The following is a 53,612-nucleotide window of genomic DNA, read 5'->3' as shown; positions in this document are numbered from 1 at the left end:
GCAACCGGCGATGCGTTGCGGGCAACAGGCCACTCCTCTCCTGCCGTGGTGACCGTCTCCCGAGCGTCCTCGCCGGCCTCCGCCTAGCTCCTCGCCGCCATGGTGGGACAGGAACGAACACAGGCATGCAAGCGGGCCCTTGGCGAGGCGCACGGTCAGGGGCCGGCCGGCGAAGCGATGCCGGGACGACGCCCCAGGCCACGGACCGCGAGGTTCACCAGCGCGGTGGCCACCGTCCTGACATAAGGCGAGGCCAAGGCCACGCTGGAGGAGGACGCCTGCCGGCGGGCTGCGCTGGCTCCCCGGCGCTGCCCGCATCGTCGCCGCCGACGTCCGCCGAGCTTCTGACCGCCTGCCGGCCAGCCATGCGTCCCGGGCGCTCACCGACTATGTGCTGGAGGAAACCGACCGCGCAAAAGTCCTGGGCCTGTCAGAGAATGTTCTGACAGGCCCAGGGAGCAGTAGCGGGGACAGGATTTGAACCTGCGACCTCTGGGTTATGAGCCCAGCGAGCTACCGAGCTGCTCCACCCCGCGTCGGTACTGCAACCCTATGCGGCGCGCGCCTCCACGCCTAATCGGTGAGTCGGCGGCGCTGACCGACCGCATGCGGCGCTTGGAGCCGGGCGAAGCCACCGACCTGCGCGGTCAGGGCGTGATCGTCAAGGTGGCGAGACCGGTAAGCGACTTCACGCCAGTAGTAGCGCAAGCCGTCAAGTCCAACGCGGGATAGACTACTTCGCGCGTGGCGAGGCTGCCTTTGCCCAGGCCGTGGATGACCGGCCCGACGGCTGTGACCGTGGTAGTCCCGTTGGCAGCGTGCGTGACACCGCTGAGAGTGAGCCGGACCGTGCTCGACTTTCCGGTGTTCCACTTATATGTGGTCTCTTTGACGGCGGCCGGGTCCACATCCAGGAGACAGCTGGCCTTGTGCGTGAAGGATGCTGTCCATGCGCCGCGCCGGACGTTGGTGAGCATCGAGGCGCAGTTGTAGTGCTCCTTGGCCCGGGAGGCGGTGGTCCGCGCTGTGAGCTTCATCGGCGGGCTGTAGGTGATTTTCTGGCTTCCCGTGCAAAGGAGTGTTGCCGGTTTGGCTTGCGCCGGTGGTGCCAGGAGCAGGGCTCCGGTGGTTATGCCGAGCAATGTTGCGGTCCAGCGCGTGATCGTGCGCATAAGCACGTCCTTGTCTCCTGTTGGTGAAAGCATCCGGTTCGCCGAGCGCAGCCAACCCAAGCGACACCGAGCGCCCCCATCAACACGACGACAGCACGGCTCACGGCGAATCAGCCACGCTCAACAGCTCCACCCATGTCCCACGCGTACCAGTTGCCTGGCAGTGATCTCAGGGCCCCGTCCGCACGTCGACTCGAAGCGACCGGCCCCCACTCACTCACACCGGTGAACCGCTGCGGTCAAACCTCCTGCGGCTCGGAGGCGCCCGGCTGCGGTGCAGCGGCGCAACCGTAAGCCCCGCCGGCACATACGCCGACTGCCAGCTGCAGGACGCGATTCGGCACCCGGCCTCGGTCCCGGCGCCACAGGAGCCCGACGGCCCGCGCCGAAGCCTCGGCCGCAGAGCTCGCCGACGACCGAACGCCTGTGGGCAGGCGCGAACTGTGTGTTCACGCCAGTGATGCCCCAAATGGAGCATCACCCGCCAGGAGCATCGTCAACGACGGATGTGGGCGTTGACCTTGATGGCGGCGCCCCCGGTGGTCCGCGACAGAGAGGAGGCCCTGCTCGTGGAGCGGCTCTCCGCCCATGGCGCGGTGGAGATCGCCTACCGCGTAGGAGGGCGGATGCCGCTGGAGGAAACCGGGCGCTGGACGCGATGCATCACATGGCGTCCGGACAAGGACAGAACACAACGCCCGGCGCCGACGAGACCATGAAGGACGGAGAACAAGGAGCCCACCTCTCCAGGGCAGGACCGCCGTGGTGGTCGGCGGTGGACAGACGCCCGGCGCGACCATGGGCAATGGCCGTGCCGTCGCGCTGACCTTCGCCCGCGAGGGGGCCCGGGTTCTCGTGGTCGACCGGGACGCGGACTCGGCCGAGGAGACCGCGAAGCCGGTGTGTGACGCTGGCGGTACCGTGACCGCTCACCGGGCGTACACCACCTCCAAGGCCGCGGTGCACGCCATGACCCGCAGCCTCGCCCTGGAGTACGCTCCGCACGGCGTCCGCGTCAATGCCGTCGCACCCGGCATGATGGACACTCCTATGGGCGTCGATGCCAACGCCCGCGCAGGCGGCGTGGACCGTGCAGTGATCGCCGCCAAACGGGCCGCCATGGTGCCCATGGGCCATCAGGGCACCAGCCAGGACGTCGCCGACGCCGCGCTCTTCCTCGCCCCGGACGAGTCCGCGTTCATCACCGGCACCGTTCTCCCCGTCGACGGTGGCTTCACCCTTCGAGCGGGCTCCCACTGACCGCTGGGCAACACCGGCACACGGCAACCGGTACACGGCGCACCGGACAAGAGTGACGGCCGGGGGGCTGCCCCGCAGACAGGGCAGCCCCCCCAACCGGGCGGGTCGGTCAGGCCCGCACCTCCGCAGCGGCGGTGGCGTCGGACGGATCGGTCAGCGTGCGGTCGACCGTCTCGGGCGACAGGCGTACGGCGATGAGGCTGGTCAGGCCCATGAGCATCATGTACGCGGCGACCGGTATCCACGAGCCGGAGAACGCGGTGACGAGTCCGGCGCAGATCAGAGGGGCGACGCCACCGCCGAGGACGGAGGAGAACTCGCGGCCCAGGGTGACCCCGGCGTATCGGTAGCGGGCGCCGAACATCTCCGGGAAGTAGCTCATCTGGACCCCCACCGCACCGTGCGCGGCGAAGACGAAGCCCAGGATGACCACCACAGTGATGGCCAGGGTGGAACCGGTGTTGAGGGCGACGAAGCTGGGGGCGGGCAGGACGATCAGCGCGCTCATGATGGCTGTGGAGACCGGGCGGCGGCCGAAGCGGTCGGAGAGCCGGCCGGTGCACAGGGCAGCGACGCCACCGCACAACGCGCCGATGAGCAGCACTTGGGGGACCTGGCGGGGGTCCACGCCGACCGCGGTGATCATGTAGGAGGCCATGAACACCTGGTAGGTGTACGACTGGGCGCTGACACCGAGGCTCATGAACATCACCAGCACCAGCGGACGGCGTCCGCCGCGCAGCACCTCGCCAACCGGGGAGGAGGGCTTGGCCTGCTGTGCCTTGAGTTCCTCGAAGACGGGGCTCTCGTGCAGTCTGCGCCGGATGACCAGCGCGCCGACGGTGACGAGGAGGCTGCTGGCGAAGACCAGGCGCCAGCCCCACGTCATCAGGGCGTCATCGGGCAGGAGCTGGACCGCGGCCCAGGCAGCAGCGCCGAGCGCGGTGCCCAGGGCGGCACCGGTCATCACCATCGAGGCGAGGACTCCTCGGTGCCCCTTGCGGGCGGTCTCGGTGAGCAGGGTGGCGCCGCCGGACTGTTCGGCGCCGGCGCCGAAGCCCTGCGCCATCCGGCACAGGACGAGGAGGGCGGGTGCGAGTACGCCGGCCTGGGCGTAGGTCGGCAGCAGCCCGATGGCGAGGGTGGAGCCGCCCATCAGCAGGAGGGTGGCGACCAGAACCCACTTGCGCCCGAGGCGGTCACCGTAGCGGGAGAAGAACAGGCCGCCGAGGGGCCGGGCCGCGAAGCCGACGGCGTAGGTGCCGAAGCTGGCCAGGATGCCGACGGCCGGCGACGAGCCCGCGAAGAACAGGTCGCTGAAGATCAGTGCCGAGGCGGTGCCGTAGATGACGAAGTCGTACTGTTCGAGGGCGGTGCCGACCAGACCGGCGAGGGCGGCCCGGCGGACCGTGCGGGGGTCTGCGGGGGGTTGCTCGGCCGGAGGTGCCGCTGTCGCCGCAGGTGCGGTGGAGTCCATCGTCCATGCCTCCTTGGATGGATATGGATGGATCGAGCTCGAGGGAGGGAGAGGTGCTGCGGTCAGCAGGAGAGGAATGCCGCAGCAGTCAGCGGACGCTCAAGACGTGTCGCCGGGCCGGACGACGACCTTGAGATGCGTCGGGTCGGCGGTGGGGGCGCGCAGGGCCTCGGTCGCGTGTTCCAGGGGGAAGCGGCCGGTGAGAACGGAGGCCAGGTCGACACTGCCGTCGGCGGCGAGGGCAAGGGCGGTCGGGAAGGCGTGCGCGTAACGGAAGGCGCAGACCAGGTCGATCTCGTGCCGCTGGAGGTGGGCCAGGGGGAGGCCGTCGACGGTGGGGGCCGCCTGGCCGACGACGGTGGCGCGACCGCCGGGGCGCAGCGCGTGCAGCGCCTGCCAGAGTGCCGCGGGGTGGGCGGAGCACTCCAACAGCCGGTCAAAGCCGGCGAGTTCGAGGACGTCCCGGGCGGTGTTCGCGGTGCGGGTGGCGCCCAGCTCGCGTGCGCGGGCGAGACGGGCGTCGTTGATGTCGGTGACGACGACCTCGACGGCCCCGGCGGCGCGGGCCACTTGGCAGCAGAGAATGCCGATGGGTCCGGCGCCGGTGATCAGTACCCGGTCGCCGAAGGCCACCTCGGCGCGGCGCACCGCCCAGACGGCGACGGCCAACGGCTCGATGAGCGCGCCGAGTTCGAGAGGCACCGCGTCCGGGAGCGGGTGCACGGCGCGGCTCGGGGCGACCAGGTGCGTCGCCAGGGTGCCGTGGACGGGCGGCGAACCGAAGCAGGTACCGGTCGGACAGAGGTTGTACCGCCCCGACCGGCAGATAGCACACGTGCCGCAGCCGACAGCGGGTTCGACGGCGACGCGGGTGCCGGGGGTCACCGTGGCCGAGGGGCCGGTGGCGACGACGGTGCCGGAGGCTTCGTGGCCGAGGGCGGTGGGCTGCCGCAGGACGTTGCCACCGTTGCGGCCACTGGCGAAGTAGTGCATGTCGGAGCCGCAGACGCCGACGGCGTCGACAGCGATGAGGACATCGTCCGCGCCCAGCGGCCGCAGTGGCAGTTCCTCGATGCGCAGATCTTCGGCAGCGTGCAGGACGGCGGCGCGCGCCGTGGTGGGCAGGGGTGGAACGGCTGTCATGTGCTCACGTCCTTGTGAGGAGAGGCGGGACGCCCCGGTGAGAAGGAAGGAGAGGATCAGGCGGACCCGGCGGCTTCGGCGGCCGCCGCACGCGTGCCCCTGGTGTGGATCAGGTCGATGAACTCACCGGTGCGGAGGGCGAATTCGGGGTGTTCCGGCAGGGCGTCGCCGAGGAGGCCGTCGTCCAGTACCGCGGTGGCGAACGCCGGGCCGTCTGCGGTACGGGCGCGCAGGGCGGTGAGGCGGTCGCGGGCCGGGTCCGTCATGGCGGCCGCGTGCTCGCCGGGGTCGAAGCCGGGGGAGGGGGCCAGGCAGCAGAGGTAGGCGGCGACGGTGAGGGCGAGGTGGTGGGGCATCCGCCCGGCTCGCAGGTGGAGCAGGGCGGGGTCGGGGATGCGCTGGCGCAGCTTGGCGGAGCCGTCCGAGCCGACCTGGCGGGTGCGGTGGCCGAGCGCTGAGTTGGACCAGCGGGTGAAGAGCCGGTCCACGTACGCGTCGAGGTCGATGTCGTCGGGGACGGTGAGGCTCGGGAGGTACTCGCCCAACAGGACCGCGCGGGCCGCATCCGTGACGAAGGGCTGCGCGGTGGACTGCGGAATGGTGTCGCAGCCGGTCAACGCGCCCAGGTAGGCGATGAGCGAGTGCGTGCCGTTGAGCAGCCGGACCTTGAGGAGCTCGTACGGTTCGACGTCGTCGGTGAACAGTGCGCCGCCCGCCTCCCAGGCGGGGCGGGACGCGGCGAAGCGGTCCTCCAGGACCCACATGGTGAACGGCTCCGCGGGGACGGGGACTTCGTCGCGTACACCGAGCGCCTCGGCGACGGCCGTGCGCTCCGCGTCCGTCGTCGCCGGCACGATGCGATCGACCATGGTGTTGGGGAAGGTCACGTTTCCGGCGGCCAGCCAGGCACTGAGTTCCTCGCGCTCGCCGGTCGGCAGGTGGGCGGTGAATTCCTCGACGAGGCGGCGTGTGTGGTTGCCGTTGCCGACCAGGTTGTCGCAGCTCAGGACGGTGAGGGGGGCGCCGTGGGTGGCGGCGCGCTCCTGGAGGGCGCGCACGATGCGGCCCAGGGTGGTCTGCGGGGCGGTGCGGTTGCCGCGCAGATCGGCCTGTATGCCCGGGTGGTCGAGGTCGAGGCCGCCGGTGCGGGGCGAGTACGTGTAGCCGTTCTCGGTGATGGTCAGGGAGATCACGCGGGTGTCGGCGGCGGTGAGGGCCCGCTGCACCTGTTCGGGTTCGCGCGCGGCGACCAGTACCCCCGTGTGTACGGCGGGGACGGTGCAGCGCAGGCCGTCGGGGGAGACCTCGGCGACGGTGTAGCGCAGGTCCTGGGCGCGCAGCGCGTCGGCGACGCCGGTGGCGCGCCCGGCGACGCCGAGGATGCCCCACGGGCCGTCCTCGCGGGCGAGCGCGGCGGCGGTGTAGACGGCCTGGTGGGCGCGGTGGAAGTTGCCGAGGCCGAGGTGGACGATGCCGGTGTCGGCGGGGGTGAGGGTGCGGGGGTGCAGCAGTGCGCCGGCCGGTGTGGTGGCGGCGGACAGCCGGGCGGTACGGGCAGGGGCGGTGCTCATGGGCGAGTACGTCCTTGTTGCGGGAGGCCGGGTCACCAGTCGGTCATCGAGCCGTCGCGGCGGCGGGCGACGGGCAGGTAGGCGGGCTCGTACGGGTGCCGGGCGGCGAGTTCCTCGTCCACCTCGATGCCGAGGCCGGGTGCCTCTCCCGGGTGCAGATGCCCGTCCTCGTACGTCCACGCGTGCGGGAACACCTCGTGCACCAGCGGGGCGTAGCCCATGTACTCCTGGATGGCGAAGTTGGGCGTTGCCAGGCCCACATGGAGCGAGGCAGCCAGTGCGACGGGGGAGACGTCGGAGGGGCCGTGCGGACCGAGCTGGATCTGCCAGATGTCGGCGAGCGCGGCGATACGGCGCAGATGGCTGATGCCGCCGGCGTGGGTGACGCAGCAGCGCACGTAGTCAATGAGCTGCTCGGTGATCAGGCTCTGGCATTCCCAGACGGTGTGGAAGACCTCCCCGATGGCCAGCGGAACCGTGGTCTTCGCGCGGACGGTGCGCAGGACCTCCTGGTTCTCCGCGGGGGTGACGTCCTCCAGCCAGAACAGGTCGAGATCCTCGACCGAACGGCCCAGCCGGGCAGCCTGGTTGGGGGTGAGGCGATGGTGCGCGTCGTGCAGGAGCTTGACCTCGGGGCCGAGGTGGGAGCGGGCCGCCGCCAGCGCCTCGGGGGCGTGCCGCAGATAGGCGTCGGTGTCCCAGGTCTCCTCGACGGGGGCGAGGCCGCGCCCGGCGGGCTCGTACGCGGCGCCGTCCTTGCTCACGCCGTACACGATGTCCAGCCCGGGGACGCCGGTCTGGGCCCGGACGGCCCGGAAGCCCTGGGCGAGCCGGGCGTCGAGGGAGTCCAGCAGCTGCGGTATGTCCCAGCCGGTGGCGTGGGTGTAGGAGAGGATCCGGTCGCGTACGGCGCCGCCGAGCAGTTGGTACACCGGTAGTCCCGCGGCCTTGCCTTTGATGTCCCACAGGGCCAGGTCGACCGCGCCGACGGAGGTCATGGTGACCGGGCCGCGGCGCCAGTAGGCACCGCGGTAGAGGTACTGCCAGGTGTCCTCGATCCGGGCGGGGTCGCGGCCGATGAGCAGCGGGGCCAGGTGGTCGCGGAGGTAGGAGGCGACGGCCAGTTCGCGGCCGTTGAGGGTGGCGTCGCCCCAGCCGACGAGTCCCTGCTCGGTGGTGATCTTGAGGGTGACGAAGTTGCGGGTGGGGCTGGTGACCAGGACGTCGACGGCGGCGATGCGGTCGGGCTTGCTCATCAGGGGCGCTCCACGATGTTGGTGAGTTCCTCGCCCGCGGCAAGACGGCGGATGTTGGCGGCGATGTCGGCCGCGCGGGCGGCGAAGGTCTGACGGGTCAGCCCGCTGGAATGCGGGGTCATCAGGACGTTGGGCAGCGTGTGGAAGGGGTGGCGGCTGGGCTGCTGCCGCTCGCCGGGCGCGGACGGGTAGGCGTACCAGACATCCAGCGCGGCACCGCCCAGCCGACCGGAGTGCAGTGCCTCGTACAGCGCGTCCTCGTCGACGACCGGTCCCCGGCCGACATTGATGAGCACCGACTCAGGGTGCAGCCGGGCGAGTTCGGGAGCGCCGAGCAGTCCACGGGTGGCCGCAGTGAGAGGTACGGCGACGACCACGATGTCGCTGCGGTCGAGGAGATGCGGCAGGTCGTCGACGGTGCCGGACCATTCCAGCCCTTGTGCGCCCGCATCCACCTCGCCGCGCCGGGAGACGGTGAGCCCGCGGGCCCCAAAGGCCCGGAGCAGCTGCCAGGAGCGGGCGCCGATGTGCCCGAAACCGACGAAGCCGACGGTCGCCCCGGCGAGGGTGGGCTGCCACCCGGCGTCTTCCGGTGCGTACACAGGGCTGAGCCAGCGGCCTTCGCGCAGGGCGGCGTCCTGGCAGAGCAGACCGCGGCGCAACAGGACTGCGGAAGCGGCTACGTACTCCGCCATCGAGTCCTCGTGGTGGTACGTGCACGCCACTTGAGTGCCGGGTGGGAGTGCGGAGCGGTCGATGCCGTCCGTGCCCGCGCCCGCGGCGTGGACCAGACGAAGCCGCTCGGCCGCCTGGGCGGTGGCGGCCGTACAGGTGCCGGACACCAGCACATCGGCCTTGACCACGGCTTCTGCGACGGCGACGGGGTCGGTGGGGTCGGGCCACTCGACCGTGCTGCCGACAGGGAGTTGGCGCTCGAACTCCGTGCTCAGGGGGCGGAGGTTGGAGTCGGCGACGACGATGCGTATGCCTGGGGTGTTCATACGAGACCTCGGTACGCAATCAGCTGGCGCATGGGGGTTCCTCGGGGGAGGGGGCGACAGGCGGCGGATCAGGAGTGGGCGGCGAGCGTGGGGGCACTGGCGGGCACGGGGCCCGTGGAGCCGCGGACGTGGAGCTGGGTTGCCAGCCGCAGGGTGTCCGGCCGGGTGCGCTCTCCGGAGACAGCGGTGGAAATCCGCTCCACGGCGCTCGCCCCGGCCCGTGCCATGGGGACGGAGACGCTGGTCAGGGCCGGGTGGGAGACCTCCGCGAAGGGAATGTCGTCGAAGCCGACGACGCTCAGGTCCTCCGGGATCCGCACGCCGAGGGTGCGGGCGCCGGCCAGGATGCCCAGGGCCACGAGGTCGTTGTGGGCCAGTACGGCGGTGGCGCCGGAGGCGAGGACACTCGCCGCGGCCGCGGTACCGCCGGCCACGGTCTCCGACTGCCGCCCCAGCACGTCGAGCTCCAGCCCGCCCTCCGCGGTCAGCTCACGGGCGAGCGCGACCCGGTGGGCGTTGGACCAGGAGTGCGAGGACCCCTGGACGAAGGCGAGCTTCCGGTGGCCGAGGGCGGCCAGGTACTCGACGGTCTGGCGCAGCCCGTCGTGCGCATCGGCGAGTACGCAATCGGCCTGGTCCGTCTCCCGGTTGACCAGGACCACCGGTGTGTCACCGGACAGCCCGATCACCTCGTCGGCCGCCAGCCGCGGCGAGCAGACGATCAGTCCGGCCGCGCGGTGCCTGAGATGCCCGATCAGCTCTCGCTCGCGCTCGGAGGCGAAGTCGGTGTCGGCCACCACGACAGCCAGCCGGCGGTGCCAGCCCTCGCGCTGCGCGCTCTTGACGAAGGACCCGAAGACGGGGTTCGCGACATCCGGGACGATCACCGCGACGGTGTCCTGTTGGGAGTCCCGGACCGCTCCACCGCCGGCGCGGCCTTGAGGCGCTTCGTATCCGAGCTCCCGGGCGGCTTCGACAACCTTGCGCAATGTTTCCGGGCCCAGGCGGTCCGGTTCGCTGAATGCACGGGATGCGGTGGACAAGGCGACGCCTGCGCGTTTGGCCACGTCCGTGAGGGTGGGGGCCACCATGCCTCCTGAGGGGGATCGCGATGCCGCAGGGACTGCGGCACGGGGCCCGATGAGCGGGCTGCCTCATGTTCGGCAATATTGCGCAAGGATGTCAACGGTTTGCCGACAGATAAACTCAGGGGGCTTGCGGACGCCGGCCGAGCTCCCGGAAGATGCCCTTCCGCGGCGCCGTCGCGGTCACCCTTCCCGTGGTGGTCCGCTGGTCCCCCGGACCACCAGCTTCGGGTCCAGTACCGCCTCCCGGGGCTCCAGCGCCGCGCTCTCCAGCCGCTCCACGGCGAATCGCACCGCGTGTACCGCCGTGAGTACGGCGTCCTGGCGGACCGTTGTCAGCCCGATCGGCATGACGGGAGGTCTCGTCGTGGGCGTCGGGGATCACGCAGCTCGTCCCGTGCGGGGATGATCACTCGGAGGCGTACTCGCCGAACCGTTGCTTGCCCAGCTCGCGCTACAGCTCGGCCTGCTGCCAGGGCGTGCTGCGCTTTTCGTTGTACAGCTCGGTGAGTCGGTCGAGTGCGTCCTGCTGTGTCGGGAAGCCGGTCTCTTCGCGTTGTCGGCCGGTGGCATCACGGAAGCGGACGGCGTATGGGTGTGGGCATCGTACCTGGCGGGTGCAGTCGCACTTCTTGAAGCCGCGCTTCCTGCGGCATAGCGGAAGAAAGCCCGTATCCCGGCGGGAAACGGGCGTTTGCCGTGCGGCGGGCGGTGGTACCCCTGTGGCGCACGCCCGGCGGTCCGCCGGGCCCGGACGCCCGGCACCCGGCCGGGCCGGCAGAACACCGTCGAAGGAGACAGTGCCGTGGCCTCGAAAGCCGACTCGCAGCTCACCTATACGGTTCCGGGCATGAGTGCCTCCGAGGGCTCGGAGGTCATCAAGCTGCTGCGGATGCGGCTGCACGCGCTCAACGACCTCGCCCTCACGCTCAAGCACGTCCACTGGAACGTGGTCGGCCCGCACTTCATCGCCGTGCACGAAATGCTCGACCCGCAGGTCGACGCCGTACGCGACATGATCGACACCACCGCGGAGCGCATCTCGACGCTGGGCGGCGAGCCCGCCGGTACGCCCGGCGTCATGGTCGCCGAGCGCACCTGGGAGGACTACGCGATCGGGCGGGCCGAGTCGATCGAGCACCTGGGCGCGCTGGACGTGGTGTACACGGGCATCATCGAGGACCACCGCGCGGCGGTGCGCGCCACCGACGAGCCCGACCCGATCACCCAGGACATGCTCATCGAGCAACTGCGCAGCCTGGAGCTGTTCCAGTGGTTCATCCGGGCGCACCTGGAGAACTCCGGCGGCAAGCTGAGCACGGCGCGGCAGACCAGTGAGACGGACGCGGCACGGGCGGCGGGCAAGCAGGCCCGCCAGCAGCCGTGACCCGGCAGCGCACCTGAATCGTTTTTGAGTCGTACCCGGCGGACTGGCCGCCGGGTACGGCTCTTTTGCGGCCGCCCTCTTGACGCTCTCCTCTCCGGCGGCCTAACTTGGGCGCACTGAAACGATTCAAAACGCGTTTCGCCGCCGCACACCGCCGAGGTGAATGATGCCGAGCACGCCCGCCCCGTCCGCCGTGAAAGCCGCCCTGAAGGCCCAGGTGATCGAGACACCGTCCTGGGGTTACGGCAACTCCGGCACCCGCTTCAAGGTGTTCGCGCAGCCCGGCGTCCCCCGCGACCCGTACGAGAAGCTGGACGACGCGGCACGCGTGCACGAGTTCACCGGCGTCGCCCCCCTGGTGTCGCTGCACATCCCGTGGGACACCGTCGAGGACTACGGGAAGCTCGCCGAGTACGCGGCGGAGCGCGGCCTGACGCTCGGTGCGATCAACTCCAACACCTTTCAGGACGACGAGTACAAGCTCGGGTCGGTCACCCACCCCGACCCGGCCGTCCGCCGCAAGGCCGTGGACCACCTCCTCGCCTGTGTCGACATCATGGACGCGACCGGCTCCCGGGACCTGAAGCTCTGGTTCGCCGACGGCACCAACTACCCCGGCCAGGACGACATCGCCGCCCGCCAGGACCGGCTGGCCGAGGCGCTGGCCGAGGTGTACGAACGGCTCGGGGACGACCAGCGGATGCTGCTGGAGTACAAGTTCTTCGAGCCGGCCTTCTACACCACCGACGTGCCGGACTGGGGCACCTCGTACGCGCACTGCCTGAAGCTCGGCCCGAAGGCCAAGGTCGTCGTGGACACCGGGCATCACGCGCCGGGTACCAACATCGAGTTCATCGTCGCCTTCCTGCTGCGCGAGAAGAAGCTCGGCGCGTTTGACTTCAACTCCCGTTTTTACGCGGACGACGACCTGATGGTGGGTGCGGCCGACCCGTTCCAGTTGTTCCGGATCATGCATGAAGTGATCAAGAACGGCGGGCTGGAGGCGGCGAACGGCGTCAACTTCATGCTCGATCAGTGCCACAACATCGAGGCGAAGATCCCGGCCGTCATTCGTTCAGTCATGAACGTGCAGGAGGCGACCGCGAAGGCGCTGCTGGTGGACACGGAGGCGCTGCAGGCAGCGCAGGGCTCCGGCGATGTGCTGGCCGCGAATGGCGTCCTGATGGACGCCTATGCCACCGACGTCCGGCCGCTGCTCGCGGAGGTGCGGGAGGAGATGGGGCTGGATCCCGATCCGGTGGCGGCGTACGGGGCTTGCGGCTGGCAGGAGCGGATCGCCGCGGAACGTGTTGGCGGCGAGCAAGCCGGCTGGGGCGCCTGAGCGGCTGCCGGGTTCTGTTCATTGGCGACTGCGGACCGTACGTGGCTGGTCGCGCAGTTCCCCGCGCCCCTGAGGGGCGCCGTCTCACCTCCCAATCTCAACGCGAAGGACTCAATACTCATGGCCACCCACCCCGAAGTTGCCGCCCTCCTCGACCGCTCCCACCGCCTCGGCTCCGACCCCCGTAACACCAACTACGCGGGCGGCAACGCCTCCGCCAAGGGGGTCGCCACCGACCCCGTCACCGGTCGGCCCGCCGAGTTGATGTGGGTCAAAGGCTCCGGGGGTGACCTCGGCACGCTTACCGAAGCCGGGCTGGCCGTGCTCCGGCTGGACCGGTTGCGCGCGCTGACCGAGGTGTACCCGGGCGTGGAGCGCGAGGACGAGATGGTCGCCGCGTTCGACTACTGCCTGCACGGCAAGGGCGGGGCCGCGCCGTCGATCGACACCGCGATGCACGGCCTGGTGGACGCGGCACACGTCGACCATCTGCACCCCGACTCCGGTATCGCGCTGGCCTGCGCCGCCGACGGCGAGAAGCTGACGGCCGCGTGCTTCGGCGACAAGGTCGCCTGGGTGCCGTGGCGGCGCCCCGGCTTCCAGCTCGGCCTGGACATCGCCGCGATCAAGGAGGCCAACCCGCGGGCGGTCGGCGTCATCCTCGGCGGCCACGGCATCACCGCGTGGGGCGACACCTCCGAGGAGTGCGAGCGCAACGCCCTGTGGATCATTCGTACCGCGGAGAGGTTCCTTGGTGAGCAGGGCAAGGCGGAGCCCTTCGGGCCGGTGGTCGAGGGGTACGAAGCGCTGCCCGAGGACGCGCGCCGGGAGCGGGCCGCGGCGCTCGCGCCCGTGCTCCGCGGCCTCGCCTCGACGGACAAGCCGCAGGTCGGCCACTTCACCGACGCCGACCCGGTACTGGACTTCCTCGCCCGCGCCGAACACCCCCGGCTCGCCGCGCTCGGCACCTCCTGCCCCGACCACTTCCTGCGTACCAAGGTCCGCCCGCTCGTCCTCGACCTGCCGCCGGCCGCCCCCCTGGACGAGGCCATCGCGCGCCTGAAGGAGCTGCACGAGGAGTACCGGAGCGAGTACCGCGCCTACTACGAGCGGCACGCTGGGCCCGACTCCCCACCGATGCGCGGCGCCGACCCGGCGATCGTGCTGGTCCCCGGCGTCGGCATGTTCAGCTACGGCAAGGACAAGCAGACTGCGCGGGTGGCGGGCGAGTTCTACCTCAACGCGATCAACGTGATGCGCGGCGCCGAGGCGGTCTCCTCGTACGCGCCGATCGAGGAGGCGGAGAAGTTCCGCATCGAGTACTGGGCGCTGGAGGAGGCCAAGCTCCGCCGGATGCCGGCGCCCAAGCCGCTGGCCACCCGGATCGCGCTGGTCACCGGCGCAGGGTCGGGCATCGGGAAGGCCATCGCGCACCGCCTGGCCGCCGAGGGCGCGTGCGTCGTGGTCGCCGATCTCAACACGGAGAGCGCGGCCGCGGTGGCCGAGGAGCTGGGCGGCGCCGACAAGGCCGTCGCGGTGCCGGTCGACGTCACCGACGAGGAGCAGATAGCCGCCGCCTTCAAGGCCGCCGCGCTCGCCTTCGGCGGCGTCGACCTGGTCGTCAACAACGCGGGCATCTCGATCTCCAAGCCGCTGCTGGATACCACCGCGAAGGACTGGGACCTGCAGCACGACATCATGGCCCGCGGCTCCTTCCTCGTTTCCCGCGAGGCGGCCCGCGTCATGACCGAGCAGAACATGGGCGGCGACATCGTCTACATCGCGTCCAAGAACGCCGTCTTCGCGGGCCCGAACAACATCGCGTACTCCGCCACCAAGGCCGACCAGGCGCATCAGGTCCGGCTGCTCGCCGCCGAGCTGGGCGGGCACGGCATCCGCGTCAACGGCGTCAACCCCGACGGCGTGGTGCGCGGCTCCGGCATCTTCGCGGGCGGCTGGGGCGCGCAGCGCGCGGCGACGTACGGGATCGAGGAGGAGCAGCTCGGCGAGTTCTACGCCCAGCGGACCCTGCTCAAGCGCGAGGTACTGCCGGAGCATGTCGCGAACGCGGTGTTCGCGCTCACCGGCGGCGACCTCACGCACACCACCGGGCTGCACATCCCCGTCGACGCCGGCGTGGCCGCCGCGTTCCTGCGCTGACGCGGAGGCGACGTGACCAGCACACTCTCCTTCGCCGCCGTGGATCTCGGCGCCACCAGCGGGCGCGTGATCCTCGGCCGGGTCGGCCCGGACAGCCTCGGCCTCACCGAGGCGCACCGGTTCCCCAACACCCCGGTACGGCTGCCCGACGGGCTGCACTGGGACGCGCTCGCGCTCTACCAGGGCGTACTGGACGGGCTGCGCGCGGCCGCCCGCGCCGGCGGCGCGGCGTCCGTCGGGGTCGACACCTGGGCGGTGGATTACGGACTGCTGGACGCCGACGGAGCGCTGCTCGGCCAGCCGTACCACTACCGGGACGGTCGGACCGACGGCGCCGCCGAGCGGGTGTGGGCCGCGGTGGGGCCCGAAGAACTGCACGCGGTCACCGGACTGCAGCACCTGCCGTTCAACACCGTGTACCAGCTCGAAGCGGCCCGCGGCAGCGTACAGCTCGCCGCCGCGCGCACCCTGCTGCTGGTCCCGGACCTGCTCGTGCACTGGCTGACCGGCGCGGTCGGCGCGGAGGAGACCAACGCCTCCACCACCGGGCTGCTCGACGCCCGTACCGGGGCCTGGTCCGCCACGCTGCTCGACCGGCTCGGCATCGATCCGGCCCTGCTGCCGCCGCTGCGCCGTCCGGGCGAGCCGGCCGGCACGCTGCTGCCGCACGTCGCCGAGTACACCGGACTGGACGCGGCGACCCCGGTGACCACCGTCGCCTCCCACGACACCGCCTCCGCGGTCGCCGCCGTGCCGGCCACGGAGCCCGGCTTCGCGTACATCTCCTGCGGCACCTGGTCGCTGGCCGGGCTGGAGCTGGACGCGCCGGTCCTCACCGAGGAGTCCCGGGCCGCCAACTTCACCAACGAGCGCGGCATCGACGGCACGGTGCGCTACCTGCGCAACATCATGGGCATGTGGCTGCTGGAGGAGTGCCGCCGCACCTGGGCGGCGCAGGGCTCGCCCGCAGCCCTGCCCGACCTGCTCGCCGAGGCCGCGCGGGAGGAGCCGTTCGGCGCGCTCGTCGACCCGGACGCGCCCGAGTTCCTGCCGCCGGGCGATATGCCCGCGCGGATACGGAGCTTCTGCCATCGCACCGGACAGCGCGCCCCGGAGAGCCGGGGCGCCGTCGTCCGCTGCATTCTGGAGAGCCTGGCCCTGGCCCACCGGCGCACCCTGCGGCAGGCCGCCGCGCTCGCCGGGCGGGAGATCCGCACCGTCCACCTGGTCGGCGGCGGCAGCCGCAACGAGCTGCTCTGCCGGCTGACCGCCGACGCCACCGGACTGCCCGTCGTCGCGGGCCCCGCCGAGGCCACGGCGCTCGGCAACGTCCTCGTCCAGGCCCGCGCCCACGGCCTCGTCCCCGACCGCGCCGCGATGCGCCGCCTGGTCGCCGCCACCCAGCCGCTGCGCCGCTACGAGCCGGGCGGCGACCGCGCCGCCTGGGACGCCGCGGCGGCCCGCATCGGGGTGGCCTGAGCGGCGCGCATTGGCCCGGACGAGGTGCGGAGCGGCCTGGTCCGTTTTCACCGCTCGCCTTCAGGGGCACTCGTGACTCCATGAGAAGCACGGAGGGTACGGGCGACGCGGAAACCACCACCGCGCTCACCCTGCACATCAACGGCGAACGCCGGGCACAAGTCGTCGACAACCGCACCACGCTGCTCGACCTGCTCCGCGAGGAAGTACGGCTGACCGGTGCCAAGAAGGGCTGCGACCACGGCCAGTGCGGGGCCTGCACGGTCCTGCTCGACGGCCACCGCGTCAACTCCTGCCTGATGTTCGCGGTGGCCGCCGACGGTGCGCACGTGACCACCGTCGAGGGCTTGGCCGACGGGGACGCGCTCCACCCGCTCCAGGAGGCGTTCATCGCGCACGACGGTTTCCAGTGCGGCTTCTGCACACCCGGCCAGATCTGCTCCGGCGTCGGGGCGATCGCCGAGGCACAGGCCGGTTGGCCCAGCGCGGTGACGCCCGACGGCGCGCCGGACGGCCCGGTGGAGCTGACCGGCGGCGAGGTACGGGAACGGATGAGCGGCAACATCTGCCGCTGCGGCGCGTATGTGAACATCATCGACGCGGTACGGGAGGCGGCCCGGTGAAACCCTTCCGCTACGAGACGGCCACCGACCCCGCGGCCGCCGTCGACCTGCTCTCCCGCGCACCGCGCGCCGCCTTCCTCGGCGGCGGCACCAACCTCGTGGACCTCATGAAGCTCGGGGTCGAGGTGCCCGAGATGCTGGTCGACGTGAGCCGACTGCCGTTCGACGACATCACGGAGACGGACAACGGGGGACTGCGGGTGGGCGCCACCGTGCGCAACAGCACCCTCGCCGTGCACACCGCCGTCCGCGCCCGCTACCCGGCGCTCTCCCAGGCCCTGCTCGCCGGCGCCTCGCCCCAGCTCCGCAACCTCGCCACGGTCGGTGGCAACCTGCTGCAGCGCACCCGCTGCACGTACTTCCAGGACATCGGCAAGCCGTGCAACAAGCGGCGGCCCGGCTCCGGCTGCCCCGCACGCAGCGGCATCCACCGCGACCTCGCGGTCCTCGGCGCCTCCCAGCACTGCGTGGCCACCCACCCCTCGGACATGGCGGTGGCCCTGACGGCCCTCGACGCACAGGTGCACTGCGTCTCCGCCGACGGCGAGCGGACGCTGCCGGTGGCCGAGCTGCACCGGCTGCCGGGCGACACCCCCGACCAGGACACCGTCCTGCGGCACGGGGAGCTGATCACCGCCGTGGAGCTGCCGCCGCCGGTGCCCGGCGCCCGCTCGGCGTACCGCAAGGCCCGGGAACGCGCCTCGTACGCCTTCGCACTCGCCTCGGCCGCCGCCGACCTGCGGGTGAGCGACGGCAACGTCGAGCACGTACGGCTCGCGTTCGGCGCGCTCGCGGCCAAGCCGTGGCGCGCCCGCGCCGCCGAAACCGCGCTGCTCGGCCGGCCCGCCACCGAGGAGTCCTTCGGCCGGGCCGTGGACGAGGAGCTGGCGGCCGCCGAGCCGCTGCGCGACAACGGCTACAAGATCCCCCTCGCCCGCCGGCTGGCCGTCGCCCTGCTGACGGACCTCGCGGGCACGCACGCGGAGGGTGCGCGATGACGACCTTGCCCCGGACCCTGGGCGCGGACACCGCACGGCTGGAGAGCCGCGAGAAAGTGACCGGCACCGCGCGGTACGCCGCCGACCACGCACGCCCCGACGGCCTGTACGCCTGGGCGGTGCCCGCCACGATCGCCCGCGGCGAGATCACCGCCGTCGACACCGGCGCCGCGCTCGCCGACCCCGCCGTCGTCACCGTGCTCACCCACGAGAACGCACCCCGGCTCGCCGAGGGCGACGACCCCACCCTCGCCGTCCTGCAGTCCCGGCACGTCGCGCACCGCGGCCAGATCGTCGCGCTCGCCGTCGCCACCTCCCTGGAAGCGGCCCGCGCCGCCGCGACCGCCGTACGCCTGGACTACAGCTCCGAGCCGCACGACGTCCTCCTCAGCACCGACCACCCGGGCATCTACGCGCCCGAGACCGCCAACGGCGGCCACCCCGCCGACCGCCTTCGCGGCGACTTCGAGGCGGCCTACGCCGAGGCCCCCGTACAGCACGACGCCGTCTACGAAACCCCGCCGCTGCACAACCACCCCATGGAGCCGCACGCCGCCACGGCCTGGTGGGAGGGCGAGCGGAAGCTGTGCCTGCACGACTCCAGCCAGGGCTCCTCGACCGTCCAGCAGATGCTGGCCCAGCTCTTCGCACTCGGCCCGGACCAGGTGCTCGTCACCAGCGAGCACGTCGGCGGCGGCTTCGGCTCCAAGGGCACGCCGCGTCCGCACGTGGTACTCGCCGCCATGGCGGCCCGCGTCACGGGCCGCCCGGTCACCCTCGCCTTCGCCCGCCAGCAGATGCCCGCCGTCACCGGCCACCGCGCCCCGACGATCCAGCACCTGCGCATCGGAGCCGACCGCGACGGCCGCATCCAGGCCCTCGCGCACGAGATCACCACCCAGTCCTCCACGGTCCAGGAGTTCGTCGAGCAGGCCGCGGCGCCCAGCCGCACGATGTACGTCTCGCCCGCCAGCCGCACCACCCACCGGGTGGCCCGGCTGGACGTGCCCACCCCCTCCTGGATGCGCGCACCCGGCGAGTGCCCCGGCATGTACGCACTCGAAGCAGCCATGGACGAACTCGCCCTCGCCTGCGGCCTGGACCCCATCGAACTGCGCGTACGCAACGAGCCCGACCGCGAGCCGGACTCCGGCCGCCCGTACAGCAGCCGCCACCTCGTGGAGTGCCTGCGCGAGGGCGCCCGCCGCTTCGGGTGGCAGGACCGCGACCCGCGCCCCGCGGCGCGCCGCGACGGCCGGCTGCTCCTCGGCACCGGCGTGGCCGCCTCGACGTACCCGGTGATGGTCGCCCCGTGCCACGCCGAGGCGCACGCCCGCGCCGACGGGCTGATCGACGTCCGGGTGAACGCCACCGACATCGGCACCGGCGCCCGGACCGTCCTCGCCCAGATCGCCGCCGACGCGCTGCGGCTGCCCATGGACCGGGTCCGTATCCGCGTGGGCTGCAGCGAGCTGCCCGAGGCCCCGGTGGCCGGCGGCTCCGCCGGCACCTCCTCGTGGGGCTCGGCGGTGCACAAGGCGTGCGACGGACTGCGGCGCGCGCTGGAGGAGCACAGCGAAGTACCGGCGACGGGCCTGACGGTCGGCGCCGACACCACCGAGGAGAGCAAGGGCGGCAAGGAGTACGCGCGGCACGCGTACGGCGCCCAGTTCGCCGAGGTACAGGTGGACACCGCGACGGGCGAGACCCGGGTACGGCGGCTGCTCGGCGTCTTCGCCGCGGGCCGCATCCTGAACCCGCGCACAGCCCGCTCGCAGTTCCTCGGCGGCATGACGATGGGCCTCGGCATGGCGCTGACGGAACACAGCACCATGGACCGCGAGTTCGGCGACTACGCGGAACGCGATCTGGCCATGTACCACGTCCCGGTCTGCGCCGACGTGCCGGACATCGACGTGCACTGGATCGAGGAGGACGACCCGCACCTGAACCCGATGGGTTCCAAGGGCATCGGCGAGATCGGGATCGTGGGCACGGCGGCGGCTGTGACCAACGCGGTGCATCATGCGACCGGCGTGCGCGTCCGCTCGCTGCCGGTCACGCCGGACTCGCTGCTGCCGCACCTTCCCTGACGTTGCGTCAGGGACGGGTAAGGGGCACGTCAGGGATGCGGTAGGGCGGCGGCGAAGCGGGTCGCTATCGCGGCGGGTGCGGTGATCGCGCCGCCCACGACGACGCCCCACGCGCCTGCCTCGATCGCGGCTGCCGCCTGCTCCGGGGTGTGCAGCCGTCCCTCGGCGAAGACGGGCACGGCCAGGCGCCCGGCCAGCTCGCCGACCAGCTCCAGGTCGGGTCCCGGCTGCTGACGGCTGTACGGCGTGTAACCGGACAGGGTGGTGGAGACGACGTCGGCACCGAGCGCGGCGGCCACCACACCCTCCTCCACCGTGGAAACATCGGCCATCAGTAACCGGCCCAGACCGTGCACCGCCTCGACCGTCTCGCGCAACGGGCGGCCGTCCGGGCGCGGACGGCCGGTCGCGTCCACGGCGACGATCTCGGCCCCGGCCTCGGCGACGGCCCGCGCGTGGTCCGCGGTCGGCGTGATGTAGACGCCCTCGGTGCCGTCTTTCCACAGCCCGATGAGGGGCAGGCCGACCACGGCGCGTACGGCACGGATGTCGTCCACGCCCTGCACGCGCACCCCCGCCACCGGCGCCCCCGCGGTCACCGAGGCGGCCATCGCGGCCATGTGCTCCGGTGCGCGCAGCGGGTCCCCGGGCAGCGCCTGGCAGGAGACCACCAGCCGGCCGCGCAGCCCGTCGAGCAGCTCGTGGGCACGGTCGGCGGGCATCGTGGTCCGGCTGGGGCGCTGCACCTCATCGGCGGCGTTCTCGGTCATGCGCTGTCCCCGTCCTTATTGGCGTCGTCATGGTGGTCTGCCGGGATGTGGTGCTCCAGCAGCAGCGCCGCGGCGCCGATCACCGCGGCGCGGGGCCCGAGCGCGGCGGGCACGGGCCGTATGCCGGCGGGGCCGGGCAGCAGCTCGGCGGCGAACGCCTCGGTCAACGGCTGCCAGAACGGGGCGCCGATGGAGGCGACACCGCCGCCGATCACTACCCGCTCCGGGTCCACGGTGTTGACCAGCCCGGCCAGCGCGCGACCCAGCGCACCCGCGCCTTCGGCGAGGGCCGTCCGGGAGGCCGTACCGGAGCCGTCGTTCCGGGCGTCCGGCTCCGCCAGCGCCGCGACCTTCCGCAGGTCGTACACGTCCTCCTCCCCGCTCAGCTCGCGGAACCGCGCGGTGATCGCGGGCCCGGAAGCGACGGCCTCCAGGTGCCCCGCCCTGCCGCAGTTGCACGGCCGCCCGGCGGCCTCCGGCACCGCCATATGGCCGAACTCGCCCGCCGTCCAGTGCGCACCGCGCAGCAGCCGCCCGCCGGTGACCAGCCCGCCGCCGATGCCGGTGCCCACGCTCACGTACAGCGCGGACGCGCAGCCCGCACCGGCGCCATAGGTCTGCTCGGCCAGCGCGAAGACGTTCGCGTCGTTGTCGGCGGCCACCGGCAGGCCGAGGCGGGCGCTCAGCTCCTCGCGCAGGCGGGTGCCCGCCCAGCCGGGGAGCAGCGCGTTGGCCGAGCGCACCACGCCCCGGTCGCGGTCGATGACCCCTCCGGTGCCGATGCCCAGGCCCTCCGCGCCGTCCCACCCGGGCAGTTCGCGAACGGCCGCCGCGATGGCGTCGAGCACCGCGGTACGGCCCTGCGCCGCGGGTGTGGGCCGCACGAGCGAGGCCAGCAGCGCGCCGTCCGCCGAGACGACACCGGCAGCGATCTTCGTCCCGCCCACGTCGACACCGAGCAGCGTGGCCGTCATGACTGCGCCCTGCGGACGGTGAAGCGGATGTCGTAGCGGTCGGCGCGGTAGATCGTGGTCGTCGCCTCGACCGGGGTGTCGCGGCGGTCCAGGCCGACCCGCTGTACCCGCAGCCCCGAACTGCCCAGTGGCACGCCGAGCAGGGCCGACTCCGTGTCGTCGAGGTCGACGGCCCGGATGATCTGGTCGGCCGAGCGGATGTCCAGTCCGTACCGCTCGTTGAGCAGCGCGTACAGCGAACCCGTCAGGTCCTCGTCGACGAGCCCGGGGACGCGGTCCGCCGGGAAGTGGACGTTCTCCAGGCACATGGGTGAGCCGTCGGCGAGCCGCAGCCGGGAGACGCGGACGACCTTGGAGTCCGGCGCGACGCCGAGCCGCTCGGCGAGCTGCCGGCCGGCCCGCACCGTCCCCGCGGCCAGCAGCCGCGAGCCCGGTTCGAGGTTCCGCTCGGCCATGTCCTCGGAGAACGAGGTGAGGGTGAGCGACTTGGAAACCACGGGCGGAGCGACGAATGTGCCCGCCCCCTGCACCCGGTACACGCTCCCCGCCGCCTCCAGTGCGTCCAGCGCCTGCCGCACGGTGTTGCGCGAAACACCGTGCTGCGTGGCGATCTCCCGCTCCGTGGGCAGCGGCGTATGCGGCGCAGCGCCACCCATCTCACCCAGCAGCGCCACCCGCAATTCCTCGTGCTTGGCCTGTCGGGCCACGCTTCACCATCCCCAGTCGGAGTCCGATAGGCACCCCGATAGGTACCAACCAATGGGGAAAGTAGCATGGTGAATCCCGCGTGGCGTCAGCGGGAGACTGAATTGGTACCATCCAATAAACGCGATCCGATGAACGCCAACTCACCCGCGAGTGACGGCCCGCTCGGCCTCCACCTGCTCCAGTGACTTGCCCGCCGTGTTCGGCATGAAGAGGCCGATGACGCCGCAGATGAGGAGTGAGGCGGTGAGGAAGGTGGCGACCGGGGCGATGCCGGTGCTCGCCAGGGCGGGCACGAAGAACGACCAGACGCCGAGGACGACGCGGGAGGTACCGAAGGTGATGCCCTGCGCGGTGCCGCGCAGCATCGTCGGGAAGACCTCCTGGCTGATGGTCTTGTAGACGGCCTCGCCCGCCATGGCCTGACCGACACCGAAGAGCACCACGTTGAAGACGATGACGGGGAGAGTGAAGGGCAGGACGAGGAAGACACCGTATGCACAGACCTGCATCACCGAGCCGACGATCCACATCACCTTGCGGTAGCGGTGGCCGCGGTCGGCGTAGCGCATGTAGACCGCGACCGTACCGACGATCACCAGCGCGAAGCTGGCGCAGGACAGGGCGACGCTGGTGGCCTGGCTGCCCGCGCCCAGGCTCTGGACCATGTACGGGGTGAAGATGCCGTTCGTGCCGGCCGCGAGGTTCCAGAAGAGGTAGATGCCGCCGGTGAACAGCAGCGCCCGCAGATGCGCGCCGCGCAGCAGCTCGCGGACCTTGGGGCGGGCCGCCGCGCCGCCCTTCGCCGCGGTCCGCCAGACCGCCGACTCGACCATGCCGCGGCGCAGCGCGTATGTCACCAGTGACACCACGAACAGGTGCAGGAAGACGATGCGGATGCCGAGCAGGCCGAGGTCCGACAGGGCCCAGGCCACCAGCAGCACGACCACCGGGCCGAGACTCCAGGTCACCTGGGTCAGCCCGAGCAGCTTGCCGCGCGCCTTGGCCGGGGAGAATTCGCCGACCAGCGCGAGCGAGGTCGGCACGTCCGCGCCGACGGCCAGGCCGACGATGAAGGTGCCGGTGAACAGCATCAGCGGGTTGACCGCGAAGGCGATGAGCAGGATGGCCGCCGCGTACACGAGCAGGTCGTACTGGTAGATCCGCTTACGGCCCAGTTTGTCGCCCAGTCGCCCGCCGATGAACGCGCCGATCGCCGCGCCGATGGCGTTGGGGCCGATGGCCGTCAGCGCGCCGAGGCCGCTCTCGGAGAGCCCGAAGCGGTCCTGGAAGAGGGCGAGACCGGAGCTGAGCGCGACGATCGACCCGGCGTCGAGGTAGGACGCCATGCCGGCCAGCCCGGTCCACTTCCACTGCTGCCGCGAGACGGCGCCGTCCCCGGCCGCCCCGTCGGCGGCGGACTGCGTGCTCTGCACGGATGTCACCTGGACTCCTTCGGCCTTGCGTGGTTCTTTGCGGGTGCGTTTTGAAACGACTCAAACCATGGATGGGAGGGTCTCTGGAGTCAATAGGTGGCACGGATTTTTTGTATTGAAACCTTTCAGGTGGCCTGATCGGTCCAGCTCTCGTCGGAGACGTCGCGAACTGCGCTTCCTGAGGGGCGCATTATGCCGCTGACCTGCGAAAAAGAGCCCTCTGAAGGGGTGTTGGAGCTGGCCGGAATCGACTAAAATAGAAGCAGTGTTCGAGGGAGCTCACGGGGGGTCCGGGGCTCTCGACCACGACAGGAGGGACCCTGTGACGGCTGCCGCAATGTCTTCGACGCGCCCGCTGTTCGACCTGCCGTACGCCCCGCTCGCGAAGAAGCCGCTGCCGGCAGGCCGGCCGCGCGAGTGGTACATCGCTCACAACCGCCGGCTCAAGGCCATGCGTCTGGCCATCGCCCTGCTCGACTCCGGTGTCCACACGCCGGACCGCGCGCCGAACCGACTCATCCGTGACACCGCCGCGCTCGTCGGCATCCACCGCCCGTCCGACACCACCTGCCACATGGTCCGCACTCTGATGCGCTACACCCGCTGAACATTCGCTGACGCGACCGCCGATGCGGAGGGGCGGGCCGGTCTTCCGGCCCGCCCCGTCGTCGTATCGGTGGCTCATCGGCGTTATGTGAGGTGGGGGAGAAGCCCCAGTTCGCGGGCGCGGCGGACGGCGGCGGTGCGGCGGCTCACGGACAGCTTGCGGTAGACGCTCTTCAGGTGCGTCTTGACGGTGTTGACCGAGAGCTGGAGTTCGGCGGCGATCTCGTCCGTGGCCATCGTGCGCGCCAGTTGGGCCAGTACGTCGAGTTCACGCCTGCTGAGTGCCACGGCCGGCTGCCGGGCGGCGCCGTTGTCGCCGGCCGGGGGCGCTCCGTTGCCGGCCGGGGACGTCCCGTTGTGGGACGGGCCGGTCCAGGCGCGGACCATCTGGAGCGCGGCGTGCGAGGGGTCTCCGGGGGCGGAGGCGGGCAGCGGGGGCCGCTGGGCGGTCGCGGCGAGTTCGGCGGCGGCCCGGAACCGCCCGCGGAGCCCTTCCAGGAGGGCGAGTTCGACGAGGAAGTCCCGGCGCAGCGCCCCGTTTCCCGCGGTACCGGCCGCCCTGAGCCCTGTCGTCAGGGCGCTCTCCGCCGCCGTCAGCCGGCCGCGCCGCAGCTCGGCTCCGCCGCGGACCAGTTGGATCAGGGCGCGCAGTTCGGGGTGGTCCGCCTGGGCCTCGCGGGGGAGGAGCGCGAAGAGGCGCTGCGCCTCGGCCGCAGCGGCCGGCGCCGCTACGGGGTCCCGGAGGCGCTCCAGTTGTGTACGGATCACCGCGTGCGTGAGGTGGAGCCGGGCCTGGGTGGCGTGGTCGGCGGGCGTTGCGGTACCGGCGAGCAGGCATTCCGCCTGCGTCAGGACGGTGGCGCACGCCGTCATGTCGCCGTGCGACAGCGTGCTCGCCGCGGTGACGAGTGCGGTCTCGGGGCTGCCGTCGACTGCGGATGAGGCACTTCCAGTTGCGGTGTGGGGGAGTCGCGTTGCCGTCAGGCCCAGGATCTGGCCTATCGCCAGGTGATGGACGATCAGCCGGTGCGCGTACGGGCGGTCGTCCGCGGCGAGTGCGTGGCCCACCGCCCCGGAGAGCGGGCCGTTGTCACCCAGCCAGGCCGCTGCCCGGCGGTGCAGTGCGGCGATCTGCCCCGGGTGTTCCTCGAGCAGCCGGCGACGCAGCGCCTCGCCGATCATGCGGTGGTACCGGTACCAGCCCTGCCCGCACGCCTCGAGGGACGCGTGCTCGCCGGCCACGACGGCGAAGCGCCGGCCCGCCCGGTCGCCCGCCACCGCGGCGGCCAGCGGAGCGTTCACCCGGTCCAGGATGCTTGTCATCAGGAGCAGGCGGCGCACTTCGGCCGGCTGTCCGTCCAGTAACTCCTCGACGAGGTAGCCGACGACCGCGTCGTCCGTCCCGCTGAACCGCATCGCGTACCGCTCCGGATCGGGCTGCCGCGCCAGGGCCAGGGCGGCGAGCCGCAGCCCCGCCGCCCAGCCCTCGGTGCGCTCGCGCAGCGACGCCACGGCGCGACGGGGGAGTGTGATGCCGTGGAGCGCGAGCAGCTCCGCCGTCTCCCGGTCGTCGAAGGCCAGTGCGCCGGTGCGGAGTTCGGTGAGGTCGCCGGCGAGGCGGTGCCGGTGGAGGTGCAGCGGCGGGTCCCCGCGCGCCGCCACCACCAGCCGCAGCGCCCGGCCGGCGTGCGCGAGCAGGTATGCCACCCCGGCGGCGCACGGCGCGCCGGCCCCGGCCCGAAAACCGTCCAGTACCAGGACCACCGGGACGCGCCGGGCCGCCAGCACCTCGGCGAGCCGGGCGGCCGTCGCGAGGCCGTCGCACGTGGGACCGGGCCGCTCCCCGCCCGGTACAGCGTCCCCGTCAGGTACGGCAACGCCCGCCGCCCCCAACGCCCGTGTCACCCGCGCCCAGAAGAGGCCCGGCGGCTCCGGGGCGTCGTCACACGTCACCCGGGCCACCGGGCCCGGTGCTGTGCCCGTGTGCACCCACTGCGTCAGAAGGGCCGACTTGCCGGCACCGGGCGGGCCGATCACCACGGTCAGTGGGCCGAGTACGCCCGCGGAGAGCCGTTCCACCAGCCGGGGCCGGGGGACGAGCGGTGCGTCCGGGGACTCGCCCATCGCCGGCCCCTCGCGTCGCGGTGTCGCTCCCGGAGCCGCCTCGATGTGTCCGAGTCGCTCCCGGAGCGGATGTGTCCGACGAGTGTGCCGTCCTTTCGTGCGCGCGGCAGTCCGTACGGACGCATCTCACTCCGGGAGCCGTGCCGCCTTCCTCAACCGGCCGGGGCCACCCGGTCTCTTTGCTGCGTCGGTCACGTCCCCTGGAGAGCGGAGACCAGTTCCTCCTCGCGGTCCTTGGTGAGCGAGGTACGGAGGACGGTGGGGTTGAACGGGCGCAGCGCCTCCCGCACCCGGTCCGGCGTGGACCGCCGCACGAGGGCGAACACCGCGGCGCGCCCGGGCTCCAGCGTGCCGGCCACCTCCTTGATGAACGCGTCGTTCACCCCCACGTCGGTGAGCTTGCCGATGGCCGCACCCGAGGCGGCGCCGACGGCCGCGCCGAAGACCGGCATCAGGAAGAGCATGCCGAACAGCGTTCCCCACAGGGCGCCGCCGGCCGCCCCCGTGGCGGTGGGGTGGTACGTCTGCTCCACATGGATCTTGCCGTCCTGCGTCCGCCACGCCAGCGCGGCGTCCTCCAGGTCGAGCAGCTCCTGGCGGGAGAGTTCCCTGCCGAGCCGCATGACGGCCTCGGCCTTCTCCTTGTCCGGGAAACCGAGTACGACGAGATCGGTCATCGCAGCCTCCTACGGATCTGATCCGACGCCCCATTGAGCCGCCGCGCGCGCCGGGCCGCGTCACCCGGAACGGGTGAAGTACGCCCGTGCCAGTCGTGGACGACGACGCTGGCCACCACGAGATCCTGGAGCGACCGGCCGTGCCGGCTGAGCGGTATCCAGAGCAGGCCCCACGGGAACGCCACGCACAGCGCCGCCCGCAACAGGGCGCGGCCGGGCCCGAGCGGCCGTCCCGACCGCGCGGCCACCCGCAGCCCCATCAGCCGGGCCCCCGCCGTACGGCCGGCCGTCAGCCAGCTCCCCGCGAGGTAGCCGACCGCGAGGGCGGCACCGCACGCGGTGCTGATCCGGGGCGGCAGGTGCGGAATCGTGAACGGCGGCCCGACGACCATGAAGCGCACGGCCCCGGCGGCCAGCAGCGCGGCGAGCCCGATGCCGAGGACGGCGAAGGCGTCGATGAGCGCGGCGACGGTACGCGACACCAGTCCCGCCGCCCGCCCCTGCATCCGGACCGGGTCGTACTGCCTCCCGGGCTCGGTCACGGCGGCGCGTCGTCCTTCGGCACGGGTGGACCGGGACCGGGCGGTGGATCGGGACCGGGCGGGCCGAGCCCTGGAAGCTCCGGTGGGGTGCCGTTACCGCGCCTGCGCAGCAGCCGGTCAGCGGCCCGGTTCACCAAGCGGTCGGCGTGCATGGCCTGGACGCGGACCGCGTTGACGGACTCCTCGGCCATCCCGCCGCTGGTCTCCCGCACGACCCGGCTGAGATCGATCTCCCGGAGCACCTGTTCGGTGATCGTGACCAGGTCGATCCGGGCCACTATCGCGTCGATGTCGACCCGGTCGGCGATCCTTCGCACATCGACCCGGTCCGCAGCGGCGTCGAGGTCGACCCGGGCCACCGCCGCGTCGAGGTCCACCCGGGCCACCACCGCATCCAGGTCGAGCTGCTCCAGCACGGGGAGCACCACAGTACGGACCACTACCTGGGCCGTCGTACGGAGCGTCGTACGGGCCGTGGCGCGGGTCAACTCACCTACAGCACCGGCGACTTGGACCACACCGGCCGGTACGGCCCAGCGCACAGCGGCCCGGCCCCAGGCGACGGCGCAGCCGCCGGTGTGTTCCTTCACAGCGGTATCGCAGCACGCCCGCCGGGGCCCGGCCTCCTCCGCCACGGGTGACCGGCCGCAGGCCGTACGTACGCCGGCTACGTACGCCAGGCAGGTCCGCGGTACCCGGTCAGCCGATCGGCAGCCGGCTGCTGATCTTGTGTGTCCTGCGGGCCGTGCGGGCGCGCAGCGCCGCCTCGCGGCGGGCCTGGTGTGCCGCGTGCCGGCCCTGCCAGGCGAGGGACGGCTTGCCTTGGGTGTCCGCCGAGGCGATGAGCAGCCCACCGAGCATGGAGAGGTTCTTGAGGAACTGGATGCGCTCCTGGGTGCGCGTCGCCTCGTCCTCGGCCTCCCAGAACCGGTGTCCGGCGAGGGTCGTGGGCACCAGCGTGGCCGCGATGGCCAGCGCGGAGGCCCGCGGGAAACGGCCGATCGCCAGCAGGGAGCCGGCCACGAGCTGCACGCCGCCGCTGATCCGGACGAGCTGCTCGGTCTGTTCCGGCAGACCGGGAATGCGCTGGGCGATCGGCTGGGCGATCGGCTCGGCGGCCGGGACCAGGGGCTCGGGATCGCGCAGGGTCTGGAGGCCCTGGATGACATAGGTCGAGGCCAGCATGGGCCGGGCGAGAAGTCGCAGTACAAGCATGGCCCACGAGTGCCCCTTCCGGCCGGACCTCATCCCTAGGTTCCGCCCGCGCCCCTCGGATGGGGCAACTACCGGCCGGACCGGTTGCGCCCGCCGCGCCGGCGCCCTCGCCGGGCCCGCCCCGGCCGCCCTTCACTCTCCGCCCCGTACCGTCTTTACTTCAGTCGTGACCTACGAGATCCGCGCCCTGCCCGCCACCACCACCGGGGTCCCCGCATGATCGACAAGCTGCTGCCCGCCCCCGTGATCACCGCCGAGACGTTCCACGACGCGCCCGTGTCGGACATGTTCCCCGAGGAGCTGGCCCTAGTGGCCGACGCGGTACCCAAGCGGCAGCAGGAGTTCGGTACGGTGCGCGGCTGCGCCCGGGACGCGCTCGCCCGGCTGGGCTTCGCCCCCGGGCCCTTGCTGCCGGGGCCCGACCGCGCGCCGCGCTGGCCGGCCGGCGTCGTCGGGGCGCTCACCCACTGCACCGGCTACCGCGCCGCCGCGGTCGCGCGGGCCACGGACGTACTGACCCTGGGGCTGGACGCGGAGCCGCACGAGCCGGTGGCCGATGAGGGCGTACTGGAGCTGGTCACCCTGCCCGAGGAGCGGGCCCAACTGGCCCGGCTGGCCGAGCTGATGCCCGAGGTCTGCTGGGACCGGCTGATCTTCAGCGCGAAGGAGAGCGTCTACAAGGCGTGGTATCCGCTCGCCCGCCGCTGGCTCGGTTTCGAAGAGGCGCACCTGACCCTCGACCCGACGGACGCCACCTTCACCGCCCGCCTCCTCGTCCCCGGGCCGGTCGTCCGGGGCCGGGAGTTCACCGGGTTCAGCGGCCGGTGGCTGATCGGCTCGGGGCTGGTGACGACGGCCGTGGTGCTGCCCGCGTGAGACCGCGCGGCAGCGGATGCGGGGCGGCGGGTGGAAGCGCAGCCTGGTAAAGGACCCGCAGCCCGGCGTCAAAGGGTGCAAATGGGTCGTGAAGCCGCGGAACCGCAGGTCACAGGAGTGGCTATCGGTACGTTTGCGTTTCGATCGGAGCGGGGCGTACGCTCGAAGAGGCTTAAGAGTACGAAACAGTTTCGATCCGTTGTTCGGGGTGGACATGTCCGTCACCACGCCGCCGTCCGCCACCCCCGCGCCGCGCCACGGCGAAGGGGCAGCACGCCGGACGCGGCTCTCGCCGGAGCGCGAGAGCGAGCTGTACGCCGCGGTCCTGGACCTGGTGCGCGAGGTCGGGTACGAGAACCTCACGCTGGACGCCGTCGCCGCCCGATCCCGGTGCAGCAAGGCCACGCTGTACCGCCGCTGGCACGGGAAGCCCCGGCTGGTCTGCGCCGCGCTGCGGCATCTGCGGCCGTTCTCGCTGGAGGACCTGGACACCGGTTCGCTCCGCGGTGACGTGCACGAGCTCGCCCGGCGGGTCGGGGACGCCAAGAAGGACATCGACCTGATGCGCGGGATCACGCACGCCGTGCACCGGGATCCGGAGCTGGCCGAGGCCATGCACACGGCCCTGATCGAACCCGAACTGGAGGTGATGCAGGCGATGCTCGACCGGGCGGTCGCCCGCGGCGAGGTCGACTCCGACTGCCCGGCGATCCCCTTCTTCCCGCACGCACTGTCCGGCGCCGTCTTTTCGCGCCCGATGATCGAGCAACGCCCCGCGGATGCCGCGTACCTCACGCGCTATCTGGACGCCGTGGTGCTTCCCGCCCTGCTGCGGACCTGACGCCGGCCTGGGCACACCGCCGGGCGGCACGCACGAGAACCACCCCCCGGGGGCCCCGGAAGAGGAGCACCGGACCCCGGAAGATCCGAAGGACTCCGTATGACCTCCACCCGTGTCGATGCAGGCGCCGACGCCGGGCAGCCGGCCGAGGCGCCGTCCGGCGGCCGGGCGACGGGGCACACCCCCCACCGCTGGTGGGTGCTGGCCGTCATCGGCCTCGCCCAGCTCATGGTGGTGCTGGACGCCACCATCGTGAACATCGCCCTCCCGTCCGCCCAGCGCGACCTGGGCTTCAACAACGACGGCCGGCAGTGGGTCGTCACCGCCTACTCCCTCGCCTTCGGCTCCCTGCTGCTGCTCGGCGGGCGGCTCGCCGACCTCTTCGGGCGGAAGACGACGCTGATCATCGGCCTGGTCGGCTTCGCCGGGTCCTCGGCCCTGGCCGGCGCCGCGAACGGCTTCTCGATGCTGGTCATCGGCCGGGCGCTGCAAGGACTGTTCGGCGCGCTGCTGGCGCCGTCCGCGCTGTCCCTGCTGACGACGACCTTCACCGACGCCAAGGAACGTGCCAAGGCGTTCGGCATCTTCGGTGCGATCGCCGGTTCCGGTGGCGCCATCGGGCTGCTGCTCGGCGGCGTACTGACCGAGCACCTGGACTGGCGCTGGACCCTGTACGTCAACCTCGCCATCGCCGTCGTGGCGGTCATCGGCGCGCTGATCTTCGTCCGCCGCCCCGCGCCCACCGCGCGTCCCCGGCTCGACCTCTTCGGCACGCTGCTCGTGGCCGCAGGGCTCTTCGGTATCGTCTTCGGCTTCTCCAGCGCCGAGACGCACGCCTGGAGCCACTGGATGTGCTGGGCGTTCCTCGCGGGCGGCGGCGTGCTGCTCCTCGCGTTCGTGCTCTGGGAGACGCGCGCCGGGCATCCGCTGCTGCCGCTGCGTGTACTGGGTGACCGCAACCGCGCCGCGTCCTTCATATCGGTGTTCATCTCCGGCGCCGGCATGTTCGGGGTCTTCCTCTTCCTGACGTACTACCTGCAGCAGACCCTCGCGTACACGCCGGTCAAGACCGGTCTCGCCTTCCTGCCCATGGTCGGCATGCTGATGGTGATGGCGCAGCTGTCGATGAACATCCTCGTGCCCAAGATCGGGCCCAAGCCGATCGTGCCGCTGGGCATGCTGTTCGCCGGGGCCGGCATGATCTGGCTGACGCGGCTGGACCTGGACAGCACGTACGCCGCGCACGTCCTGCCGCCGCTGCTGGTGATGGGCTTCGGCCTCGGCATGGTCATGCCGCCCGCGATGAGCCTGGCCACGCTGGGCGTCGCACCCAGCGACCAGGGCGTCGCCTCGGCGACGGTCAACACGATGCAGCAGGTCGGCGGTTCGATCGGCACCGCGCTGTTCAACACGATGGCCGCCAGCGCCGTCACCGATTACCTCTCGGACCGCAGGCCGACGAAGCTGAACCAGGCGGAAGCGGCCCTGCACAGCTACGACGTGGCGTACTGGTGGGCCGCCGCCTTCTTCGCCGCCGGCCTGGTCATCACGCTGCTGCTGTACCGCAGGGGCAAGGCCGTCGCCGATCACGGCCCGGCCGTACCGGTGGAGCCGGAGCACCACGGCCGCCACGGGGCCGCGCACGACGAGTCCGTACCGGAGGACGGCACGGGCACGGCCGAGCTTCCGGTGACGGCCGCGGCCGCGACGCCGGCCGGTCCCTCCGTGCACGGCCGGGTGCTGGACGCGGCCGGTGCGCCCGTGCCGGCGGCCGCCGTCACGCTGATCGACTCCCACGGCAGCCAGCTCGGCCGCGCCACGGCGGCAGCGGACGGCCAGTACGCCATGGCCACCCCGGCCGCCGGCAGCTACGTACTCGTCGGCGCGGCCGCCGGGCACCAGCCGCGGGTGGCCACCCTGGCCGTCGGCGAGGAACCGGTCGCCTTCGACCTGATGCTCGCCGGGACCGGCGGCCTCGAAGGCACGGTGCGGGCCGGCTCGTCGCCGGTGCCGAGTGCCCTGGTCGTGGCCACCGACGAGCGCGGTGACGTGATCGAAACGGCCTCCTCCGGCGAGGACGGCGGCTACCGCCTGCCCTCTCTCGTACCGGGCGTCTACACCCTGACGGCGAGCGCGACGGGCTTCCAGCCGTACGCCGGCATCGTCGAGGTCTCCGGCGGCGTACCGACCCGCCAGGACGCGGTGCTGCAGCCCGCCGCGACGCTCAGCGGCACGGTGCACAACGGCGCCGGCACGCCGCTCGGTGAAGCCCGCGTCTCGCTGCTGGACCCCGCGGGCAATGTGGTGGCGGTCCGCACGACGGGCCCGGACGGCGCCTACGCGTTCACCGACCTGTCCGGCGGCGAGTACACGGTCGTGGCCAGCGGCTACCCGCCGGCGGCAGCCCCGCTGACGGTGACCGAAGAAGGCCAGGACGGCTTCGACATCGTCCTCTCCCACGGGGACTGACGGACCCGCGCCCCGGCCACGGACCCCGGGGAGGCATCGGCGTGCTGCCGGTGCCTCCCCGGGGTCTCATGCTGTCTCGGCTGCCGGCTCGGCGAAGTCCATCTCCGGCGGAGGGACGCGGAACAGGCGGGTGAGGTAGGCGAGGTAGCAGATGCCGAGAGCAAGCCAGATCAGGCCGAGGGTGAGCGCCTTGCCATCCAGGCGGCTGAGGAGCCAGAGGTCGACCGCGGCGCCGACGGCGGGGAAGGCCAGGTAGGTGACCGGGTTGAGCCGGGTCCCGGCGCGGCGTTCGCGCAGGTACGTCGCGATGACGCTGACGTTGACGAGCGTGAAGGCCGTGAAGGCGCCGAAGTTGATGAAGGACGTGGACGTCGTCACGCTCAGCCGCAGGGCGATCAGGCCGATCAGGCCGGTGAGGGCGATGTTGAGCGCGGGGGTGCGGAGCCGGGGGTGGAGGTAGCCGAAGAGGCGGCGGGGGAGGACGCCGTCGCGGCCCATGGCGTACAGCAGCCGGGAGGCGCTGGCCTGGGCGGCGATGCCGGAAGCGAACTGCGCGACGACCAGGCCGGCGAGGAAGAAGGAGGCGAACAGGTCGCCCGCGATGGTCTTCGCGATCTCGAAGGCCGCCGAGTCGGGCTCGTCGAACGCCGCGCCGGGGTGGACGAGCTGGGTGGTGTAGGCGAGGGCGACGAAGATGCCGCCGCCGATCAGGGCGGTGAGCAGGATGGCACGCGGAATGGTCCGCTTCGGGTCGACGGCCTCCTCGGTGAGAGTGGTGACGGCGTCGAACCCGAGGAAGGAGTACGCGGCGACGGCCGCACCCGCGGAGATGCCGGTCACGGTGGTCGCGTCGTTGACGAACGGCGTCGTGCTGAACAGCGCCCCGGTACCGCCCTGGTGGAAGACATGCAGCAGGGAGAGGACGGCGAAGAAGCCGATCACCAGCACCTGGAAGGCCATGAGCAGGTCGTTGGCGCGCTCGGCGGTGCGGATGCCGCAGATGTTCAGGGTGGTGGTGAGGGCGATGAAGGCGAGAATCCACACCCAGGACGGGACGCCGGGGAACTCGGCCTTGAGGTAGGCGGCGCCGATCAGCCAGATCACCATCGGCAGGAAGAAGTAGTCCAGCAGGGTCGCCCAGCCGACGAGGAATCCGGCCCGCGAGTCGATGGCACGCCGTACGTAGGTGTAGGCGGAGCCGGCGACGGGATGGCGGGCCGCCATCTTGCCGTAGCTGTGCGCGGTGAAGATCATCGCGACCATGGCGAGCAGATACGCGGTGGGCACGGCGCCGTGCGTCTCACCGGCGACGACGCCGAAGGTGCCGAGCACGATCAGTGGGGCCATGTAGGCGAGGCCGAAGGCGACGACGCCTTTCAGGGTCAGGGTCCGGCGGAGCGCGGGGGCTGGCTCGGTCACGGCGGGGCTCCAGGGGTGGTGGTGCAGAGGGGAGAGGGCTCAGGGGGCTTGTTAAGGGCATGGGATCAGGGGCGGGCGCGGTGCGGGCCGGGGCGCCAGGTACGCGGGTCGATCCGGCCCTCGTACAGCGGCAGCTCGATGGCGGCGTCCCGCTCCTCGAAGTGGTCCCACATCCGGCTGAGGCCCGCCGTCCCGTGGGTGCGGACCCGCTTGACGTCATCGAGGTCGAGCACGTCGGTGAGGACGGTGGGAGCGGAGTCCGCCGCTTCGGTACGGACCCGGCCCTCGGGGTCGACGATCAGGCTGCGCCCGGTACCGTCCGGGCCCGCCGTGTTCACGCTGAGGACGTACACCTGGTTGACGATGGCGTTGGCGCGCGCGAGCACCAGCTCCTGCACCCGGTCGGCGGTGGTCGTCATGACGGGGTTCACGATGACCTCGGCGCCCATCCAGGCGAGCTGCCGCGCGACCTCCGGGAACCAGGCGTCGTAGCAGATCGCGAAGCCGACCCGGCCGACGTCACCGAGATCCGCGACGACGAAGCGGTCTCCGGAGGCGTACGGCTCGTACGGCCGCCAGGGGAAGACCTTGCGGTACGAGGCGGCCAGCTTGCCTTCGGGGGAGAAGGCCAGGGCGGTGTTGAACAGCTCGCCGCCGGGCCCCCGTTCGCACACGGTGCCGGGCAGCAGCCAGACGCCGAGGTCACCGGCGAGCTCGGCGAGGGCCTTGGTCCGTGGGCCGTCGAGCGGCTCGGCGGCGTCCTGCAGCCGGGCCTCGCTCTCCGCACGGTTGCCCTCCACGCCGCAGAGGTGCAGCTCCGGATAGGCGACCAGCCGCGTCCGCGGGAACTTGTCCAGCAGCGCGTGGACGTCGTCGGCGAACCCGGACAGGGGCGCCTCGGCGGGGCGGGCCGGTGCCTGGGCGAGCGCGACGGGCAGCGGGCGGGACATGGACGTCACCTGCTTCGAGGGGAACGGGAGGGTGGGCGGCGGATGCCCGAGAAAAATAGAGCACATTGATCAGTTAAACAAGAGTGTTCAAGATGAGCAGTTTTTTGGCTACGGTGATCCTGTGGCCGACTCTCCTTCCCGTACCACGCACGCCCTGAGCGCGCCGCCGCTGACGGGCATCCGCCGGCTGTCGGCGCTGGACGCGGTGCGGGCCCGTATCGCACTCGCTGTCGACCTGGGTCTCCTGAAACCCGGCGAGCGGCTGCCGGCCAGCGACCGGATCGCCGGGGCGCTGGACACCTCCGAGATCACTGTCCGCCGCGCCCTCGTGGCCCTGTGCAAGGACGGCGTGCTGGAGCGCCGGCGGGGGCGTACCGGCGGCACCCTCGTGGCGGAGCATCCGCCCCGCGGCGCGGTCGGCGCCGTGGAGTCCTACCGGGCCGCGGCGCCCGACGTGCACGCCCTGATCGACCACCGCCTCGTCCTCGAATGCGGCATCGCCCACCTCGCCGCCGCACGGGGTCTGGACGAGGCGGCCGACCGTGAGCTGCGGCGCCTGGTCGAGGAGATGGACGGGGCGGAGAGCTGGGCCGAATTCCACCGCTGGGACGAGCGGTTCCATCTCGCCGTCGCGGCCGCCACCGGCCTGCCGTCGGTCGTCGAGCCCTACGGGCTGGCGTTGAAGGAGCTGTACCACTACTACCTGCCGTACCCGCTGGACCACCTGCGCGAGTCCAACGGCGAACACCGCCTCCTCGTCGAGGCGCTGCGTCAGGGTGATTCCGCCGCCGCGGCGGAGGTCGCCGGGCGCCATGTGGGCACCCTGCACGACACGATGTTCATGCACTTGTTGAACGATTCCTGACGGGTTACGTTGCCGAAGGCAACCATTCGTCCTGTCAGGGACGCCTGCGAGAGGCGAGGGAACGTGACAGTGGTCGTACAGGGCATCTGTGCCCCCGGGTTCGAGAACGTCCGCGAGGAGTTCGCCCGCAACTTCGCCGAGCGCGGCGAGGTCGGCGCCGCGCTCGCGGTGACCGTCGACGGAGAGTTCGTCGTGGACCTGTGGGGCGGGCACGCCGACGCCGGCCGCAGCCGCCCGTGGGAGCGGGACAGTCTGGTCAACGTCTACTCCACCGGCAAGGGCATGACCGCGCTCTGTGCCCATCTGCTCGTGGACCGCGGGGAGCTGGACCTCGACGCGCCCGTCTCCCGTTACTGGCCGGAGTTCGCCCAGGAGGGCAAGGGCGACATACCGGTGCGCTGGCTGCTCTCCCACCGCGCGGGCCTGATCGCGCCGCGCGAGCCCCTGGCCCCGGGGGACGTGTACGACTGGGAGAAGACCTGCGCGGTCCTGGCCGCCACGGAACCGTGGTGGCAGCCGGGCACCGCCCAGGGCTACCACGCGGTCAGCTTCGGGTTCCTGGTCGGCGAGCTCGTCCGCCGTATCACCGGCATCTCGCTCGGCACCTTCCTGCGCACCGAGATCACCGAACCGCTCGGCGCCGACCTGTACATCGGCACCCCCGAAGCCGAGCACGCCCGCTGTGCGCAGATGATCGGGCCCGAGGGGGGCGGCACGCTGCGTGCGATGTTCCCCGGGATGCCCGAGGGGCCGATCCGGTCGCTGGACGCGCACCCGCTGGCGGGCGTGGCCGTGGCCATGGGCCATCTGCCCCTGGGGGACGTGAACAGCGCGCCGTGCCGCAGCGCCGAGATCCCCGCGGCCAACGGCAACGCCACCGCGCGCGGCCTGGCCACGGTCTACCGCGCCCTCGCCAACGGCGAGTTGGTCGGCGCGGACACGTTGGCGGCGATGCGGGCGCGGCAGAGCGCCGGCGACGAGATCGACCTGGTGCTCAGCGCCGCGGCCCCGGAGCAGCTCCCGTTCGCCTGGGCGGCCGGGTACATGCTCAACGGCTTCGGCTACCTCGGTCCCAACCCCGGCACGTTCGGCCACGGCGGCGCGGGCGGCTCGCTGGCCTTCGCCGACCCGGAGAACCGGCTGTCCTACGCGTACACGATGAACAAGTTCGGCGGCAGCACGACCGGTGGCGACCTCCGCAGCCTCAAGCTGGTCGAAGCGGTGTACGCGGCCCCGGCGCTCGGCAATTCCCGGGAGTGATGCGCGTCTTGTGAAGCCGCCGGGGCCGGGCTCCCGGCCATTGGCGGCAGCGCGGGGTGGGAAGGAAAGCCTCCGGGTTACTCTGCCGAAAAGCGGACCGAAGACGGGGGAGTGGGGAGGGCGTCCCCATGCCGTCGCACCGGCGCACGTGCACCCTGTTGGACGCGGTACTGAGTGCCGGTGGCGAGCTCGGCGTCGATCAGGTGCTGCGGCACATCGTCGAGACGGCCGTGGTGCTGGCCGACGCCGAGTACGGCGCGCTCGGCGTGATCGGGGACGCGCAGCGGCTGTCGCGGTTCCTGCCCGTCGGCCTCTCGGAGGAACTGGCCGCGCGGATCGGCCCGTTGCCCGCCGGGCACGGCGTCCTCGGGGAGCTGATCCGCCATCCGCGGCCGCTGCGACTGACCGACCTGAAGGAAGGCAGCGGCGGCTTCCCCGCCCACCACCCGCCGATGCGCACGTTCCTGGGTGCGCCGGTGCGGGTCCGCGAAGAGGTGTTCGGCAATCTGTACCTCACCGAGAAGCGCGGCGGCGCCCGTTTCGACGCCGACGACGAGGCGATGCTCTCGATGCTGGCGGCCGCCGCCGGCGTCGCCATCGACAACGCGCGGCTGTACCACGAGAGCCGCCGGCGGGAGCAGTGGCTGGAGGCGCTGGGCGAGATCACCCGGTCGCTGCTGTCGGGCGCGGCGACCCGCGAGGTGCTCGGGCTGATCGCCCGGCGCAGCGGCGACCTGGCCGTCGCCGACTCGGTCGTGGTGTTCCTGCCGGACGCGAGTACGGGCGAGCTGACCGCGGTCGTGGCCGAGGGCGTGGACGCGGAGCGGCTCGACGGGACCGTGGTGCCGGGCGACGGCTCCCTCGCGGGGCTGGCCGCCCGCACGGGTGAGCCGGCCGTCACCGCGGATCTGCGCACCGACCCCCGCTCGTACGCGCTGCGGGAGCGGGACCGGGCGGCGGGGCCCGCGGTCGCCGTGCCGCTGCTGCTGGACGCACGGGCCGGCGGGGCGCTGTGGCTGAGCCGGGCCGCCGGGCGGCAGCACTTCTCCGACGGTGAGGTGGAGCTGATCTCCGGCTTCGCCGAACAGGCGGCGCTCGCCCTGGAGTTGGACCGCCGGCGCCGCGCCGCGGAGCAGGTGGACGCGCTGCGCGAGCGGGACCGGATCGCCCGGGACCTGCACGACCTCGCGATCCAGCGGCTGTTCGCGGCGGGGATGACGCTGCAGAGCGCCGAGCGGCTGATCGAGCGGCCGGAGGCGGCGGCGCGCGTCGGGCGCGCGGTGGACGACCTGGACGAGACGATCAAGATCATCCGGTCCACGATCTTCGGGCTGCGGACGGCTGCCGAGCCCCGGGACGGCGCCGGGCTGCGCCGGCGGGTCCTGGACGTGGTGGAGTCGGCGGGGCAGGCGCTCGGCTTCGCCCCGTCCCTGCGGATGGAAGGACCGGTGGACACCGACGTGCCCGCGACGACGGCCGGGCAGCTCCTGCCGGTACTGACCGAGGCACTGAGCAACACGGCCCGCCACGCGCGCGCCCGGCGCGTGGACGTCGCCCTGACCGTGGCGGACGACGTGGTCCTCACGGTCACGGACGACGGGGTGGGCCTGGACCGCGGCCCGGCGGCGAACGGCGGCTGCCCGCCGGACGCGGGCGAGGGCGGGCTGGCGAACATCCGGTGGCGTGCCGGGCAGCTCGGCGGCCGCCTGCGGCTGGAGGCACCGCCCGGCGGCGGCACCCGCCTGGTCTGGCACGTCCCGCTGCCGAACGGCACCCGGCCGAAGGGCGACCGGCCGGACGGCAACGGGTGACGAGCCGGGGGTGGAGTGGTGCCGGGCGGCAACCGCCCGGCACCACACCCCGGTGGGGCTCTCACAGCTCGTGGGCCGGGTTCCCGCCCCAGCGTGCGTGGGCGGGCACCTCTTCGCCCTTCATCAGGAACGAGTCGGGCGCGAGCGTCACGCCGTCGCCCAGCGTCACGCCGTAATGGACCAGGGTGCCGGTCCCCAGGGTGCAGCCGTTCCCGAGCGTGCTGTGATCGGACTTGAAGGTGCCGTCCTCCTGGGAGTGGCACTGGATGACGCTGCCCACATTGAGCGTGCAGTCGTCGCCGATCGTGACGAGCGTCCGCTCCGGCATCCGGGCGCCGTCGTCGAAGAGCCGCCGGCCGAGGCGGACGCCCACCAGCCGCCAGAACAGGCCCTTGAACGGCGTGCCGTTGAGCAGCCGCAGCTCCATCGCCTGGTGCTTCCAGAAGCGTTCGTGCTGCCAGAAGTGCGGGTGGTAGATCGAGCAGAGGCGCGGGACCAGCCGCCGGAACCGGGTACTGACGCGCTCCAGGATCCCCGTGTACAGGACGCTGAACACCAGGGTCAGCAGGGTCGCCAGCGCGATCGCCACCGCACCCCACGAGGAGTACAGCGCGACCATGGCCCAGCCGACCGCGAGGACGCCGAAGGTGTAGATCCACCGGGCGAGCAGGAACGAGCCGAGGGTGATGAGGTTGTGCCGGTTCTTGGCCCGCAGCCGGCGGCGGAACGCGTCGCCGTCCCGGAGGTGGTCGAAGGACGTGTCGCGCTCGACGGTGCGCGGGATCTCGAAGCTGGGCGAGCCCAGGAGCCCGACGCCCTCCCGGACGGGCCCGTCGACGGGGATCATCACCTTCGTGGCGAGCAGACAGTTGTCCCCTGTCCGCCCCCGTGCCGGGTAAGTCACCTGGTTGCCGAGGAAGTTGTGCGGACCGATCGTCACCCGGGTCAGGCGGAAGGACGTACTGGAGTACTCCGCGTTCAGGAGCGACAGGCCGTCGGCGACCATGGTGCCGGTGCCGATGGAGCTCAGAACCGGGCTCTCGTGCTTCACGTCCGTGCCGAAGTTCGACCCCGTCTGCTCGATCTCGTTCAGGTCGTACGAGAGGCCGCGCAGGTAGTGGACGATGTACGAGCTGTCCCCGAAGAGCCGCAGGAAGAACTTGTTGTTGCTCAGCCGCGCGATCGCCCGGTGGACGGAGTAGTGGAACCCGTACAGCGGATAGACCCGGTCCGGCTTGATCAGGAGGTGCAGCAGGCGGGGGAGCGTGCACACGAGGAGCAGGCCGAGGATCAGCGAGCCGAAGAAGAGCACGAACGACACGGCCAGCGCGTCACGGTAGAACGCCCAACTGGTGACGGGCGGCGGCTGGTCGGACAGGAAAGCGGTGAGCTGCGGTGCCTCGGCGAGCAGCAGGTCCACGCCGCCGATCACCAGCGGCAGGTACACGAAGAGCATGGTCAGGAGCTGCGTGACGCTGTAGGCCACCTTGCGCCGCATGGGGAGGTCGGCGGGGCCGACCGTGCGGAAGTCCGTCCCGGCGGGCTGCGCGGGCGACCCGTGCCACCGCTCGCCGGCGGGGACCGTCTGCCCGGCGTGCAGCGACGAGGCATGGCCGAGCTGGGCCCCGTCGCCGAGCGAGGTGTCGATGTCGAGCACCGTGGCCTCGCTGATGTACACGTCCTTGCCGAGGGTGACGGGGCCGGTCCGGATCCAGCCCGCCTCGGCCCGGTAGCAGGTGACGTACGCGTCCTTGCGGATGACCGTGCCGTCGCCGACCGTGAGCAGGTCGGTGCAGACGGGCACGTGCTTGGAGAGCACCGTGACGTCGCGTCCGATCCGCGCGCCCAGCGCCTTCAGATAGAGCACATAGAGCGGTGAACCGGCGAACAGGACCAGCGGGTTCATCTGGACCAGCGTCCTGACGAGCCAGAACCGCAGGTACGCCGGGCTCCAGATGCGGATCCGCTGCGCCGTCCACCGGCCGACGAGCAGCCACTTGGCCAGGATCGGCAGGACGCACACGGCGGCGAAGACCGCGCCGCCGAACACGACAGCCCGCAGGTAACTGTCGAGCAGGCTTGTTCCGCCGGCGATCCAGTCATAGCCGCGGGCGATCACCAGTGCGGTGAGGTAGGTGTAGCCGAGGAAGATCAGGAGCTGCAGCGCCCCGCACAGGACGTATTGCGGCGTGCCCGCCCTCGCCGGTGCCACGGCCTCGGGGGGCGGCGCCAGTGCCGGTGACTCGGTGGGGCCCGGCGCGGGCGCGGGCTCCGGGAGCGCCGACGCCAGGCTGCGGATCGTCGGGTACCGGTAGATGTCCTTCATCGACACCGACGGCAGGTCCGCACGCTTCCTGACCCGGGCGCAGAACTGTGCCATCAGCAGCGAATCGGCGCTGAGGTCGTCGAAGAAGTGGCTGTCGGGCGGTACGTGTTCCACGTGTACGACGCCGGCCAGCACCTCGGCCAGTTGGCTCTCGGTGCCGGCCGCGGGCGCGGCGTACGCGCGTGGGACGGTTGCGGGTACGGGTACGTCCAGGTCGGCTGTCGAGACCTGGACATTCTTTCCCACCACTTGAACTCCTTGAGAGTGACGATCGAGCCGACGGGCGAAAGGCCGATTGGCGCCTGCCGCCCGCCGGCGCGGTGGGGGGATGGTCCGATGCCGGGGGAAGTGGACTGGGGGAAGTGGATGGAAGGGGGCGGCCGCTGGGTGGTGCGGCCGCCCTTCGCACGGCTCCACAGTCTTCGGAGCGGACGGCACCGAACCGATCCCCCAGGTTTCCGGAGCCGCCCCGCCGGACGGCCGGTGCCGCCCCGCCGACCGGCTGATCACATCCCGCCGACCGGCCGGAGCACCCCCGCCGCATGGCGGGAACCGGCCCCGGGCACCCGGAATCGAACGGTCGGCGTGGTACACATCGGGCGAATGGCGCTGGGTGAGCGGAGCACGCGTGATCCGGGTACTGGTGGTGGATGACGAGGCCCTGATCCGTACGGGCTTTCAGCACATCCTGGGCGCGGCGGACGACATCGAGGTCGTGGCGGCGGTCCCCGGCGGCCAGGCGGTGCGCACCGTACGGGAGTTGGGGCCGGACGTCGTGCTGCTCGACATCCGCATGCCCGACGTGGACGGGCTCACCGTCCTGGCGGAACTGCGCCGGCTGCGGCAGCCGCCGGTGGTGGCCATGCTCACCACGTTCGATACCGACGAATACGTGGCGACGGCGCTGCGCTCCGGAGCCGACGGCTTCCTGCTCAAGGACACCGATCCCGAACAACTCCCGCACCTCATCCGCACGCTGGCCGCCGGCGGCGTCGTCCTGTCCGCCACGGTCACCCGGACCGTCGTCAACGGCTATCTGGACAGCGGCCCCGACGCGCCCGCCGTGCGCAGCGTCGCCCGGCTGACCGACCGCGAGCGCGCCGTGCTCCTCCTCATCGCCGAAGGGCTGTCCAATGTCGACATCGGTACCCAGATGCACCTGAGCACCGGCACGGTCAAGGACCACGTGAGCGCCATCCTCACCAAGCTGGGGGTGAGCAGCCGCGTCCAGGCGGCGCTGCTCGCCGAGCGCGCGGGACTGTTACGGCCGTTACGCGGCGGGGAGGGCGGATGAAGAACAGACGGCCGCCGGCCTGGCTGCTGGACGTCGCCCTCATCGTCGCCGTCCTGCTCGACGCCTGGGCCCACTACGAACCGGACGAACCGTGGGGCACGGCCTGCTCGCTGCTCGGCGCCTTCTCGCTGGCGCTCCGCCGGCACCTGCCGCTCACCACCTTCGTCCTCACCCTCCCGGCGCTCGTCCTCGCCGACGCCAAGTACGCCTCGCTCGCCGCGCTGTACACCCTCGCCTCGCTCACCCACCGCCGCGTGGTCCTGGCCGTCTGCGCCCTGACGGTCGTGGCCGGCCACGTCGTGCCCTGGCCGTACCCGGAGTACGACGACTATCAGGACACCTCGACCCTGATCCACGTCGGATACAAGCTGGCGATGGCGGCCGCCCCCGTCTTCCTCGGCCAGCTCGTCCAGGCCCGCCGCGACCTGTCACTGCGGCTCGCCGAGATCTCCGAGGCCCGCGACCACGAGCGGCTGCTGCTCTCCCAGACCGTACTGGCCAAGGAACGCGCCCAGCTCGCCCGGGAGATGCACGACGTGGTCTCCCACCAGGTCAGCCTGATCGCCGTACGGGCCGGGGCGCTCCAGGTCGGCACCCGCGACCCCGCCGTGAAGGAAGCGGCCGCCACGATCCGGCGGCTCAGCGTGCAGACGCTGGACGAACTGCGGCACATGGTCAGCGTGTTACGTGCCTCCGGCAGCCGGCCGACCGAGCTGACCCCCCAGCCCTCCCTCGCCGACCTGCAGCGCCTGGTCGAGTGCAGCGGCATCGAGGCCGAGCTGAAGACCGACCTGCCCGACGGCCTCCCGCCGCCGGTCCAGCGCGCCGTCTACCGCACCGTCCAGGAAGCCCTGACCAACGTACGCAAGCACGCCCCGGGCGCCACCGCGACGGTCCGCGTCCACCACGAGGGCGGCACCCTGCACGCCACCGTCACCAACACCGCGCCCACCCGCCCGGCCCTGCCGCTGCCCAGCGCCTCCCACGGCCTGGTCGGCCTCCGCCAGCGCGCCGAACTCCTCGGCGGCACCGTCACCGCGGCCCCCACGTCCGAGGGCGGCTTCCGGCTGCATCTGACACTGCCGGTCGGTCCTTAGGCCCGCGGCCGGGCGCGGAGCATCGCGCGGGCGCGCTCGATCAGGGCGCGGGCGGCCGGACCGGTCGGGCCCGCCGCCCGCCAGGCGAAGACCAGGCGGCCGCGCAGGGCCGGCGGATCGATCGTCAGGGTCCGCAGCTCCTCGCCGCGGGCCGCGGCGAAAGCCCCGGGCAGGATCGCCGCGCCCAGGCCCCGCGCGGCCAACTGCGCGAGCACTTCGGGACTGCTGGCCTCGAAGGCGATGTCCGGTGCGAAGCCGGCGGCCGCGCACGCCTCGTCGAGCCGGGTGCGCAGCCCCGTACCGCGCGGCAGGCTGATCAGCGGGCGGCCGCGCAGGGTGTCGAGCGAGATGACCGGGTGGACGGCGAGTTCATGGGCGGGGGCGACCGCCGCGACGACCGGCTGGTCGTCCACCACCTCGATCTCGAGACCGGCCGGGGTCCCGCTGCCCACGCTGATGATCGCCGCGTCCAGCCGGCCCGTCCGCAGGCCGTCGATGAGCTGGTCGGAATTGGCCTCGGACAGGGTGATCTCGACCGCCGGGTGAGCGTCGTGGAACTCGGCCAGCAGGTCCGGGAGTTCGACGCTGTGCGAGGTCACCGTCCCCACGGCGACGCGCCCGCGGAGCAGCCCGGTCAGCTCGTCCACGGCATACCGGACGCCGTCGACCGCGGCGAGCGCGGCGCGCGCGTACGGGAGGACGGCCTCGCCCACCTCGGTCAGGCGTACCGAGCGGCCCGAGCGGTCCAGCAGCTCCTGGCCGAGCTCCCGCTCCAGCCGGCGGACCTGCGCGCTGACCCCGGGCTGGGCCACGTGCAGCCGCTCCGCGGCGCGGGTGAAGTTCCGCTCCTCGGCCACGGCGACGAAGTACTGCAACTGGTGAAGCTCCATGAGCGGCGAGTCTAGCCGAGCCAGAAGCAATGCTTCTCGTTCACATAATTACCATCTCTTGGACTTCTGGTCCGGTCCGCTTCAGAGTGAAAGCAGGAAGCAGCAAGGACGAGAAGGGGAACCTGCCATGACCACCGAGACCACCCGCGAGCGCGCCGCCACCCCCGAGGACCTGGCCCGGCTCTTCGTGGCGCGGGCCAACGCCCGCGACGCCGAGGGGCTGGCCGAGCTGTACGCACCCGACGCCGTGCTCGCCTACCCGCCGGGGGCCGTCACGGTCGGCCGCGACGCGATCCGCGCCGTGTGCGAGAGGATGGTGGCGCACGCGGCCCTGCCGTTCGTGGAGGAGGAGCCGCTGCCCACGGTCCGGTACGGCGACCTCGCCCTGACCTCCACCCGGCCCGCCGACGGCACGGGCGGCCGGGTGCAGGTCGCGCGCCGGCAGCCGGACGGGAGCTGGCTGCGCATCATGGACCGCCCCGAGACGGCGGCCGGACGATGACCGTACTGATCGCCGGCGCGGGCATCGGCGGGCTGACCGCCGCGCTGAGCCTGCACGCCGCGGGCATCGACGCGGTCGTGGTGGAGAGCGCCCGCCGGATCAGGCCGCTCGGCGTCGGGATCAACCTGCTGCCGCACGCCGTGCGCGAACTGACCGAACTCGGCCTCGGCGAAGAGCTCGCCGCCCTCTCCGTGGCCACCGGCGAGAACGTCTACTACGACCGGTCCGGCCGGCGGCTCTTCACCGAGCCGCGCGGCCGGGCGCAGGGCTACCACTGGCCGCAGTACTCCCTCCACCGCGGCGAACTGCAGCTCATGCTCCTCGCGGCGGTGCGCGCCCGGCTGGGCGCCGGCGCGGTCCGTACCGGAACGCGGCTGGTGGACTTCGAGGAGCGGCCGGGCGCGGTCCGGGCCAGGCTGCTCGACCGGGCGACCGGAGCGGCGGAGACGTACGACGCGGCGGCGCTCGTGGGCGCCGATGGCCTGCACTCGTCCGTCCGGGCCCGGCTGCATCCGGCAGGCGGCCCGCTGCAGTGGTCGGGCATCCGCATGTGGCGGGGCGTCACTGAGGGCGAACCCTTCCTCACCGGTGCCTCGGCGGTGCTCGTGACGGGCGGGGACGCGGAGCTGGTCGCGTACCCGATCGGCCGCGGCCGCATCAACTGGGTCGCTCTGGTCAGGGTGGCCGCGCCGCAGCCGCTCGCCGAGGAGGCGGCCTGGAACAGCGCGGGCCGGCTCGCCGACGTCCTGCCGTACTACGCGGACTGGACGCTGGGCGTGCTCGACGTTCCCGCGCTGCTGGCGGGCGGCGACCCGCTCCTGCAGTACCCCATGGCCGACCGCGACCCGCTGCCCGCCTGGGGGAGCGGCCGGGTCACCCTGCTCGGCGACGCCGCCCACCCGATGTACCCCGTCGGCGCGAACGGCGCGTCACAGGCGGTCGTCGACGCCCGCGTGCTCGCCCACGAGCTCGCGCGGGCCGACGGTGTACCGGACGGGCTGGCCCGCTACGAGGACGCGCGCCGCGACGCGACCACGGCCGTCGTCCGGGCCAACCGGGAGATGCACCGGGCCGGCGGCCGGACGCCGCGGGAGCTGGCCCGCATCACCGCCACCTACCGGCACGCCACGGGCAGCGACGTGCACGAGCTCAACTCCCGGGCGTCGCTGACGCTTCGGTGAGGGGGAGGGGCGGGGCGTTAGGGTCGGCCGCATGGGAGACGCCGTCATGACCGATCAGGAGTTCCTGGACCACGTCGCCGACCGGCTCGCGGGGCTGTCCGCCGTGCGTGCCGTCACCCTCGGTGGCTCGCGTGCCCAGGGCACCCACACCGCCGACAGCGACTGGGACTTCGCCCTGTACTACCGCGGCGCCTTCGACCCGGCGGAGCTGCGTGCCGTCGGCTGGGACGGCGAGGTCTCCGGGCTCGGCGAATGGGGCGGCGGCGTCTTCAACGGCGGTGCCTGGCTGGGCATCGACGGCCGGCGCGTCGACGTCCACTACCGCGACCTCGACGTCGTCGAGCACGAACTCGCCGAGGCCGGGCAGGGCCGCTTCCACTGGGAGCCGCTGATGTTCCACCTTGCGGGCATCCCCAGCTACCTGGTGGTCGCGGAGCTGGCCGTCAACCAGGTCCTGCGCGGCGAACTGCCGTGCCCCGCCTACCCGGAGGCGCTGCGCGCCGCGGCCCCGCCGGTATGGCGCGGCCGCGCAGAGCTCACGATCCAGTACGCCAAGAGCGCGTACGTGCCACGCGGCCAGGCCACCGAGGTCGCCGGCGCGCTCGCCACCGCCGCCCTGCAGACCGCCCACGCCGTCCTCGCTGCGCGCGGCGAGTGGACCACCAACGAGAAGCGGCTCCTGCACCAGGCGGGATTGCGCGGCATCGACACCGTCGTCGCCGGGCTGCGGCCGGAGGCGGCGCACCTGGCGCGGGCCGTCGCCGAGGCGGAGGCGCTGTTCGAGGAGCGGCTCAGCCAGGCCCTGCGTATGTGAGTTCAGCCAGGCTCGACGTGCGTGAGGAGCCGGTCCACGAAGGCGCGTTGGGCGGCGATCAGCCGTTCCCCGGCCGACTCCGGGCCGCACCACGCCACCCGGTCGATCTCGGGGAAGGCCCGCAGGACGCCGGAGCCCCTGGGCCACTCCATCTCGAACGTCCCCGGCACGACCGCCGCCGGGTCGAGGTCGCCCTCGACGGCCCAGACGGTGACCGTCTTGCCGCCCGACTGACGGACGTCGCCCAGAGGGACGTACGGGCCTTCCGGAGGCGGCAGGCCCAACTCCTCCTCGAACTCCCGCCGGGCGGCCGCCAGCGGTTCCTCCGGCGGCACGTACTCGCCCTTCGGCACCGTCCACGCCCCGGCCTCGCGGCGGGCCCACAGCGGACCGCCCATGTGCGCCAGCAGCAGCTCGACGCTGCCGCTCGTACGGCGGTACAGCAGCAGCCCGGCGCTCCGTTTCCCTGTCATGACGCGTCATTGTTCGCGCTGCGGGCCGCCAGGACGTCCTGCACCGTGTCGGCCTCCTCGGGCCTCTTGTCCTCCCGGTACCGCACCACCCGGGCGAACCGCAGGGTGACGCCCGCCGGGTAACGGGTGGACGACTGGAGGCCGTCGTAGGCGATCTCCACGACGAGCTCCGGGCGTACGGTCACGACATGACCGCGCTCCTCCACGGTGAGTTCCCGCAGCCGTTCGGTCTGCCAAGTGAGGGTGGCGTCGGTCAGACCCTTGAAGGTCTTGCCGAGCATGACGAACGAGCCGTCGGGCCCGCGGGCGCCGAGGTGGAGGTTGGACAGTTTGCCGGCGCGGCGGCCGTGTCCCCACTCCGCCGCCAGCACGACGAGGTCGAGGGTGCGCACCGGCTTCACCTTGAGCCAGGAGGCGCCGCGCCGCCCCGCACTGTAGGGCGCGTCCAGCGCCTTGACCACGACGCCTTCGTGCCCGCGGCGCAGCGTCGCGGCCCAGAACTCCGCCACCGCCTCCTGGGCCGCGGGGTCGGCCGGGTCCTGGACGACGACCCGGCGGACCCGCATCGGCTCGGGCACGATCCGGGCCAGCTCCGCGTGGCGGTCGGCGAAGGGCAGGTCCATCAGGTCCCGGTCGTCCGCCGCCAGGATGTCGAAGAAGACCGGCGAGAGCGGCAGCGCGGCCTGCGCGGCGGCCACGTCGACCCGGGAGCCGAAGCGCCCGGCGGTGCGCTGGAACGGCAGCGGGCGGCCGTCGGCGTCCAGCGCGATGACCTCGCCGTCGAGTACGAACCGGGTGGCCGGCAGGGCGCGAGCGGCCTCGACGACCTCGGGGAGCCGGTCGGTGACCTCGTCCAGGGTGCGGGTGTGGATGTGCACGTCGTCGCCGTCACGGTGCACCTGTACCCGGATGCCGTCGAGCTTCTCCTCCACGGCGCAGGTGCCCAGCTTCTCGACCGCCTCGGCCGGTGACTTAGCGCTGTGCGCGAGCATCGGGCCGACGGGCCGGCCCACGGTGAGCCGGAAGCCGGCGAGCGCGTCCGGGCCGTCGGCCAGCAGGGCTCTGGCCACGTCCTGCAGCCCGCCGAGCATCACGGCCCGGCGTACGTCCGCCGGCGGCGCGTCCGTCGCCGCCGCCAGCCCCTCGACGGCGAGCGCGTCCAGCGCGCCCTGGCGCACCTCGCCGGTCAGCAGGCCGGTCAGGAAGCGCTGTTCCGGCTCGGTGGCCGTGGCCAGTAGCTGCTGCACCAGCCGCCGTCGTTCGGCCTGCGCGCCGGTCCCGGTGATCCGGGACAGCGCGGTGAGCCCCGCGTCGACGCCGCGTACGGTCAGTACGGCCTGCTCGGCCGGGGGAGCCGGGTCGCGCAGGGCGTTCCAGCCGATGCCGATGCGCCCCTGGGGCAGCCGTCCGGCCAGGTAGGGGATGACCACGGGCACATCCTCGGGCGCGGCCTCGCGGAACAGCCCGGCCAGCAGCGCGACCTTCCGGGAGCGCGCGGAGGTCGCGGCGACTTCTTGGGACACGCGGGCAAGGTGGGCCAGCAGCATACGGCCATCGTGCCTCGCACGGCCCGGCCACGCCTCCGCACGGGCACCCGGCCTTGCCTCCGCGGGGGGACCGGCTCCTCGCCACGATCACCGTGACGCGATCCCGCCAAAAGTTGGCGCGCCCGACGTCCTTCTTGACCTTTGGCCATTGCCATTCATTGACATCCACTTGGTCAACCTTTTACCTTCTTTCCATGCGGCGAAAGCGCACGTCAGCGCCGCATGTGTCGCACAGGCCGGCTCCATACCCCACCTCTCGGAGGCCCGCATGGAACAGCTCATCAAGAAGATGGCCCAGGACGACGTCTGGCAGGGCTGGGTCGCCGCCAACTCGGCGCAGAAGGCGGACAAGGACGGCTGTATCAGCGCGTCGCCCAAGTCCGGCTACATCAGCGCGACGAAGACCGGCTGCATCTCCTGACCCGTCGCCGCCCGGCGTTTCCGGGCCGGCCGGCGGCGGCCGTCTCCGCCGCCGGCCGGCCCCGGCCCACGAGCCCTGTTGAGGTTTCCCTTGAAGGTTTCCCCGGACCGTCAGCTGAAGGTTTCCCCGGACGGTCAGCCGACGGCCGAGGTCATCGCACGCGTCAAGGACATTCCGATCTACCGTGACGCGCTGGTCCGCGGTCATTTCCCGGTACTGGAAAAGGCGGAGATCGCGCGCGGCTTCCCGGACAACTGGATGACGCCCGCGCTCACGACGGCGCTCGCCTCCGGCGAGGCGGAATTCGTGCTCTCCACGGGCACCAACCACGCCCGGATGCAGCTCATCCGTCCCCCGTACTTCCTCCTCCGCTCCTATTACCGGCTGTGGAGCGAGCACCCGGACATCCGGGAGACCTGGGAGGCGGACTGCCGGCGCGTTTCCCTGACGACGGTGCTCGCGACGGAGCATGTCGCCCGGGTGAATGCCAGGAAGCGCGGCGAGGAGCCACCGCCCGTACCGCGCGTGGAGGACCGCCGCCTCGATGCCCGCACCTCTTACCTCAACCTCCGCCTCGACCCCGCACTCTGGGAGCGCGCGGACGTCGAGCGGATGCTCGCCGAAATCGAAGCGGCCCGGCAGACTCATCCGCGCGGCTGGTACCACCTGGACAGCTCCGGCTACCACTTGGCGCATCTGCTGCGCAAAATCCATACCTGGGGACTGTGGGACGCGTTCTCGCCACCGGCGAGCATCATCCACGCCTACGAATACACGCCGGTCAATGTGCGGCGGTATCTCCAGCAGCACTTCGCGTGCCCGATCATCGACCTGTTCGGCAGCACGGAACTGGGCTACCTCTTCTACAGCGACCGCCGCGGCCGCTACCACCCCTTCCTCGACGACATGAGCGTCGAACTCGCGCCGGTGGCCGAGGGCAGCGGGCTCTTCCACCTCATCGTCACCAGCCTGCGCAATCCGCACATGCCGCTGATCCGCTACCGCTCCGGCGACTGCGCCCGCACGTCGGACGGCACGCCCGACCCGACCAACATCACGCAATTCTGCGGCCGGGAAAAGGAGTTGCTCGATTCCCCCGCGGGCCCGGTCTCGCAAGGCGATCTGGACGCGCTCGTCGGCGCCGTCTCGCCCCGCGTCTTCGTGCACCAACTAAGGGTCCTCAGCTCAGCCGAGGCCGTGCTCGCGTACACCACCTTCGACGGCAAGCCCCTCGAATCCGACCGAGTGGCCGCCTTGGGGCGCGGCGTACGCGAACTGACCGGCCGCCGCTGCGTACTCGACCACCGGGACCACATCCCCATCGGAAAGTCGGGGAAGTACGCCTGGCTCGCCCCGGACGGAAAGTGAGAGGGACCATGACCACGAAGACGTTCGTGACGGCGGACGACCTCACGACACTGCTCGGCCCCGCGCTCTACGCGGAACTGGTCGGGCACTTCGCGGCCGGCACCGAAGCGCCCCGCGAGTACACCGAACGCCAGGCGCTGGAATGCCTGCGGTACCTCTACCTGATCTCCAAGTACCCCGAGGAACTCAGCGGGCTCTTCCTCCCCGTCGAGCAGGAAATCGACGAATTCTGGCACTACCTCATCCTGCAGACGCGCGAATACCGGTACCTGTGCGAGGAACGCCTGCCGGGGAAGTTCTTCATCGAACACCGCAGCATCGCGTACGAGGAGTACCAGCAGGAGCCGGGGCGCGAGCAGGCCATCGAAGAGGCGCTGCGCTGGATTCCGCTGTACTGCCGGGAATTCGGCCCCTTCGACGAGGGCGCGCTGCCGCACTGGACCATCGTCCGCTTCCTGCACGAACGGCTGGACATGCCCTTGCGGGAGATCTCCGCACTGGAACCGGCCGGGGGCAGTCACCCATGACGGAACGGACCGGGACCGCCCCGGCGCACGGGCCGCCGGTATTCGCCGTGCCGCCCGTGGCCACCGCGCAGCGGCGCGTACTGACCGTCCTGGTGCTCTCCCAGATCCTCAGCGGCGCGGGCCTGGCCGCCGGCATCACCGTCGGCGCGCTGCTCGCCGAGGAAATGCTCGGCTCCACGGGGTCGGCGGGCCTGCCCAGCGCCCTGTTCACCGGCGGATCCGCCGTCGGCGCCGTCGCCGTCGGCCGGCTGTGCCAGCGCTGGGGCCGGCGCCCCGGCCTCGCGCTGGGCTACGGCGTGGGCGCGCTCGGCAGCCTCGGCGTCGTCGTGGCCGCCGCCACCGGCGATGTAGCACTGCTCTTCGTCTCGCTCACGGTCTACGGCGCGGGCACGGCCACCAACCTGATGGCCCGTTATGCCGGGGCCGACCTGGCGGCGCCCGAGCGGCGCGGCCGGGCGGTGAGCACCGTACTGATGGCCACCACGCTCGGCGCGGTGGCGGGCCCGCTGCTGGTGACCGCCACGGGCGAGGTCGCGCACGGCTGGGGCATCCCGCGCCTGGCGGGCCCGTTCGCGCTGGCCACCGTCGCCTTCGCGGCAGCCGCCGTCCTCCTCGGCACGCTGCTCCGCCCCGACCCGCTGCGGCTGGCACGCACCTTGGCCGATGCGGCCGATGCGACCGACCGAGCGGCGGCAGCCCCCGCGCAGAGTACGCCCGCCCGCCCCGACCGGCCCCGCCTCCTCGCCGGTACCTCCGTCATGGTGATCGGCCAGCTCGCAATGATCGCGATCATGACCATGACGCCGGTCCACATGCGGGCGCACGGCCACAGCACCGGGGCCGCCGGGCTGGTCATCGCCCTCCACGTCGCGGCGATGTTCCTGCCCTCCCCGCTGACCGGGCTCCTCGTCGACCGGGCCGGGCGGCTGCCGGTCGCGGCCGCGTCCGGCGTGACACTGTGCGCGGCCGGCGCCGTGGCGGCCCTGGCACCGGCCGACTCCGTACCGGCGCTCGCCGCCGCACTCGTCCTGCTCGGCCTCGGCTGGAACTTCGGCCTGATCAGCGGCACGGCCCTGGTCACCGACGCCCTGCCGGCGGCCACCCGCGCCCGTACGCAGGGCCTGCTGGACGTGGCCCTCGCCGTCGCCGGGGCCACCGGCGGGCTGTCCTCCGGAGTGGTCGTCGTGGCGGGCGGTTTCCCGCTGCTGGCCCTGGCCGGTGGAGCGCTGGCGCTGGCGATCGTGCCCGTGCTGGCGCTGACCGTACGGCGGCCCCGGCTACACCCCGGCGCGCCCGAGAAGAGCTCCTGACATGACCGGAACACACGGCACACGCGCCCGGTCGCCACCGACTACCCGGTCCTTCCGGAACACCATGCGTCCGGACCAGCCACACCGCCTCCGCACGGCAACGACCCCTCGCGATCCGCTTTCGCCACGCACTCAGTGGCACCCTCAGTAACAGGAGAGACCTCCTCGTGGAGACCTTCATCCAGCAGGCCCGGAGCCTCAACGCCCGTATCGCCGACCGTCCTGAGGAACGGGAGAGCTTCGGCCGGTTCGCCGCCGGCCAGTCGCCGCTCGCC

The 53,612-nt window shown here is 72.3% G+C and carries 47 protein-coding genes, 1 tRNA gene and 1 pseudogene (1 of these 49 only partly in view); 25 read left to right on the top strand and 24 right to left on the bottom strand.

Annotated elements, in window-relative coordinates; genetic code table 11:
• Positions 1–462 precede the first annotated feature (462 nt).
• Together IG84_RS0107880 and IG84_RS0107875 are read right to left on the bottom strand one after the other, a co-directional pair.
• Positions 463–536 (bottom strand) — tRNA-Met (locus IG84_RS0107880).
• 111 nt (positions 537–647) lie between these two features.
• Entirely contained in the window at positions 648–1,172 is a 525-nt protein-coding gene (locus tag IG84_RS0107875) for a hypothetical protein (RefSeq protein ID WP_157848841.1), read from the bottom strand.
• A gap of 765 nt (positions 1,173–1,937) precedes the next feature.
• Here IG84_RS0107875 and IG84_RS0107865 point away from each other — a divergent pair.
• Positions 1,938–2,432, top strand: coding sequence for an SDR family NAD(P)-dependent oxidoreductase (locus IG84_RS0107865; RefSeq protein WP_245659258.1), 495 nt, complete (start codon positions 1,938–1,940; stop codon positions 2,430–2,432).
• A 109-nt stretch (positions 2,433–2,541) separates the two neighbouring features.
• On the opposite strand, the gene IG84_RS0107860 is transcribed toward IG84_RS0107865, so the two are convergent.
• The 7 genes and pseudogenes from IG84_RS0107860 to IG84_RS40500 all read right to left on the bottom strand — a co-directional run.
• Positions 2,542–3,909, bottom strand: coding sequence for an MFS transporter (locus tag IG84_RS0107860; RefSeq protein WP_031053017.1), 1,368 nt, complete (start codon positions 3,907–3,909; stop codon positions 2,542–2,544).
• 99 nt (positions 3,910–4,008) lie between these two features.
• Positions 4,009–5,052 (bottom strand): NAD(P)-dependent alcohol dehydrogenase, encoded by a 1,044-nt coding sequence (locus IG84_RS0107855; RefSeq protein ID WP_031053015.1) that lies wholly within the window; start codon positions 5,050–5,052, stop codon positions 4,009–4,011.
• A gap of 56 nt (positions 5,053–5,108) precedes the next feature.
• On the bottom strand, positions 5,109–6,623 hold the full coding sequence (locus IG84_RS0107850) for a mannitol dehydrogenase family protein (protein ID WP_031053011.1): 1,515 nt from the start codon (positions 6,621–6,623) through the stop codon (positions 5,109–5,111).
• A 32-nt stretch (positions 6,624–6,655) separates the two neighbouring features.
• Complete coding sequence (gene manD, locus IG84_RS0107845; protein WP_031053009.1) at positions 6,656–7,879, bottom strand: D-mannonate dehydratase ManD; 1,224 nt, start codon at positions 7,877–7,879, stop codon at positions 6,656–6,658.
• Positions 7,879–8,880 (bottom strand): 2-hydroxyacid dehydrogenase, encoded by a 1,002-nt coding sequence (locus tag IG84_RS0107840; RefSeq protein WP_211266429.1) that lies wholly within the window; start codon positions 8,878–8,880, stop codon positions 7,879–7,881. Before IG84_RS0107840 ends, manD begins: the two co-directional genes overlap by 1 nt.
• 68 nt (positions 8,881–8,948) lie before the next feature.
• Complete coding sequence (locus IG84_RS0107835) at positions 8,949–9,971, bottom strand: LacI family DNA-binding transcriptional regulator (RefSeq protein ID WP_245659257.1); 1,023 nt, start codon at positions 9,969–9,971, stop codon at positions 8,949–8,951.
• Positions 9,972–10,148: 177 nt separating this feature from the next.
• Positions 10,149–10,319: pseudogene (locus IG84_RS40500) on the bottom strand (LacI family DNA-binding transcriptional regulator); the annotation flags it as partial.
• 496 nt (positions 10,320–10,815) lie between these two features.
• Here IG84_RS40500 and IG84_RS0107825 point away from each other — a divergent pair.
• From IG84_RS0107825 to IG84_RS0107795, 7 genes are all read left to right on the top strand, one after another.
• Positions 10,816–11,352 (top strand): Dps family protein, encoded by a 537-nt coding sequence (locus tag IG84_RS0107825; RefSeq protein ID WP_051861498.1) that lies wholly within the window; start codon positions 10,816–10,818, stop codon positions 11,350–11,352.
• Positions 11,353–11,518: 166 nt separating this feature from the next.
• Entirely contained in the window at positions 11,519–12,694 is a 1,176-nt protein-coding gene (gene rhaI / locus IG84_RS0107820) for an L-rhamnose isomerase (RefSeq protein ID WP_031053001.1), read from the top strand.
• A 120-nt stretch (positions 12,695–12,814) separates the two neighbouring features.
• Positions 12,815–14,854, top strand: coding sequence for a bifunctional rhamnulose-1-phosphate aldolase/short-chain dehydrogenase (locus IG84_RS0107815; RefSeq protein WP_031052999.1), 2,040 nt, complete (start codon positions 12,815–12,817; stop codon positions 14,852–14,854).
• Between the two features lie 12 nt (positions 14,855–14,866).
• Positions 14,867–16,333 (top strand): rhamnulokinase, encoded by a 1,467-nt coding sequence (locus tag IG84_RS0107810; RefSeq protein WP_031052996.1) that lies wholly within the window; start codon positions 14,867–14,869, stop codon positions 16,331–16,333.
• Positions 16,334–16,413: 80 nt separating this feature from the next.
• Positions 16,414–16,956, top strand: coding sequence for a (2Fe-2S)-binding protein (locus IG84_RS0107805; RefSeq protein ID WP_031052994.1), 543 nt, complete (start codon positions 16,414–16,416; stop codon positions 16,954–16,956).
• Positions 16,953–17,954, top strand: coding sequence for an FAD binding domain-containing protein (locus IG84_RS0107800; protein ID WP_031052992.1), 1,002 nt, complete (start codon positions 16,953–16,955; stop codon positions 17,952–17,954). Before IG84_RS0107805 ends, IG84_RS0107800 begins: the two co-directional genes overlap by 4 nt.
• Positions 17,951–20,047, top strand: a complete 2,097-nt coding sequence (locus tag IG84_RS0107795; RefSeq protein ID WP_031052989.1) for a xanthine dehydrogenase family protein molybdopterin-binding subunit — start codon at positions 17,951–17,953, stop codon at positions 20,045–20,047. Before IG84_RS0107800 ends, IG84_RS0107795 begins: the two co-directional genes overlap by 4 nt.
• Before the next feature lie 29 nt (positions 20,048–20,076).
• Here IG84_RS0107795 and IG84_RS0107790 read toward each other — a convergent pair whose 3' ends face one another.
• From IG84_RS0107790 to IG84_RS0107775, 4 genes are all read right to left on the bottom strand, one after another.
• Positions 20,077–20,769 (bottom strand): N-acetylmannosamine-6-phosphate 2-epimerase, encoded by a 693-nt coding sequence (locus IG84_RS0107790; protein WP_031052984.1) that lies wholly within the window; start codon positions 20,767–20,769, stop codon positions 20,077–20,079.
• Between the two features lie 44 nt (positions 20,770–20,813).
• Entirely contained in the window at positions 20,814–21,791 is a 978-nt protein-coding gene (locus tag IG84_RS0107785) for an ROK family protein (protein WP_051861489.1), read from the bottom strand.
• Positions 21,788–22,498 (bottom strand): GntR family transcriptional regulator, encoded by a 711-nt coding sequence (locus tag IG84_RS0107780; RefSeq protein WP_031052982.1) that lies wholly within the window; start codon positions 22,496–22,498, stop codon positions 21,788–21,790. The genes IG84_RS0107785 and IG84_RS0107780 overlap by 4 nt, the downstream gene beginning before the upstream one ends.
• Before the next feature lie 141 nt (positions 22,499–22,639).
• The gene (locus tag IG84_RS0107775; RefSeq protein ID WP_031052981.1) at positions 22,640–23,941 is read right to left on the bottom strand and encodes an MFS transporter; all 1,302 of its coding nucleotides are present in this window, start codon (positions 23,939–23,941) and stop codon (positions 22,640–22,642) included.
• Between the two features lie 328 nt (positions 23,942–24,269).
• Between IG84_RS0107775 and IG84_RS0107770 the strand changes: the two genes are divergently transcribed.
• On the top strand, positions 24,270–24,539 hold the full coding sequence (locus IG84_RS0107770) for a hypothetical protein (RefSeq protein ID WP_051831192.1): 270 nt from the start codon (positions 24,270–24,272) through the stop codon (positions 24,537–24,539).
• 83 nt (positions 24,540–24,622) lie between these two features.
• On the opposite strand, the gene IG84_RS0107765 is transcribed toward IG84_RS0107770, so the two are convergent.
• The 5 genes from IG84_RS0107765 to IG84_RS0107745 form a co-directional block, all read right to left on the bottom strand.
• A complete protein-coding gene (locus tag IG84_RS0107765; RefSeq protein ID WP_051861488.1) occupies positions 24,623–26,662 on the bottom strand; it encodes a LuxR family transcriptional regulator in 2,040 nt (679 codons plus the stop codon).
• A gap of 191 nt (positions 26,663–26,853) precedes the next feature.
• Positions 26,854–27,339, bottom strand: a complete 486-nt coding sequence (locus IG84_RS0107760) for a DUF1269 domain-containing protein (RefSeq protein ID WP_031052976.1) — start codon at positions 27,337–27,339, stop codon at positions 26,854–26,856.
• Positions 27,336–27,881 carry an RDD family protein gene (locus tag IG84_RS0107755; protein ID WP_245659256.1) on the bottom strand — a complete coding sequence of 182 codons (546 nt, stop codon included), beginning with the start codon at positions 27,879–27,881 and terminating at the stop codon, positions 27,336–27,338. Before IG84_RS0107755 ends, IG84_RS0107760 begins: the two co-directional genes overlap by 4 nt.
• On the bottom strand, positions 27,878–28,471 hold the full coding sequence (locus IG84_RS38755) for a hypothetical protein (RefSeq protein ID WP_051861487.1): 594 nt from the start codon (positions 28,469–28,471) through the stop codon (positions 27,878–27,880). Before IG84_RS38755 ends, IG84_RS0107755 begins: the two co-directional genes overlap by 4 nt.
• A 109-nt stretch (positions 28,472–28,580) precedes the next feature.
• The gene (locus IG84_RS0107745) at positions 28,581–29,096 is read right to left on the bottom strand and encodes a DoxX family protein (protein ID WP_031052972.1); all 516 of its coding nucleotides are present in this window, start codon (positions 29,094–29,096) and stop codon (positions 28,581–28,583) included.
• Positions 29,097–29,312: 216 nt separating this feature from the next.
• Between IG84_RS0107745 and IG84_RS0107740 the strand changes: the two genes are divergently transcribed.
• The 3 genes from IG84_RS0107740 to IG84_RS0107730 all read left to right on the top strand — a co-directional run bounded on the left by IG84_RS0107740 (position 29,313) and on the right by IG84_RS0107730 (position 33,282).
• On the top strand, positions 29,313–29,972 hold the full coding sequence (locus IG84_RS0107740) for a 4'-phosphopantetheinyl transferase family protein (protein ID WP_031052970.1): 660 nt from the start codon (positions 29,313–29,315) through the stop codon (positions 29,970–29,972).
• A 214-nt stretch (positions 29,973–30,186) separates the two neighbouring features.
• Positions 30,187–30,813: a TetR/AcrR family transcriptional regulator gene (locus tag IG84_RS0107735; RefSeq protein WP_078648677.1), complete on the top strand. Its 627-nt coding sequence runs from the start codon at positions 30,187–30,189 to the stop codon at positions 30,811–30,813.
• A 99-nt stretch (positions 30,814–30,912) separates the two neighbouring features.
• On the top strand, positions 30,913–33,282 hold the full coding sequence (locus tag IG84_RS0107730; RefSeq protein ID WP_037799464.1) for an MFS transporter: 2,370 nt from the start codon (positions 30,913–30,915) through the stop codon (positions 33,280–33,282).
• A gap of 66 nt (positions 33,283–33,348) precedes the next feature.
• Here the strand turns inward: IG84_RS0107730 and IG84_RS0107725 are convergent, their stop codons facing one another.
• On the bottom strand, positions 33,349–34,701 hold the full coding sequence (locus IG84_RS0107725) for an APC family permease (RefSeq protein ID WP_031052964.1): 1,353 nt from the start codon (positions 34,699–34,701) through the stop codon (positions 33,349–33,351).
• A gap of 65 nt (positions 34,702–34,766) precedes the next feature.
• Positions 34,767–35,651, bottom strand: coding sequence for a carbon-nitrogen hydrolase family protein (locus IG84_RS0107720; protein ID WP_031052961.1), 885 nt, complete (start codon positions 35,649–35,651; stop codon positions 34,767–34,769).
• A gap of 121 nt (positions 35,652–35,772) precedes the next feature.
• Between IG84_RS0107720 and IG84_RS0107715 the strand changes: the two genes are divergently transcribed.
• The 3 genes from IG84_RS0107715 to IG84_RS0107705 all read left to right on the top strand — a co-directional run bounded on the left by IG84_RS0107715 (position 35,773) and on the right by IG84_RS0107705 (position 39,587).
• Positions 35,773–36,516, top strand: a complete 744-nt coding sequence (locus tag IG84_RS0107715) for a FadR/GntR family transcriptional regulator (protein ID WP_031052958.1) — start codon at positions 35,773–35,775, stop codon at positions 36,514–36,516.
• A 63-nt stretch (positions 36,517–36,579) separates the two neighbouring features.
• On the top strand, positions 36,580–37,776 hold the full coding sequence (locus IG84_RS0107710) for a serine hydrolase domain-containing protein (RefSeq protein ID WP_031052955.1): 1,197 nt from the start codon (positions 36,580–36,582) through the stop codon (positions 37,774–37,776).
• 128 nt (positions 37,777–37,904) lie between these two features.
• Positions 37,905–39,587 (top strand): sensor histidine kinase, encoded by a 1,683-nt coding sequence (locus IG84_RS0107705; RefSeq protein ID WP_051861486.1) that lies wholly within the window; start codon positions 37,905–37,907, stop codon positions 39,585–39,587.
• A gap of 61 nt (positions 39,588–39,648) precedes the next feature.
• On the opposite strand, the gene IG84_RS0107700 is transcribed toward IG84_RS0107705, so the two are convergent.
• Positions 39,649–42,162 carry a Pls/PosA family non-ribosomal peptide synthetase gene (locus IG84_RS0107700; RefSeq protein WP_031052951.1) on the bottom strand — a complete coding sequence of 838 codons (2,514 nt, stop codon included), beginning with the start codon at positions 42,160–42,162 and terminating at the stop codon, positions 39,649–39,651.
• A 379-nt stretch (positions 42,163–42,541) separates the two neighbouring features.
• On the opposite strand from IG84_RS0107700, the gene IG84_RS0107695 reads away from it, so the two are divergent.
• Both IG84_RS0107695 and IG84_RS0107690 read left to right on the top strand, forming a co-directional pair.
• Entirely contained in the window at positions 42,542–43,207 is a 666-nt protein-coding gene (locus IG84_RS0107695) for a response regulator (RefSeq protein ID WP_031052950.1), read from the top strand.
• Positions 43,204–44,304: a sensor histidine kinase gene (locus IG84_RS0107690; RefSeq protein ID WP_031052948.1), complete on the top strand. Its 1,101-nt coding sequence runs from the start codon at positions 43,204–43,206 to the stop codon at positions 44,302–44,304. Before IG84_RS0107695 ends, IG84_RS0107690 begins: the two co-directional genes overlap by 4 nt.
• On the opposite strand, the gene IG84_RS0107685 is transcribed toward IG84_RS0107690, so the two are convergent.
• Positions 44,301–45,194, bottom strand: a complete 894-nt coding sequence (locus IG84_RS0107685) for a LysR family transcriptional regulator (RefSeq protein WP_031052945.1) — start codon at positions 45,192–45,194, stop codon at positions 44,301–44,303. The genes IG84_RS0107690 and IG84_RS0107685 overlap by 4 nt on opposite strands.
• A 127-nt stretch (positions 45,195–45,321) precedes the next feature.
• Between IG84_RS0107685 and IG84_RS0107680 the strand changes: the two genes are divergently transcribed.
• Genes IG84_RS0107680 through IG84_RS0107670 form a run of 3 tightly spaced genes read left to right on the top strand, consistent with a single transcriptional unit; the run spans position 45,322 to position 47,691 of the window.
• On the top strand, positions 45,322–45,696 hold the full coding sequence (locus IG84_RS0107680; RefSeq protein WP_031052942.1) for a YybH family protein: 375 nt from the start codon (positions 45,322–45,324) through the stop codon (positions 45,694–45,696).
• The gene (locus IG84_RS0107675; RefSeq protein WP_031052938.1) at positions 45,693–46,877 is read left to right on the top strand and encodes a flavin-dependent oxidoreductase; all 1,185 of its coding nucleotides are present in this window, start codon (positions 45,693–45,695) and stop codon (positions 46,875–46,877) included. Before IG84_RS0107680 ends, IG84_RS0107675 begins: the two co-directional genes overlap by 4 nt.
• A gap of 31 nt (positions 46,878–46,908) precedes the next feature.
• On the top strand, positions 46,909–47,691 hold the full coding sequence (locus IG84_RS0107670) for a nucleotidyltransferase domain-containing protein (RefSeq protein WP_245659255.1): 783 nt from the start codon (positions 46,909–46,911) through the stop codon (positions 47,689–47,691).
• Positions 47,692–47,693: 2 nt separating this feature from the next.
• On the opposite strand, the gene IG84_RS0107665 is transcribed toward IG84_RS0107670, so the two are convergent.
• The gene (locus IG84_RS0107665) at positions 47,694–48,164 is read right to left on the bottom strand and encodes an NUDIX hydrolase (RefSeq protein WP_031052935.1); all 471 of its coding nucleotides are present in this window, start codon (positions 48,162–48,164) and stop codon (positions 47,694–47,696) included.
• Positions 48,161–49,711, bottom strand: a complete 1,551-nt coding sequence (locus IG84_RS0107660; protein ID WP_031052934.1) for an ATP-dependent DNA ligase — start codon at positions 49,709–49,711, stop codon at positions 48,161–48,163. Before IG84_RS0107660 ends, IG84_RS0107665 begins: the two co-directional genes overlap by 4 nt.
• A gap of 268 nt (positions 49,712–49,979) precedes the next feature.
• On the opposite strand from IG84_RS0107660, the gene IG84_RS41520 reads away from it, so the two are divergent.
• From IG84_RS41520 to IG84_RS0107635, 5 genes are all read left to right on the top strand, one after another.
• The gene (locus IG84_RS41520) at positions 49,980–50,132 is read left to right on the top strand and encodes a hypothetical protein (RefSeq protein WP_169749865.1); all 153 of its coding nucleotides are present in this window, start codon (positions 49,980–49,982) and stop codon (positions 50,130–50,132) included.
• 90 nt (positions 50,133–50,222) lie between these two features.
• Positions 50,223–51,500, top strand: coding sequence for a phenylacetate--CoA ligase family protein (locus tag IG84_RS0107650; protein WP_245659254.1), 1,278 nt, complete (start codon positions 50,223–50,225; stop codon positions 51,498–51,500).
• Positions 51,501–51,508: 8 nt separating this feature from the next.
• Positions 51,509–52,027, top strand: a complete 519-nt coding sequence (locus IG84_RS0107645) for a glycine-rich domain-containing protein (RefSeq protein ID WP_031052931.1) — start codon at positions 51,509–51,511, stop codon at positions 52,025–52,027.
• The gene (locus IG84_RS0107640; protein ID WP_078648666.1) at positions 52,024–53,337 is read left to right on the top strand and encodes an MFS transporter; all 1,314 of its coding nucleotides are present in this window, start codon (positions 52,024–52,026) and stop codon (positions 53,335–53,337) included. The genes IG84_RS0107645 and IG84_RS0107640 overlap by 4 nt, the downstream gene beginning before the upstream one ends.
• A gap of 167 nt (positions 53,338–53,504) precedes the next feature.
• Positions 53,505–53,612 carry the start of a carbonic anhydrase gene (locus IG84_RS0107635; protein ID WP_031052927.1) on the top strand. 495 nt of this gene lie beyond the right edge of the window, so only the first 108 of its 603 coding nucleotides appear in the window; the start codon lies at positions 53,505–53,507; the stop codon falls past the right edge of the window.

Source organism: Streptomyces ochraceiscleroticus (assembly GCF_000720485.1).
Taxonomy (GTDB): Bacteria; Actinomycetota; Actinomycetes; order Streptomycetales; family Streptomycetaceae; genus Streptomyces; species Streptomyces ochraceiscleroticus.
The sequence above is the reverse complement of the archived record's forward strand: the minus strand, read 5'-3'. Positions and strand labels throughout refer to the sequence as shown.

Excerpts from the sequence above, each read along its gene's own strand:
- IG84_RS0107825 (WP_051861498.1), top strand. The coding sequence starts at position 10,816 with ATGAGTGCCTCCGAGGGCTCGGAGGTCATCAAGCTGCTGCGGATGCGG.
- manD (WP_031053009.1), bottom strand. The coding sequence starts at position 7,879 with ATGAGCAAGCCCGACCGCATCGCCGCCGTCGACGTCCTGGTCACCAGC.
- IG84_RS0107740 (WP_031052970.1), top strand. The coding sequence starts at position 29,313 with ATGATCGACAAGCTGCTGCCCGCCCCCGTGATCACCGCCGAGACGTTC.
- IG84_RS0107735 (WP_078648677.1), top strand. The coding sequence starts at position 30,187 with ATGTCCGTCACCACGCCGCCGTCCGCCACCCCCGCGCCGCGCCACGGC.
- IG84_RS0107795 (WP_031052989.1), top strand. The coding sequence starts at position 17,951 with ATGACGACCTTGCCCCGGACCCTGGGCGCGGACACCGCACGGCTGGAG.
- rhaI (WP_031053001.1), top strand. The coding sequence starts at position 11,519 with ATGCCGAGCACGCCCGCCCCGTCCGCCGTGAAAGCCGCCCTGAAGGCC.
- IG84_RS0107790 (WP_031052984.1), bottom strand. The coding sequence starts at position 20,769 with ATGCCCGCCGACCGTGCCCACGAGCTGCTCGACGGGCTGCGCGGCCGG.
- IG84_RS0107745 (WP_031052972.1), bottom strand. The coding sequence starts at position 29,096 with ATGCTTGTACTGCGACTTCTCGCCCGGCCCATGCTGGCCTCGACCTAT.
- IG84_RS0107770 (WP_051831192.1), top strand. The coding sequence starts at position 24,270 with ATGTCTTCGACGCGCCCGCTGTTCGACCTGCCGTACGCCCCGCTCGCG.
- IG84_RS0107705 (WP_051861486.1), top strand. The coding sequence starts at position 37,905 with ATGCCGTCGCACCGGCGCACGTGCACCCTGTTGGACGCGGTACTGAGT.
- IG84_RS0107670 (WP_245659255.1), top strand. The coding sequence starts at position 46,909 with ATGGGAGACGCCGTCATGACCGATCAGGAGTTCCTGGACCACGTCGCC.
- IG84_RS0107685 (WP_031052945.1), bottom strand. The coding sequence starts at position 45,194 with ATGGAGCTTCACCAGTTGCAGTACTTCGTCGCCGTGGCCGAGGAGCGG.
- IG84_RS0107855 (WP_031053015.1), bottom strand. The coding sequence starts at position 5,052 with ATGACAGCCGTTCCACCCCTGCCCACCACGGCGCGCGCCGCCGTCCTG.
- IG84_RS0107680 (WP_031052942.1), top strand. The coding sequence starts at position 45,322 with ATGACCACCGAGACCACCCGCGAGCGCGCCGCCACCCCCGAGGACCTG.
- IG84_RS0107835 (WP_245659257.1), bottom strand. The coding sequence starts at position 9,971 with ATGGTGGCCCCCACCCTCACGGACGTGGCCAAACGCGCAGGCGTCGCC.
- IG84_RS0107665 (WP_031052935.1), bottom strand. The coding sequence starts at position 48,164 with ATGACAGGGAAACGGAGCGCCGGGCTGCTGCTGTACCGCCGTACGAGC.
- IG84_RS0107850 (WP_031053011.1), bottom strand. The coding sequence starts at position 6,623 with ATGAGCACCGCCCCTGCCCGTACCGCCCGGCTGTCCGCCGCCACCACA.
- IG84_RS0107785 (WP_051861489.1), bottom strand. The coding sequence starts at position 21,791 with ATGACGGCCACGCTGCTCGGTGTCGACGTGGGCGGGACGAAGATCGCT.
- IG84_RS0107690 (WP_031052948.1), top strand. The coding sequence starts at position 43,204 with ATGAAGAACAGACGGCCGCCGGCCTGGCTGCTGGACGTCGCCCTCATC.
- IG84_RS0107805 (WP_031052994.1), top strand. The coding sequence starts at position 16,414 with ATGAGAAGCACGGAGGGTACGGGCGACGCGGAAACCACCACCGCGCTC.
- IG84_RS0107645 (WP_031052931.1), top strand. The coding sequence starts at position 51,509 with ATGACCACGAAGACGTTCGTGACGGCGGACGACCTCACGACACTGCTC.
- IG84_RS0107815 (WP_031052999.1), top strand. The coding sequence starts at position 12,815 with ATGGCCACCCACCCCGAAGTTGCCGCCCTCCTCGACCGCTCCCACCGC.
- IG84_RS0107660 (WP_031052934.1), bottom strand. The coding sequence starts at position 49,711 with ATGCTGCTGGCCCACCTTGCCCGCGTGTCCCAAGAAGTCGCCGCGACC.
- IG84_RS0107640 (WP_078648666.1), top strand. The coding sequence starts at position 52,024 with ATGACGGAACGGACCGGGACCGCCCCGGCGCACGGGCCGCCGGTATTC.
- IG84_RS0107760 (WP_031052976.1), bottom strand. The coding sequence starts at position 27,339 with ATGACCGATCTCGTCGTACTCGGTTTCCCGGACAAGGAGAAGGCCGAG.
- IG84_RS0107730 (WP_037799464.1), top strand. The coding sequence starts at position 30,913 with ATGACCTCCACCCGTGTCGATGCAGGCGCCGACGCCGGGCAGCCGGCC.
- IG84_RS0107675 (WP_031052938.1), top strand. The coding sequence starts at position 45,693 with ATGACCGTACTGATCGCCGGCGCGGGCATCGGCGGGCTGACCGCCGCG.
- IG84_RS0107860 (WP_031053017.1), bottom strand. The coding sequence starts at position 3,909 with ATGGACTCCACCGCACCTGCGGCGACAGCGGCACCTCCGGCCGAGCAA.
- IG84_RS0107765 (WP_051861488.1), bottom strand. The coding sequence starts at position 26,662 with ATGGGCGAGTCCCCGGACGCACCGCTCGTCCCCCGGCCCCGGCTGGTG.
- IG84_RS0107875 (WP_157848841.1), bottom strand. The coding sequence starts at position 1,172 with ATGCGCACGATCACGCGCTGGACCGCAACATTGCTCGGCATAACCACC.
- IG84_RS0107840 (WP_211266429.1), bottom strand. The coding sequence starts at position 8,880 with ATGAACACCCCAGGCATACGCATCGTCGTCGCCGACTCCAACCTCCGC.
- IG84_RS41520 (WP_169749865.1), top strand. The coding sequence starts at position 49,980 with ATGGAACAGCTCATCAAGAAGATGGCCCAGGACGACGTCTGGCAGGGC.
- IG84_RS0107720 (WP_031052961.1), bottom strand. The coding sequence starts at position 35,651 with ATGTCCCGCCCGCTGCCCGTCGCGCTCGCCCAGGCACCGGCCCGCCCC.